Genomic DNA, 57,671 nt, shown 5'->3' with positions numbered 1-57,671 from the left:
TCCGGGCAATGGCTTCACCGTGTAGCTCATTCCGATCTACTGTCCGACTATTCAGGTCAATGTGAAGATACTCACGCATGTTTCGATTCCCCTGACAGATTTAGTGTTTTAACACCAACATTTTAGCACTGCCCCACGGCTTACTGGGGAAGTCTATCTACCACTTCACTTCCGTATTGCCGTCAACGCCTATTGCCTGTCCCGAGATATAGCGTCCCTGTTTAGAACACAAAAACAAGACCAACGCTGCTACGTCTTCTTTATCAATAAATACCTTCATCGAATTGGTATCGACAAACTCTCCTTTTACGGTGTTTTGATCGACACCTCGTAAACTCGCTTCAGCCGCAATAATACGGTCAATTCTTTTACCTTCGACTGAACCTGGACAGATCGCATTAACCCGGATGCTTCTCTGCCCGAGTTCGGCAGCCAATGATTTTGTCAGGCCGATCAATCCCCACTTGGAAGACACATAGGGCGTCCGATTCGGGACCCCATAAAGACCGGCACTTGACGAAAGATTAACGATAGAACCGCCTTTGGACCCTTCGAGCAGCGGTATTGCATGCCGGCAACAATAGTAAGCCCCCAGAAGATTGACCTCGATGGTTTTGACCCATTCCGATTCCGGCGCTGTCTCTAACGAACCTACAGGCCCACCGATACCCGCATTATTCACGAGTATATCTAAGCCGCTGAGTTTGGATTCGATCTCACTGAAAAGATCTTCCACCTCACGTGGCCGCGACACGTCGGTGACACGGGCATATAGACCGGTCTTCTGATGTTCCAATCCGGCGACCGCATCGGCGTCGTTGTCACATACGAATACCTTCGCGCCCGCCCCGAGAAATGACTCAGCAATAGACAAGCCTATGCCACTCGCGGCGGCAGTTACGAGCACACGCTTGTTATTCAACCCGGTCAGCTGAGTCATGAACGTCCCGGCCCTGAGTCATCATCCGACCTGAACTCAAAACCACTCTCATATGCCGCGTCCATCAGCCAGCGAATCAGGTGATCGGCGTAGCTGCGCCGGACCACCACATCGAAAACAAAGTCGCCTGAACACTGCGAGACGGGCGTAATCAGAACATTCGCATGCGCCAAAATGGTCTGAGCACAACTCCCCTGCGCAAACACGTCGGGATGCAGGTTCAGCGTACACGCAGCCGACAGTACATCCCGGGACTGAACGCCACCTATACGCAGCAGCGACTGGCCACCGGTCAGATCGGTTACCGCCACGTGCAACCCGGACAGGGTGTCCTCAAGATCTTGTGTTATTGAGACTTGGGGGTTCTCAACTGTCATCAGCCACTCATCTGGACTCAGCCAGTGACAACACAGGCCTCCTGATCTGACAACAGTGTTTGGGCTAACCGGCGGCTCAATTCCGGTCACTCGCTGGACTCCGTCGAAAAACCGAGGATGAGTGCTGTCACCACGCAGATTGACAAATTGAGTCACGTTGATTTCGCTGAACCAGACACCATAGTCGCCGGTAACACCCTGAAAAGATGTCTTCCAATCGATCTCCTCAAAAGGGGAATACTTACTACCGGGTATAGTCATGGTCTGCCAACACTCGGCCATTAAAACTCATTTATCTGGTTCTCTGTTCATTCAGCCAGTCTCCGGGCGTCTTCAATTAAGTAGTTTCATAGCAGTCGCAGAAATGATCCGCGCCACGGATAGCCTGTTCCGGCCGGCTTAGGTTTTATGCAGCTTGTTTTCCGGGTCATAAAACACCGAGTTTGTAATAGTCGCCTTGATGAGCTGACCGTCCAGTGTCGGGGCATAAACGGAGCCGCCCAGCCGACTGCGCCCACCTTTAACCAGTGCCAAGGCAATCGAATGACCTAAGACAGGACTGTAGTAACTCGACGTTACATGACCCGTCATTGGCACCGGATATTCCGTTGATGGTTCGTTAACCAGCTGCGTGCCTTCAGGTAGTACCGTCGCCGGCTGATCGGTAACGAGTCCCACGAATTGTTTTCGGTTCTCGCGCAACATGTCTGAACGAACAAGTGACCGCTTACCGATGAAGTCTTTGGTTTTTGAAACTATCCAATCCATACCAAGGTCAGCCGGTGTCACAGAGCCGTCAGTATCCTGCCCAACGATGACATATCCCTTCTCAGCCCGCAGGACATGCATGGTTTCCGTGCCATAGGGTGTAATATCAAACTCGCCGCCAGCCTCCATCAATGATTCCCACAGAGCAACACCGTCGTCCGCAGGCACGTTAATTTCATAAGCCAGTTCCCCGCTGAAACTGATCCTGAATACCCGTGCAGTGATACCGGCCACTGTACCTTCCCGCAGACTCATAAAGGGGAAAGCGTCCACAGATAAATCAATATCAGAACAAAGCTGCCCCAACAGTAACCGGCTATTGGGTCCGGCTATACTGGCGACAGCCCAGCGGTCAGTGACCGAGGTGAAATACACCTTTAACTCTGGCCATTCGGTCTGGTGCCATCTTTCCATCCACGCCAGGACATGTGCCGCACCGCCGGTCGTAGTGGTCATGTAGTAATGGTTTTCACTCAACCTGGAACTGACGCCATCATCCATGACCATGCCATCGTCTCCGAGCATTAACCCATAGCGACATCGGTTAATCTCGAGCTTCGACCAGGCGTTGGTATAGATTCGATTAAGAAATTCAGCTGCATCGCTGCCGCGAATTTCTATCTTTCCAAGTGTAGAGGCATCCAACAGACCGACACCTTTTCGTGTAGCCAGGCACTCCCGGCTTACGGCACTCTCTATAGTTTCGCCGGGTTCAGGGTAATACCACGGCCGCTTCCACTGCCCAACGTTCTCAAAAACTGCACCGCGAGCCACATGCCAATGATGCATAGGGGTTTTTCTGACAGGATCGAAATGTACAGCCCCCAATTCTCGACCTGCGATAGCACCGAAGGTCACCGGAGTGTAGTTGGGTCTGAACGTAGTGGTACCGGTGGCCGGGATAGACTGCCCCAAGTGTTCGGCAAGTATTGCCAAGCCATTTATATTTCCGGTCTTACCCTGATCAGTACCAAAGCCCAGAGCGGTATATCGCTTAACATGCTCTATAGAGCGGTACCCCTCTCGTGCTGCGAGTACGATGTCCGCAACTGTTGTGTCATTCTGGTAATCCACAAATTTCCTGCCGCCACGGCCCGGCAAAACACCATCAGGGACGTTCCACATCGGTTCTATACCTGAACCAACTCCCCCTGAGACAAAAGGATAATCTATGTTCACGGGCACTTGACCCGTCTCTCGCAGTGCATTTTTCGCGGCATCAATTCCGTCTCTCAGGCAGTTATCCAGTTGAAAACTGCCTCGGGCTGACCCAGCAGACCGTTCGGACTGCACAGAATCACCAGGTAGGAAGCAGGCTCGACTGTCATCGTATCTGGGCTGACCACCAGACTGACAGTGAAGGTGAATCGCCGGATTCCAACCCCCGGAAATCGCGAGCAGTTGGCAGTCCAGCAAACCCTTTTGGGCCAGTACGTCCCGACCGTCGGGCGATAGCCGGCATAATTCCACAGCCCTCAAACCCCGTCGACTGCTTTTCGTGCCGCCGACACCATGCCCCGCGTAGACCGGAATACCCAGCGCGTCCATTTGCGAAAGCCGCTCCTCGGGTGGTTTGTGCCGAATGTCTATGAGGCCTTTTACCTCCATACCAGCATCGTGCATGTCGACAGCGGTTTGATAGGCTGAGTCGTTGTTCGTAAAAACAGCCCCAGTACTGGCAAGTCGAACAGCGTAACGATTGATGTACGTTCGAACCGCTGAAGACAGCATGACACCCGGGCGGTCATTGTCAGCGAACACCAGGCCCCGTTCTATGGCCCCGGTGGCCAGTACGACCTGGCGAGCTCGAACCCGCCAGTTGCGTTCTCTGGCAACAGTGTTGCCCATGCTACCCCGGTGGTCGGTACGCCGTTGGTTAATCACCAGAAAATTATGGTCGTAATAACCTGAGACGGTGCTTCGGGGCAGCAGTAACACGTTGTCCATCGAAGACAATTCCTTCAGTAAACCTTCCAGAAACGCCCATGCGGCGATGCCCGACACATACTGTGTACTAGAGAGCAGGTCACCACCCATTTCAGCTTGTTCATCTGCAACAATGACTCGGGCACCTGAGCGACCCGCAACCAGCGCAGCCATCAGCCCGGCGGGTCCGGCACCGACAACCAATACATCGCAATGTGCGTTTCGCTTGTCATATCGGTCGTTGTCAGGCCCAGTGGGTGCATGGCCCAGTCCAGCTGCGCGCCGTATGTGACCCTCATACCAGCCCCACAGGAAACGAGGGCGCATAAACGTTTTGTAGTAAAACCCCGCTGGCAATAAGCGGCCAATTCGATTGTTGATCGCGTACAGGTCAAATTGAAGACTCGGCCAGCCGACAACAGTCGATGCTGATAACCCATCAAACAATTCAACCTGTGTCGCCTTTAGATTTGGTACTGTCGACGCGCCCTCCCCCAGCTGGACAATCGCATTCGGCTCTTCGGATCCACTTCCGAATACACCTCGCGGACGATGGTACTTGAAACTGCGGCCAAAGAGCCGCAACCCGTTGGCCAATAATCCCGATGCCAGGGTATCGCCTTCAAAGCCCTGGTAATTACGGTCATTAAATGAAAACTCTATGGGTCGGCCGCGGTTGATTCGGCCACCAGATGGAAGACGCTGGGCCTTCACTTGACTATACCCTCTGGCGGCTGCTCACCGATCCTGTATACCGCCTCGATTTGATAGGACTGGCTGTCTCTGACGGCATTGAACCAGCGGCGGCAACCCGCTGTGTGGCACCACTGTTCGAGAAATCTGCCCTTTGTGTTTTTGCGATTGAACAGATAGTCGCCCCAGGCTTCATCGGAAAGCGTTTCAGGCTGCGCCGGTCTTACAATGTGGGCTTCACCCCCGTAACTGAACTCCGTCTGGTCACGTGGCCCACACCAGGGACAGTCAATCCTCAGCATTCAGCCCCTCCTGTAAACCAAGATCAGTGCGCAACACCGGCAGCCCCGTGTTCATCGATCAAAGCGCCCGTGTAAAATCGGTTGAGATCGAATGCTGCATTCAATTCATGCGGCGTGTTGCGTGCGATTGTGTAAGCAAACACCCAGCCCGAACCCGGTGTTGCCTTGAATCCTCCCGTACCCCAGCCACAGTTAAAATACAAACCTTTTACGGGTGTCAGTGAAATAATGGGGCAGGCATCTGGGCAGACATCAACAATTCCACCCCACTGCCGAAGCATTTTGACTCTGCTGAAATTCGGAAAGAGCTCGACAATTGCAGCGATATTTCCTTCGATAACCGAATAGCTGCCCCTTTGGCCATACCCGATATAAGGATCTATGCCGGCACCAACCACGAGTTCGCCTTTATCGGACTGGCTGATGTAGCCGTGGACAGCATTCGACATAATCACCGTATTGAGCACAGGCTTTAAAGGCTCCGAAACCAGTGCCTGTAGAGGGTGACTCTCGATAGGCATCCGCAGACCAGCATAGTCTGCCAGCACACTCGAATGACCGGCTGCAACAATACCGACCTTGGATCCTGCAATGAAACCGCGAGTTGTTTCAACGCCTGTCACCGATCCATTTTTCTGACGGATACCAGTCACCTCGCAGTTCTGAATGATATCGACCCCATATCGGTCCGCACCCCGCGCAAAGCCCCAGGCGACCGCGTCATGACGGGCAACACCTCCGCGGGGCTGGAACGACGCGCCAAGAATTGGGTAACGTGTCTGTTGCGAAATATTAATAGTCGGTTCGATCTGCTTGATCTGGGCGGGGGTCAGCACTTCGCTGTCGATTCCGTTTAGCAGATTGGCGCTGGAACGTCGAACAATGTCCCGCAAATCCTGAAGCGAATGACCGAGGTTCATCACTCCGCGCTGACTGAACATGACGTTGTAGTTCAGTTCCTGACTGAGTCCCTCCCACAGCTTCAGTGATTTTTCATAAAGACAGGCAGCCTCGTCCCACAAATAATTGGAACGAACTATTGTGGTGTTGCGACCGGTATTTCCACCACCGATCCAGCCCTTTTCGAGTACCGCGATTCTGGCAATCGAATGTTCTTTTGCCAGGTAGTAAGCAGTCGCAAGGCCGTGCCCACCTCCACCCACTATGATCACATCGTAAGCAGGTCTAGGATCCGGACTCCGCCAAGCCTCGGGCCAGTTCTGATGATAACTGAATGCGTTTCGTACCAGGCTGAAAATCGAGTACTTATTTTTCATCTACGCTAAAGAAAAGAGTGGTCTGACTATTTGTCTGCGTACACCGGAAAACGTGAACACAAATCCAATACCTGTGTTCGCACATTGTCCACCACACTCTCATCACCCATGTGATCAAGGATATCGCTGATCCAGTCCGCAACCTGTCGCATCTCAATCTCACCAAATCCTCGTGTGGTACTGGCTGGCGTGCCGATACGAATCCCGCTCGTGACGAATGGTGAGCGAGGATCATTGGGTACGGAATTTTTGTTGACCGTGATATAAGCCCTGCCGAGCGCCGCATCTGCATCCTTGCCGGTGATATCCTTACCGATCAGATCAACCAAAAACAGGTGGTTATCGGTACCACCCGACACAATCTTGTACCCTCTTTCAATAAACGAATCTGCCATCGCCTGCGCATTACTGATCACCTGCTGTTGGTAGAGCTTGAACCCTGGTTCAAGCGCCTCTTTCAATGCAACCGCCTTTCCTGCAATCGCGTGCATTAGCGGACCGCCCTGAGTACCCGGGAACACCAACGAGCTCAGCTTCTTTTCGACGGCTTCATTTGCGCGGGCCAGAATCATGCCGCCACGGGCGCCACGCAGCGTCTTGTGCGTTGTGGTGGTGGTGACATCAGCAATTGAAACTGGACTGGGGTAGAGTCCTACTGCTACGAGGCCGGCGACATGCGCCATATCGACGACAAGGTATGCACCGACGGAATCTGCTATCTCCCGGAATCTTGCCCAGTCAACAATGCGGCTATAGGCTGAAAACCCCGCCATAATTAACCGAGGTTCGTTTTTCTTCGCCAGGCTTTCTACCTGATCATAATCGATTTCTCCGTTTTCGTCATTCAACCCATATTGCACGGCGTTGTACAGCTTTCCGGAAAAATTCACCGCAGCACCATGGGTTAAATGGCCACCGTGTGCGAGACTCATACCAAGAATGGTGTCACCGGGCTCCGCAAGTGCCATATAGACTGCTGCATTAGCGCTGGACCCTGAGTGTGGCTGGACATTTACGTAGGCCGCACCAAAAAGTTCTTTCGCGCGATCTATGGCCAACTGCTCAGCCACATCCACATATTCGCACCCGCCATAGTACCGTTTGCCTGGATATCCTTCTGCATACTTATTGGTAAGCACCGATCCCTGGGCTTCAAGTACTCGGGGGCTGGTGTAGTTCTCAGAGGCGATCAGTTCTATGTGATCTTCCTGACGCTGTCTCTCATTCAGCATCGCAGCCCACAATTTCTCATCATAACCTTCTATACGTTCTGTCATCCTAAACATCGTTATCACCTCGTGAAAAGTACACTGGCTGATGCAGCTTCATCTGATATGGACCGGCATATCAACTTTTGTTCGCTGCGCAGTTGACACAACCCCTTGGGCATTCGGTCATAGCCTGCCGACAGGCCTGTGACCTCGAATTCTAGTGGAGCTAACGAATAACCCCAACAAAGACATTTAATCGAGCGTATCAATAGCAGTTATTTAACTGCAGATTCACATCTGTTCTGAACAACGCGACCTGAGTTTTTCAAGCACAGATACTGGTACATCATCCAGACCGTTGCAGAGATCCTGCACAACTGACGAGATTCGCCGAACCCGCATGGCGTCCAGCCGCACCGGTAGTACGCTCAGCGCTTTTTGCACACTCTCCAGATCACTGTAACTTCCAAGAAACAGAGTGAACCAACGTTTGCCCGAAACGCTGCTACTGAAATAGCTGACGCGATCATCAAATGATCCAGCACGATAAAATTGCCGTATCAGCATCTCACTGGTCGAACTTAAGAGCTCCAGTGTGTATCGTTCGGGTGCCTGAGCAAGCAACCACTGATAGTCATTGCGATTGAGCGGTACTGTCATTACTGATTCAGACGGCGCTGGCTCCCCCTTCGTCTGTCCAGTGCTCTGCACTTCCAACGGTACCTCGCTCAGCTTTGCGGCATTCTCCTTCGTCGACACCGCGTCGGCGTTGTCTTGAGCACGAAGAAAATCAGCAAGTGCTGCAATGCCGGTATCCTTGTAGCTGTCCTCTGACCGTAGTCGGTACTCATTCTGCCAAATCCGTTGTAGGGACGCGGGGTCATCGGCCTGCTCAACCAGGCCCAGTACTGGCGTCCAGCCGGTAAACGGACCCGGCACTGCCAACTCTGCCCAGGGCTCAGCCAGATCGACAAATTTCAGCCACCGATTCTTACCCAGATCCATTACGATCGGGGCTGATTCTTGAACAGATGCTATGCCTGAACGCAGTACTGCTCCTTCTGCTACCTTCACGTTCGATCCGGAAACCTGTTCGATGTCATTAACGTCAACCCATCCGGTCAACGACTGACTGAGTTCCACCAGATACCAGTCGTTTTGCCGTTCAATAATCCTGACGAGCTCTCCCGTCCCGGCTTCAGCCAGAATGACCGAGAGTCGGTTGAATGCGCTATAGATCCAGACTGCTACCGGTCCGACCCGAGCGTACTGACTGGCCGAGCCGCTGCGCGCTTTCGACTTGCTCAGTTCAGTGAGGTTCTCAAGCAGCAGACCGGCTGCCGGACTACCGCTTTTCAGTGCCGCCGTCAGCCATTTTTCCGCATCTTCAAGATTTTCGGATACGCCTGCGCCGTACAAGTAGGCGGTGCCGATACCGTACTGCGCTGCTGCGTTTCCATTGCCCGCCGCTGCCCGCCACCACTCCAAGCCATGCTCACGATCCGAAGTCAGCCCTTTGCCACTGAGGTATACAGCGCCGAGTAGGTATTGCGCCCGCGGCTCACCCTGTTCGGCTGCACGGCTGAGCCAATAGACCGCCTCTTCAGTACTGACAACAATACCGGTCCCGTGCAGGAACATCAGTCCCAGCCTATACTGCGCGTCGACATCGCCTTCGTAAGCCAGCAGCATCCACATCTCGAGCGCCTTCTGATACTCGCCCGACTTATAGGCTTTAAGTGCTTCACCTGAACCGGCAAAAGAAACCACTGGCGCTGAAAGTAATACTAGAACACCCAAGGTAAGGGCCACACGTATCAACAAACCAGCCATACGATCACACCAGTTGAGCAACAGTGACGACCGGCGTTGACACATTGTTCTCATACCCGGGAAAAGCAAATCAGCTCGGACCATGAGGGACGACTACTGGGCCGTACCCTGGGTTTTCTGGCGCCAGCGTTTCAGGCTCTGCAGCGACCGTCTTCCATGATAGGTGATCTGCTCATCCGGGTAACGCCAGTGCTTACCGACTGGGCACGCCAGCCGCGAGAAACAACGATCGCCACAGCCCGAACGAGGCAATAGACGCTGTTCCATACAGGCCTGTATATCGAGTATGGATCCATACTGGACAGCTCCTGCGGGACATGCGGATTCACAGGGTTTAGCCTGACAGCTCTGGCACGGCGCCTCACCCGGTTCATATGCACTTGGTGGCAGTGGAACATCGATCAGAAACACTGCCCTAAATGCAAACCAGGGGCCATAGCGTGGATGCAGATCGATGCCGATCGGCGATGGATAACTCCAGCCAGCGAACTGTCCAAGTTTCTGCAGCGGCAACGGCAGTGGTCCCGGATACAGCAGATCCACCTCCGTGCACCTCCAGAACTCTAAAGCCACCGTGTGAACGCTCGACACTGCGTCGTCATCGAAAGGATCAGGACTGCTTTCGAGTTTGTTCTTGACACGATTCCATAAGCCCGGCCCTCCCATCCCCAACAGCACCAGCCTGGGGCTTTTTCTGACCTCGACCCCCAATGCGATCAGTGATTGGATCAATTCTTCCGGCAATCGGGCCGTATCGACAACCTGCAACAGATTGAATCCCCGATCGTTGAGCCATTCACTCCCGGCGTTGTTGTTCATTGATTTCATTGGCATCGCGGTCTGAAAATGCGCGGTCTGTCCGATAAACATATTTCGACAACCGCTCGGCAAGCTTGGGTATAGTGCTGACCATTAAAAGATCTGCTGCTAAGACTACCTAGAAAACATTGTCTTGAAAACACTTTTGGTTCATGGTCACCGTGGTGCCAGAGGGAATCGCCCCGAAAACACCCTAGCGGGGTTTACGTTTGCCGCTGAGGCGGGCGTCGATGGCCTCGAACTCGATATCAGAATCAGTACTGATTCCCAAATTATCGTACACCACGATGAGCAGCTCAATTGCGACCTCACCCGTAATCACACCGGGCAGTGGCTGGAACACAACGGGCCCGCCATCGGCGACCTCACCCTGGCAGAGCTAAAACAATTTGATATCGGTCGAATAAATCCGGTTTCGGAGCTATCCAAGCTGTTCCCGATCCAGGTTCCAGTAGACGGCGAGAGGATTTGCACCCTGTCTGAAGTCGCGCAATTTTGCAAGAATCTCCAGACTGGTGCGCCAACGCTGAATATTGAGCTCAAGTCGGATCCACTTCAATCTCACGCCATACGACCCCCGCATGAATATGCCCTACTCGTAGTACGAGAAATCGAAAAGCTCGCGCTGTTGGATATCAGTTGGGTTCAATCCTTCGATTGGAGCCTCCTGCGCCAAGTGCAACAGCTTTGTCCTGAGATCACCACCTGCTATCTGACCTGCCAGGATCCTGGTTACGATACGGTCGGCGGCCAGAGAGGTTCACCGTGGTTAGCCGGTTTCGACCTCGTGCATTTCGACGGCAATATCGCGGCTGCAGTCCGCGCAGCTGGCGGTCGGATCTGGGGACCGTCTATCGACGACCTGTCTAACCGACGAGTCGATGAGGCGCGCGCTGTGGGCATGCCGATTCACTGCTGGACTGTGAATCGCAATGACGAGATAAAACAACTCATGAAGTGGCAGCTCGCCGGGCTGACTACAGACTACCCGGAACTCGCTGTCCGACTAACGCACAGAAGATAATCTCCAGGCCATGTTGAACCACGGTATCAAAGATCAGCAGGCGAATAAGCTGTTCGCGCTTTTCCTGGTCGTCCATATGGCGATGTGGACCCTTCTGCCTGGACTGACCAGGCACGAGCTCGATAGTGACAGCATGATGCACTTTGTCTGGGGGCAAGAATGGATGCTGTCCTACTACCTGCACCCCCCTTTTCTGCCATGGGTCGTTGCCGGATTCCTTAAGCTCACCGGCATTTCTAACTGGAACTACCTGTTGCTGTCCCAGATCAATATCGCTATCGCCTTTATAGCAATCTATCTGCTCGCGCGGCAATTCCTCAGACCTGCACAGGCATTAGCCGCCGTCTGCCTTCTGGAATTCATCCCTTACTACAGTTTTTTTAGCATTCGACTGAACCATAGCTCCCTGTTGATATCCATCTGGGCATTAACGGTTCTATTCGCCTACTATGCTATAAGCCGAAGAAAAATGGTGTATTGGATCGCTCTAGGGATTTGTCTTGCAATCGGCATGCTTACCAAGTACTACGCCGTAACCTTAGTCGGTGCTATTGGCCTCTACACTGTTTCTACCCGATCGGGTCGCGCACAGATGGGCACCCTTGGCCCTTATGCGAGCGCGCTGGTGCTCGCTCTGCTGCTCTATTTCCATGTGGATTACGTGTATGAGCATAGAATCGGTACAGTTCAGCATATCGGCGACTATTTCTTTCTCGATTCGTTACAGATCCGATGGAAATCGATCAGTTTTTTCCTGGCACAGCTTATTTACCTGACACCGGCGGTGGTCGCGTTCATGCTGGCGACCTACAGTTCCTCGCTGTCCCAGCGGTTGCTGGCTCTCCTCAGATTCCCGAACCTGCCGGAGCATGCTGGACTTATATATGTCGTAATGATTTTTCCGCTACTGGTCACTGTGATCCCTGGTTTGATACTTGGAGTGGACATGTCAAGTCGCTGGGGCGGCCCGATACTCATTACAGCAGGGATCATGCTCATTTTGCAGTTTCCCATCAACTTGACCGGTATCCAGTGTCGGCGGATTGTGATTGGCTCCATTGTTTACGCCATACTGCTTCCGCTGGTCATGCTGGCTGTCATCAGTCAGGGGGGTATCGAGTCACGCCACAGCTTTCCAGGAAAGGAACTGGCAGCCACCGTGACACGCCTGTGGCATGACTCGTTCGAGTCTAAACTCAAATTGGTCGGTGGCGGCTGGATGGCACCTGACAGTATCGCCTTTCATTCGATCGACCATCCGTCAGTACTTCAACACCTAAGTTACCAGTGGAGCCCCTGGATCGGTAAAAAAGATATTGAAAATCATGGGATTGCGATCATCTGCCTGTCTGATGACGACCTATGCCTAAAAAATGGGAGCAAAATGTTCCCGGCTTCCGAGTTTCGGACTCTTACCATCAAGGGAAACGATTACGCTCTGTCGCACTCCAGAACGCAGCAGTTCCGATACTTTCTAGTACCACCAGGGACAACAAACATTGAACTGGACAATGTACAGCACACACCTCGCCGCTGAACCTGGCTGAGACCTTGATTCCCGGGCACCCAGTGGCATTAGCCATGGTCAAAATGATGTCAAGCTTCAGCAGAACACACACCGAAACGCTACTATGACCCCGATGCTACTGACAATCTCGCTCGAAACCTTAGGCCTGATCTTTTCGCGACGGACTATTTCCCGGAAATACCGACATGACTGACACAATGCTGGCAATCGCAATTCCTGAGCCAGGCGGGCCCGATGCGCTCAAGCCCAGTTCAGTACCCATTCCACAGCCGGCACCAGATCAAATTCTGATCCGCAATATGGTCGCTGGCGTTAACCGGCCCGACTGCGCTCAGCGACAAGGCAACTACCACCCGCCGGCTGATGCAAACCCGCTGCCCGGCCTCGAAGTGGCAGGTGAGGTTGTAGCGGTCGGTGGAGAAACCCGCCGTTATAAACCCGGCGATCATGTTACGGCGCTCACCCACGGCGGAGGTTATGCAGAATATACCGCTGTACATGAACGGCACTGTCTGCCATGGCCCGAAGACTACGACGCCCAACTGGCCGGCGCTATACCGGAAAATTATTTCACGGTTTACTACAACGTTTTCACTCGCTCTCGACTTACATCCGGCGAGACCTTTCTTGTACACGGTGGCAGCAGCGGCATTGGTCTTGCGGCCATCCAGCTGGCCAAGGCGTCTGGCGCCACCGTTATCACCACTGCCGGCACAGACGAAAAATGTTCCTTTTGTGAGTCCATAGGCGCTGACAAGGCTGTCAATTACCGGACCGAGGACTGGCCAGGGATCGTGCGAGAGTTTGCTGGCAGAAAAAAGATTGATGTAGTTCTAGATATGGTCGCCGGGGACTATGTCCAGAAAAACATCGATTTGCTCGGACGGGATGGTCGGTATGCATTAATTGCATTTCTTGGTGGAAGCACAGCTGAAGTCAATTTCGGGAGAGTCATGATGAACCGGCTCAGTATTTCTGGCTCAACTCTGCGGCCGCAAAGCCTGGATGAAAAGGCCCAGATTGCTGGTGACGTTGAACGCATCGTCTGGCCAATGTTCGAAAAAAACAAGGCCAGACCTCACATTCACTGCACTTTTCCACTCCACCAGGCAGCCCAAGCCCATCGCCTCATGGAAAGCAGCAGCCACATAGGGAAAATTCTTCTGACCATTGAGTGAACGGCTGCCCGCGCCTACGATTCTGTAAACACGGCGACGACACTGTTCTAATGTCCTGATTCTACGGTATGCTGTTGTACGTGCTTGCACCTGATAAATAGTGAACTCGAATAATGCCCAGTATCTATGACGTCGACCTTGATCGCTGTGATGCCAACTATGTGCCGCTGAGTCCGTTGAGTTTTTTAGGTCGCGTGGCTCGAGTTTATCCAGACCACCCGGCAATTATCCATGGCAGCACCCGAAGAAACTGGAAGGAAACCTCAGACCGATGCTATCAACTGGCTGCAGCGCTGGCAAAGCGGAACATCGGACCTGGGGACACAGTATCTGTGATGGCACCAAATATTCCCGCTCTGTACGAAGCTCACTTCGGCGTACCGATGACAGGTGCTGTGCTCAATGCCCTGAACATACGCCTGGACGCCAATACACTTGCTTTTATCCTAGAACATGGGGAGGCAAAAGTCCTCATCACCGACACCGAATTTGCACCTGTCATCAAGGATGTCCTGCACACCTGTAAGCAGGAGCTGCTGGTAATTGATATCGATGATCCTGAGGGACCCGGCGGCGAACGACTGGGTGAACTGACTTACGAGGAACTTCTGACTGAAGGTGAATCGGACTACACCTGGTCACCACCGGAAAGTGAATGGGATGCAATTGCGCTGAACTATACCTCTGGCACCACGGGCAATCCGAAAGGGGTCGTCTACCATCATCGTGGCGCCTATCTCAATGCAAGCAGTAATATTATCGGCTGGAACCTGGGTCATCACCCCACGTATCTCTGGACCTTGCCGATGTTCCACTGCAACGGCTGGTGTTTTCCCTGGTCTCTCGCCGCTGTCGGGGGGACCAGTGTTTGTTTACGCAACGTTAGCGCATCTGCCATCTTCGACGCGATCGCTGATTATGGTGTAACTCATTTCTGCGGCGCTCCGGTGGTTCTCAATCTGATCATCAATGCAACTGAATCCGAAACCAGGGATTTTGATCACACTGTCGAGGTGATGACAGCGGCTGCACCGCCGCCTGCTGCGGTTCTGGCCGCAATGGAAAGTGCAGGATTCGCCATGACCCATGTGTATGGGTTAACAGAGACTTATGGCCCTGCTGTCATCTGTGCGTGGCATCCGGAATGGAACGCCCTCAAACCTGCAGAACGGGCCGAAATCAAATCCCGGCAAGGCGTGCCATACCACATGCTTGAGGACCTTAAGGTTCTTGATCCCCAAACCATGAATTCGGTCAACCCAGATGCCTCACAACTGGGCGAGGTCATGTTTCGAGGCAATATAGTAATGAAGGGCTACCTCAAGAACCCTAAGGCGACTACAGAAGCCTTTGCCGGCGGGTGGTTCCATTCTGGTGATCTTGGCGTCCTGTATCCCGACGGGTATACCCAACTCAAAGACCGTTCAAAGGACATCATCATTTCAGGTGGTGAAAATATATCTTCAATTGAAATTGAGGATGTGCTTTATCGGCACCCCGATGTGCTCGAAGCGGCGGTGGTCGCCCGTCCAGACGACAAATGGGGTGAAACGCCCTGTGCTTTTATTACCCTTAAGGATACGGCCTCCGGGGTCACCGAAGAAGAAATTATCGTTTTCTGTCGTGAGCAGATGGCACACTTCAAAACACCCAAAACAGTTATGTTCCTAGATCTACCTAAAACATCTACAGGTAAAGTACAAAAATTCAAGTTACGTAAAAGAGCCGAAGCACTGGACAGCCTGTAAGCACAACAATCAGCCTTTGTCCTGAGTGACTTACCATGACCTATTCCGGAGTTTTATCGACAAATCACACCAGCTTTACGGTATCCGACCTGAATCGGAGCATTGCCTTTTTCCGAGATGTTCTCGGATTCACTGCCACACCCAAACTGCCGCGGTCTAAATCAGTCATTCAGAGCATAACCGGTGTCGACGAAGCGGACGTCATGATTGCCTATTTACGCGGACCGGGCCACACCTTGGAACTGATCGAATATCTTGGTCCACCAAATCGCAGCGAAGTCCGACCCCGCCCCTGCGATGTAGGATTTGCCCATATCGCCTTTGATGTTGAAGACATCGATGCGATCCTGACTCTGTCCTTGGAACACAATGTGTTCCCGATCGGTCAAGTAACTACAGTCGATCAGGGGCCGAACCAGGGCGGCAAGGCCGTTTATCTGCGTGATCCTGACGGCATCACAGTCGAATTGATACAAAAACCTGTTACATCAAAGCGCTGAATCTGTAGCAACACAACTGCCCCCATGATCCACTGTCTTAGGGCGAATGTTACCCGTCCAGGTTGAACGGATCGTCGATGGACCGGCTTGGAAAAAGGGGTAACCTGGTCAATCGCTACTACTGCATGCGACCCGTCGTGTGACCCAACAACATCGGTAACCAAACGGGCTTACTTAACTCTTGCGCAACTGTAGACCCCCTATTCCGAGCGTCATGTTCCAACTCCATCGATGTACTGGTATTCCACCTTGAGGTTACGCACACACGGCTGGATCGGCCCACGACGCGTCAAAGCGGCCATACCCAGAGGATCATGGGTACACCCACTGCGACCACCAGCACTTCCAGCGGCAACCCCATCCTCCAGTAGTCACCGAAACGGTATCCACCCGGCCCCAGGATAATAGTATTGTTCTTGTGTCCGATGGGGGTCAGAAATGCACAGGATGCAGCGACGGCAACCGCCATCAGAAACGGATCTGGACTGACCTCAAGCCGCACGGCCAGTTCGACAGCAATGGGTGCTGCAATCAGAGCAGTGGCCACGTTGTTGAGCATGTCCGACAGCGTCATCGTTACAACCATGATTATGATCAGAATAAATACAACAGGCAGTCCGTCAGTCCACTCGATAATGGTCTTTGCAATCAACTCAGCAGCGCCGCTGCTTTCAAGTGCGATGCCTATCGGAATCAATGAACCCAGCAATACAATGACAGGCCACTCGATCGACTCGTACAACTGCGATAAAGGCACCAGTCCAGCGATCACATAAACCAGAGCGGCAGCTGCCAGGGCGACTGGCAGATAGACCACACCGGTCGTCGCAGCGGCGATAGCAGCTGCAAAAAGACCGATTGCCAACCAGGCCTTTTTCCGTTGAATCACCACAAGCCCCCGCTCGGCCAATGGCAGGCAACCCAACCATCCAGCCACATCCGGCAGTTCGTCCTCCGACCCGGACAGCAACAGAATATCGCCAGCTCTGATCTTTAACTTTCTAATTCTTTCTCTGAATTGACGGCCTTGTCTTGACACGCCAAGAAGCATGCTATTGTGCCTGGCGGCGAGTCGGAAACTCATTGCAGAACGGCCCTGAATTCGGGCACCTTCTGGAACCACTACCTCTAATAAAACTTGGTTGTCTGCCAAAACGCCTGCGTTTTTCTGCGCTGATGCATATTCAAGGCCGGCGGCACCGATGAACTTATCCATAAACTCCACACCCCCTTGAATAACGACAAAATCACCGGTTCTGACAATCCGTCCCCGGGCAAATCCGGACATACGCCGACCCGCACGAATCAGACCGAGCACAGCAACGTCATACTCCTCAGCCAGCGGGTACAGTTGATCAAGGGTATTGCCTACAACTGTGGCGTCTTCTGTGACCTGGGCTTCTGCAACATAACCGGTAAGGTCCTGCAATTCCTGCCGGGTATTGTGGCGGCTACGCTCAACAGGTAACAGCCGCCAACCTACAAGAGAGACAAAAACAACACCAACCACAGCCACGACGATACCCACAGCTGCAAAATCGAACATGGTAAACGGGTCCCCGAGCGCTTCCCCCCGAAAAGTTGCAACAACGATATTTGGCGGTGTACCAATCAGCGTCACCATGCCGCCGAGGATGGTTGCAAACGATAGCGGCATCAGCGTCAGCGAAGGACTGCGTTTGGCGCGAACAGCAGCTTCCATATCTACAGGCATCAGCAATGCAAGCGCGGCAACGTTATTCATCAGCGCCGACAGTGCTGCTCCAATTACCGAAATTAGACTGATATGGGCAGACAGAGACGCGCTACCACGAATTACAGAACGGGCTATCAGATCCACTGCTCCAGAATTTGCCAAACCGCGACTGACTATAAGAACCATGGCCACAATGACTGTGGCCGGATGGCCAAAGCCGGCAAAAGCCGCTTCTTCGTCGACCAGACCACTTAGAACCGCAAGGGTCAGGGCAGCAAACGCCGCGAGATCGTATCGAATACGGCCCCAGACCAGCATCACAAACAGCAGTCCTAACAGGATAAACAGGCCCGATTGTTGGTAGGTCATAGTGATGAATCAGTACAATGGTGAACAGTGGGGGTCTACTTGGGCTGCATCCGGATAGCGCCATCAAGACGGATCACCTCGCCGTTGAGCATTTCATTGTCGACAATATGCTCGACCAGCGATGCGTATTCCTCTGGCTCACCAAATCTCTGTGGAAATGGAACCTGGTCGGCGAGACTGTCCTGTGCCTCCTTCGGCAGACCGGAGAGCATCGGTGTTTTAATCAATCCCGGTGCGATGGTCATTACCCGTATTCCAAATCGAGCAAGCTCGCGCGCGGCTGGCAGCGTCAGTGCGACCACACCGCCCTTGGACGAACTGTATGCAGCCTGCCCGATTTGTCCGTCGTAGGCCGCTACCGATGCGGTGTTGATAATGACACCGCGGCTACCACTGTCTCCGATCAGCTCCAGTTCTGACATCGCTGCAGCAGTCAGGCGTAGCATGTTGAATGTTCCAATCAGGTTCACATTAATGACTTTTTGATAGTCGTCCAGATCATGGGGACCATCGCGACCAACAATACGGCTGGCTAAAGCGATGCCCGCACAGTTGACGACCACCCGCGGCGGCCCTATCTCAGCCACAACTCGCTTCACTGCAGATCCGGCAGACTGCGCATCGGCAACATCACAAGCGATACCAACACCATCGAATTCATCTGCCTTGTCCTGGGCCGCAGTTTCGTTAAGATCGAGAACCGCAACCCGAGCCCCTCTTGCGGCCAATGCGCTCGCTGTGACGGCGCCCATACCGGACGCGCCCCCCGTCACCACAGCTGATTGATTACTCAGGTCCATAAATTGCGTCCTCCGGGTCGTGCCGTTTCTTGACCGATTCAACATTGCCTGCTTTATAGCAGAATTTGTCGCATTAGAGGCTTCCATGTGTGGCTGCGCACCGTTAATCTACGCCGATTGGCATTCACAGAAGGCGGCATCTAATGAGTGAAGATACGATCCCCGTGGAACGCGAGTCTATGGAAGTCGATGTCGTAATTGTCGGTGCTGGGCCGGCGGGACTTTCAACGGCCTGCCGCCTGATGCAACTGGCTCAGGAGCACGATAAAGAAATCAGTGTTGTTGTGCTTGAGAAGGGTTCCGAAGTGGGTGCTCATATTCTCTCGGGCGCCGTAATAGAACCCAGAGCCCTGTCAGAACTCTTTCCCGACTGGCAGGAACGCGATGCCCCGTTGAAGACCCCGGTTGTGCGAGACGAGGTCTTCTTCTACCTCAATGAAACGAAGACTATAAAGGTGCCTAACCTGATTATCCCTCGAACCATGCACAACCATGGCAACTACATCGTCAGCCTGGGTAAAGTCGTGCGATGGCTGGGAGAGCAGGCTGAGGCGATGGGTGTAGAGATTTTTCCGGGCTTTCCCGCCAGTGAGGTTCTATTCAGCGAACTCGGTGCAGTCAAAGGCGTCGCGACAGGGGAAATGGGCGTGTCATCTACAGGCAACCGCAAACCCGCCTACGAACCTGGCATGGAACTGCATGCTAAATACACTGTATTTGCGGAAGGCTGTCGCGGACATCTCGGAAAACAACTCACTTGTCAGTATGCCCTAGATCATGAACGTTCTACACAGCACTACGGCATAGGCTTAAAAGAACTGTGGGAGGTTGACCCCGTTAATCACCAGCCTGGCCTCGTTATTCATGGAGCAGGTTGGCCTTTGTCGGAACACGGCGCAACCGGCGGCTCTTTCCTTTACCATCTTGAAGATAACAGGATCTCCCTGGGGCTCATTGTTGACCTGAACTACAGCAACCCGTATTTAGATCCCTTTGAAGAACTACAAAGATATAAAACACATTCGCAAATCAGGAAATACCTCAATGGCGGTAAACGAATCAGTTACGGCGCCCGGGCCATCACCAAAGGGGGATTTAATTCCCTGCCAAAAATGTCATTCCCCGGCGGCTTCCTGATTGGCTGTGACGCCGGTACATTGAATTTTGCCAAGATTAAAGGAACACATACTGCAATGAAATCTGGAATGGTGGCGGCTGAGACAATATTCCAGGTACTGATGGATAACGATCCCGGCGGTAAAGATCACACCCACTACCAAACCAACCTGGAACGTTCATGGTTGATCGATGAACTGAAACGCTCAAGGAATTTCGGCCCTGCGCTACACCGATTCGGAACCTACCTGGGCGGTGCATTCAACTACATTGACCAAAACTGGTTCAGGGGAAAGCTGCCTTTGACGTTGCGCGACGAGCACAACGATCACGACAGTCTCGCCGATGCTGCCCGCGTTCCAGTCCTGGAATACCCCAAGCCCGATGGTGAACTGACCTTTGACCGCAACTCATCAGTTTTTTTAACCAACACCTATCATGAAGAAGACCAACCCGCTCACCTGAAACTTGGCGACGAAAAAATCCCCATTATTGTCAATCTTCCAAATTGGCAGGAACCGGCACAACGTTACTGCCCGGCAGGCGTTTATGAGGTGCTACAGGACAACAGTGGTCAGCGCTTTCAAATCAACGCGCAGAACTGTATTCACTGCAAAACGTGCGACATAAAGGATCCAAGCCAGAACATCACTTGGGTTACTCCTGAAGGCGGTGGCGGCCCCTCATATGCGGAAATGTAACGTGGACTTAAGCCGCGAAGGCGCGGGCATTCTGGAATAAACGAAGCCACGGGCTGTGTTCTCCCCAGTGAACTGGGTGCCATGAATTGCATAATGTCCTAAAAACCCGTTCCGGATGCGGCATCATAATTGTTACTCTGCCGTTCGCAGCTGTTAAACCGGCAATGCCACCTGCAGATCCGTTTGGGTTATAGGGATAAGCCTGTGTGGACTGATCCCGGTTGTCTACATAGCGTAACCCGGTCTGGTTGTTCTCCGAAAGCTGCTTAAGCTTTACATCCGAGTCGAATATGGTCCTGCCTTCTCCATGTGACACTGCAATCGGCAGATAACTGCCTTCCATACCGGCCAGTAAAACCGAATCGGATGGCACCACTTCCACCATGACTTGCCGGGCTTCGAACTGATCCGATTCGTTCTTTTCGAATGACGGCCAATGCTCTGTTCCTGGTATGAGTTGCTTAAGCGCCGCAAGCATCTGGCAACCATTACACACGCCCAGCGCGAATCGTTCCGGATGCTGGAAGAAAAGTTCAAACATATCCCGCAGTCTAGACTGATAAAGAATCGACTTCGCCCAGCCTTGACCCGCCCCAAGCACATCTCCAAATGAAAAACCACCACACGCGGCAAATCCGGAAAACTCCATAAGGTCTCGACGACCTGTGGTCAGATCACTCATTGTGACGTCTACCGCACTGAAACCGGCGTGGTCGAAGGCTGCTGCCATTTCAAGCTGTCCGTTGACTCCCTGCTCCCGGAGAATCGCAATCCGCGGCCGACTCCTTCCCGACAATATCGCCTCAATGGCAGGATTCTCACCGGCGTCAAAGGTGATCTTGGCGTGCAGTCCGGGGTCTGTGGTGTCCAGAATACGTTCATATTCCTGGTCAGCACAGTCAGGATTGTCCCTCAGACGCTGCATTTTCCACGACACTTCCGACCATGCACGGTGTAAATCGACCCGTGCAGCGCGGAACTGCTCCCGACCATCGGCAATGATCTGTATGTCGTCGTGATCCTGCCCGACTCGACCAATCACTCTGGAGCACTCGCCCAGTCCATAGCTGTCCAGACAGGTGAGCACCCCCGCCTGGTCATCGGCCCGGACTTGTAATACCACACCCAATTCCTCATTAAAAAGTGCCCGTACAATGTCACTGACGCTGCCGAGATCGATTTCAAGCCCACAACGACTGGCGAAAGTCATCTCACACAACGTTACAAAAAGTCCGCCATCGGAGCGGTCGTGATAGGCAATCAGTTTACGTTCAGCTATCAACTGCCGAGTTGCAGAAAACAGTCCTACAAGCTGTCCTGGAATATCAAGATCAGGCCCTTCACATCCAACCTGATTAAATACCTGTGCCAGTGCAGAACCCCCTAGCCGATTGCGCCCCGCACCCAGATCAACCAAGACGAGCACAGATTCCAGATCGGTCTGCAAAACCGGGGTCAGGGTTAGCCGTATATCAACAACTGGCGCAAAAGCAGATACAACCAGTGACAATGGTGCAACGACCGTGTGTGACGTTTCGTCCAGCGCCCAAGTCGTCTTCATCGACATTGAGTCTTTCCCGACGGGGATTGAAATCCCGAGTTCTGGACACAGTTCCATTGCAACCGCTCTTACTGTGTCATAAAGCGCAGCATCTTCGCCCGGGTGCCCGGCTGCAGCCATCCAGTTGGCCGACATTTTGATATCACTCAGTCGCTCGATCGCTGCAGCGGCAATATTTGTGATTGCTTCAGCCACCGCCATACGGCCACTACTGGCCGGATCGATCAGTGCCAAGGGCGCTCGTTCACCCAGCGCCATTGCCTCACCCGCATAGCCTTCAAACCCGCCTGCAGTGACCGCGACATCTGAGATGGGTACCTGCCACGGTCCGACCATTTGGTCACGCACAATTTGACCGGTCACACTGCGATCGCCAATGGTGACCAAAAACGACTTATCAGAGACACCGGGCAGTCGAAGTACACGTTCAGCGGCATCGGTAACGCTGACATGATTTAACTGCAATTCCGGATAGCTGTCGCGCCCGCGATCCACGACCCGGGACATTCGTGGCGTATTGCCAAACAGCACAGCCAGTTCCAGATTAACCGGCTCACCCACATCATCGGCTGCGATTGATTCATGGCTTTCCCCAGACTCAGTTTCCGCTTTCACCCTGAGCACAGGCGTTCCAGTTGCTTCTCCCACGACACTGTACAAACACCTTTCCCGTTTACAAATGGCTTCAAATTGATCTAACTGATCGGGCGAAACCGCCAGCACGTAACGCTCCTGGGCTTCGTTGCACCATACCTGCATCGGTGACATGCCAGGTTCATCGTTCGGTATTTTCGCGAGGGTAACCTCGCCGCCTAGATTTGAATCGTGGATCAGTTCCGGCAAGGCGTTCGATAGCCCGCCCGCGCCGACATCATGTATTGTTATGATTGGGTTGTTTTCGCCTTGCGCTATGCAAGCATCAATCACTTCCTGACAGCGTCGCTGCATTTCAGCATTTCCGCGCTGAACTGAAGCAAAATCCAAGGACTCTGTACTCTGGCCAGCGCCAACACTCGAAGCCGCACCTCCACCCAACCCGATCAGCATTGCTGGCCCGCCCAGCACTATCAGTTTAGCCCCGGCAGGCATGGTGTTCTTGTAGACATGGTCACGACGCACGTTGCCCAGCCCTCCGGCCAGCATGATCGGCTTGTGGTAACCGCGCCGGACCCCGCTGGCACCGCTTGCACAAGCGACTTCCAGAGTCCGGAAGTAACCCCCAATATTGGGACGACCAAATTCGTTGTTAAACGAAGCACCGCCAATAGGGGCTTCCAACATGATTTGAAGCGCACTGGCCTGTCGTGGATTCGGCATTGCCGCCAATTCCCACGGCATAGAAGCCCCCGGCAATCGCAGGTTGGAAACAGAAAAACCAGTGATCCCTGCCTTGGGCTTACCCCCTCGCCCGGTCGCACCTTCATCCCGGATTTCCCCGCCCGAGCCAGTTGCTGCGCCCGGGTAGGGGGAAATTCCCGTCGGATGGTTATGCGTTTCGACTTTGCAAAGTATGTGCAAAGGCTCGGCCGTGCGCTTGAATTCGCTTGACGTCGGGTCCGGCAGAAACCAGCACCCTACCTGTCCCTCAATTACTGCTGCATTGTCTATGTAGGCCACAAGCGTGCCTTGCTTATGTCGCTCATGGGTCGTCCTGATCATGCCAAATAACGAATCAGGCATACGTTCACCCTCTATAACCCAGTCCGCATTGAAAATCTTATGTCGACAGTGTTCTGAATTGACCTGCGCGAACATCATCAGTTCTGCATCTGTTGGATCTCTTCCCAGAGATTGATACTGCTCCACCAGATAATCGATCTCATCGTCTGACAGAGCAAACCCCATTTGCTCATTGGCCTCCATCAAAGCATCACGGCCACCGTGCAGTACACTGATCTTCGCGATCTTTCCGGGCTTCGAAGCAGAAAACAACACCTGAAGATTTTCCCGTCCAGAAATTATCGACTCGGTCATTCTGTCGTATAACAGAGGGATGAGATGATGTTGGACATCAGAAGGCTCGAGATCACCTTGAATGGTCCACGATATTCCCCGTTCGAGACGAATAATCTCACTCAGGCCACAGTGGTGAGCGATATCGGTGGCTTTTGTCGACCACGGTGAAATCGTGCCCACCCGGGGGAACACTACTATCTCGAGGTTAGCGGTTACGGTGCTGGCTGGGGTGCCGTAGTCAAGTAAACGGTCTAATGTTTTCCGTTTCTTGGCTGAGAGAGATTTTTCAGTTGATGCTACGTGCAGATAGCGTGCCGAAAGCACCTCTAGACCGGGCAGATCCTCGCGAACCTGAGCGCACAGTTTGTTGACACGAAACCGGGAAACCGCCGACCCGCCCTCGAGGATCAGCACGACGTTGGCAACACCGTAACCAACCTACTGTATAACCGTCGCGTCGAGGTCAACACCCAGCCGGAGCGCAACTTCCTCGTAGGCCTCAATCACATCGCCAAGACCATGTCTGAAACGATCCTTATCTAATTTTTTACGAGTCTCGGCGTCCCAGACACGACATCCGTCTGGTGTGAATTCATCCCCGAGTACAAGGTTACCGTCGTAACGTCCGAATTCAAGTTTGAAATCAACCAGAATCATGCCTGCATCAGCAAACATCGCTCCCAGAATGTCGTTAACCTGAAACGTATTCCGCTTCATTAGTACGACTTCTTCGCGGGTCGCCCAGCCGAAAGAATCGATATGATAGTCATTGATCATTGGGTCGTGGCGAGCATCATCCTTCAGAAAGAACTCAAACGTTGGTGGTTCAAGATTCAACCCATCTTCGATGCCTAGGCGCTTACACAGTGAACCCGTTGCAATATTACGCACGACACATTCGACTGGAATCATATCCATGTTTTTCACAATAGATTCGGTCTTGCTCAGAAGCTTTTCAAAGTGGGTCTCAACGCCCGTATTCTGAAGGCACGTCATAATAAACGCGTTAAAAAGATTGTTGACCATACCTTTGCGATCGAGCTGTTCGATCTTCTCTCCGTCGAATGCGGAGGTGTCGTCTCGGAATTCCATAATCAGACGTCCGGGGTCGTCGGTAAGATGCATCGACTTCGCTTTACCTGAATAAAGTTCTAGACCACGTTCCATAGTCTGCTTTCCCAGTAAACCTTTAGTTCAAATTCAAAGAACATCCGCCTTCTGCAACGCGGCACGGACATCATCATAGTATTGCTCGGCCAGCGGTACTAAAGGGAGGCGAATTCCTGAACCGATCAGACCCTGCTGGCAAACAGCCCATTTCGCAGGTATGGGATTCGACTGGAAAAACATAGCCGCATGAAGATCTGCCAATTGGTTATTCACCACCGTGGCCGTATCAGTGTCGCCAGCCACCGCCGCGACACACATCTCGTGCATCAGTTTAGGCGCCGCGTTGGCGGTAACCGAGATGGTTCCCTTTCCTCCTGCCAGCATCAGTTGGCAGGCAGTGCCATCCTCCCCCGAATAGATTGAAAATCCATCTGGGGCTCGATCGATAAGATCACAACCTCGATCGATATCGTTAGTGGCATCTTTTATCCCCACAATATTGTCGATTACAGCCAGTCGTAGGGTGGTCTCGTTACTCATATCGACCGCGGTGCGCCCGGGAACGTTGTACAGAATTTGCGGAATCGAGACGGCAGCTGCAACTGAACTGAAGTGCTGGAAAAGACCTTCTTGCGGTGGCTTGTTGTAATACGGAACAACCAGCAGGCAGGCTGTAACGCCGGCAGCTGCCGCATCCCGGGTGAGCACGATAGCTTCAGCAGTTGAATTTGCCCCAGTGCCCCCGATAACCGGTATCCGCCCTGCTGCAGCGTCCACTGTACGACCGATTACTTCGATGTGTTCGTTATGATCAAGCGTTGCCGATTCCCCGGTCGTTCCGACTGAAACGATCGCATCCGTACCCTGTTCCACATGGTGATCCACCAGCCGTTCGAGGGCCGTCCAGTCCACCGAACCATCATCCCCCATGGGGGTGACCATCGCAACCATACTTCCAGTCAACATATTTCACCTCTTTTGAGCACAGCAATGCTCACGGATATGAGCGGTCGATGGTACTTGTCAAGACCATCGTTTACAAGAATTGCCAAAGTTAGTCCAGCCACCATTCCAGGATACCGTCTTTAATTCGGGCATCGGCCCCGATCATCAGTGGCTGATTAGGTGAGACATGGCCGAAGTCGGGTGATCGGAAAAGCGGTACCGTACATCGTTCGGCGAACCGGGCCACAAGCCATTCCTCATCGTGACCGCCCGAAAGCTCTGTGAAACGACCCACCACAACCGCGGACAGACCCGCCACCAAATCAGCGTCTAACCATTGGTTCCAGAATCGAAGGACCCGCTCTGCCGTTTCATTGGTGTCTTCAAGAAACAGAATGTGTCCCTGAAGGGTTGGGGGGAAGTAGGAGGTTCCGATCAAAGCGGATAGCACACTGAGACAGCCTCCGATCAGGGTGCCTTGTACCGTGGTGTTTGTTGAGTCACCGCCTAACAGCGAAACGCTGATAGTGCTGCTCCAGGGTCGAGATGATGATAACAACCTTAAAAGACAGTCTATATCTGCCCCATTTGTCCACAAGGCGGACCCCGGCATGGGGCCGTGAATCGAGGGCCACCCTAATCGGGAATACAGCGCGATCTGCAGGGCACTGATGTCAGAAAACCCGACCAGTATTGTTTCGGGCAGCAACGATAATGCGGACCAGTCCAGGTATCGCAACAGATCACTGGCACCATAACCACCGCGTGCTGCCAGCACATAGGCACACTCAGGATCAGAAAGCGCGCTCAACAATGTCTGACCGCGCGCACTGACTCCAGCTCGGGCCCGCCTGTCACCCGCATCCGGCGGGTAGCGCTGGTAGCTCACCTGAAAACCTGCTTGACGAAGTAAGGCCAGATTACTCTCTAGTACCGCAGATTCCGGCACCGAACTGGGCTCCAGCACCGTCAGTGTGGTCGAACGACCATCCGATGCCTGAGCCGAACCATATGAGTCAGTGGCCACAAAACCACCCAGCAATGCACCTTCGTTCGTAAAGTATAGCGGTCACAATAGACCCGACGAGTGGGATGACTATCGGCCTATTACATCGTGGGACGGAACAGATTTCAAGCACGCAACTGATCTTGTACATCCGAATGCGATGAATGACCGGACATCCGTATTGTTGAATCCGCTCGACTGACGTACGATCATGGCGACCAATCTCTACTCGGGCCAGACGCGGAGCAAGCCATGTCGATTTTCGACGCAAACCTACAACGGCAGGAAGCAAACTTTGAACCATTATCACCGGTGAGTTTCCTGCGTCGGGCCGCACAGGTCGCAGCAGAACACACCGCTGTCATTCACGGCGACCGCCGCTACACCTACGCACAGTTCTATGAACGGTCGTGCCGCCTTGCCAGCGCCCTTTCACAACGGGGCGTGAGGCAAGGAGATTGTGTAGCGATCATGGGTGCCAATACTCCGGAAATGCTCGAGGCCCACAACGGCGTACCGATGCTCGGCGCTGTGCTCAACTCACTGAATATCCGTCTGGATGCACGCACTATCGCGTTCATCCTGGAACACGGGGAAGCTCGGGTGCTATTGACGGATCGTGAATTCTCCGACTCAGTCCGTGAAGCCCTGGAGCTTATCGACCGGGAATTGCTGGTCGTGGATATCGACGACCCAATGGCAACCGGGGGTGAATGCCTGGGAGCACTGGATTATGAGGACCTTCTGGCAGAAGGCGACCCGAACTTTGCGCCTGAACCGCTGGCAGATGAGTGGCAGGCATTATCCTTGTTGTATACATCGGGGACTACCGGCGATCCCAAGGGTTGTGTATACCACCATCGAGGGGCCTACCTGAATGCGTTGGGCAACATGTTCACCATGGGCCTGGGACGTAATTCGGTCTATCTATGGACCCTGCCGATGTTTCACTGTGATGGCTGGACCTTTACCTGGGGTGTGACAGCGGCAATGGCAACCCATGTCTGTCTTAGAGACGTTGACCCTGCTGCCGTCTATAGATTGATCTGTGAACAAAACGTGACGCATATGTGTGGCGCACCTATAGTCCTGAATATGCTCGCGCATGCGCCGGAAGAATCGAAGGCGACCTTCCCTCAGCAGGTGGAAATCGCGACCGGCGGGGCTGCCCCACCCTCGGCTGTTATCGAGGCCATGGAAGAGAATGGATTCAATGTGACCCACCTCTACGGATTGACCGAAACCTATGGTCCCGCGACCGTGTGCGTACCGCAGGACGACTGGCCGGATCTTGCCGTAAGCGAACGCTCGGCTCGAATTGCCCGCCAGGGTGTGCACTATACGACGCTGGAAGGTGCAACGGTCAAAAACCCCGAGACAATGGAGGACGTGCCATGGGATAGTAAAACCATGGGCGAGGTCATGATCCGGGGTAATACAGTGATGAAGGGTTACCTCAAAAACACACGAGCCACGGGTTTGGCGTTCTCGGGAGGCTGGTTCCATAGCGGCGACCTGGCAGTGCGCCATCCTGACAGCTACATTGAAGTCAAGGACCGTTCAAAAGACATCATCATTTCAGGTGGAGAGAATATTTCCAGCCTGGAGGTTGAGGAAGCACTCTATCGTCACCCCGCTGTATTGGAGGCGGCTGTAGTCGCCAAATCCGATGAAAAATGGGGGGAGACACCCTGTGCATTTGTGACGTTGCACGACGGTTCAAGCGCGACCGCTGACGACATTATTACCTTCTGTCGCGAGCAACTGGCGCACTATAAATCTCCCAGAATCGTCATCTTTGGCCCCCTACCAAAGACTTCGACCGGCAAGATCCAGAAATTTTTGCTTCGTGATCAAGCCGAAAATCTGGGGAGCTGACTAAGGCAAATAACGGACTGACGGGTCAACAAAAGCTATCTTGTTTGGGGCTACCTCGTCCACACGACTGGGTAGCGGGGGCTATCCAGCGGATCACCGTCTGCATGGCTTCCGGATCGAAGACCTTTATTGGTCCCCGGGCGGGCATCGTAAACCACATCGTCACCGGTATAGCGCACTGCATATCCGCGGCGCCGTACATCACCACTGCAATTGCCGCCGGCACCGTGAACGGTTAACGCATGAAAAACATAAACGTCGCCAGGGGAAAGATCCCAGCTGATAACCCCATAACGTTCGCGGGCTGATTCAATATCGGGTATCGGTTCATAATCCGGATTACGTTCATACTCTTCTATCCCCGGACCTTTGCCAAAAGTCTCGGGTTGAAACCAGCGCCCCCAGCGGTGCGAACCTGGTATGAATTCGAGTGCGCCGCTCCGTTTGTTGACCGGATCCAGCGCAACCCAAAAGCTCAACACCTGCCAGCCACGCATGGCCCAATAAGGCTGATCGTTGTGCCAACGTGTTCGGTTCGGCGTGCCAGGTTCCTTTACAAACAGTTGGTCGTAGAGAAGATTTATCTTCGCTGATGCAAGAATTTCCGCTGCCATCTCAGGCAGAGGTGAGTTGAAACAGAAATCCTGAAACCGCGCCTCGGTTTCCCAAGTCCGTAGGTTGCCGTGGAACCGTCCTCCACCAGATCCCGCCTGATAGGCATGAACAAACGGGCCCGGATCACGAATATCGTGTTCGATCGCATCGTTCAGTATTTCTAACCAGTGATCGCTGATACAGCCGCGGACGACGGCCGCACCATCGTCGTTGTACTGCCGGATCACCTCGCTGTCGATGAGTGACATTACTCTATTAAGAAAGTGAAGCGGCCGGTCAATGTACTTGAGTGGCCACGTAAGTCAACTGTCGGCATCCACTCGAATCAACCACCTCGGGTACTACAATCGACAAGTAATGGCGGTACCGGTTTGGCCGGTTTACCTTCTGCCAGCAGACGAGCGGCGATCTGGATATCTGGCGCGAATTCACGGTCTGTCGACCAAAACGGCACCTCTTGGCGCAGAATCTCGACAGCACCTTCAATCGAACGAGTTGATCTAAGCGGTCTACGAAATTCGAGACCCTGGACCGCGGCGAGGTATTCTATAGCTAGAATTAACTGTGTATTGTCGTTTATGCCCGCCAGTCGCCGTGCCGCAAATGTCGCCATACTGACATGGTCTTCCTGGTTTGCGGAGGTTGGCAGACTGTCGATCGATGCCGGATGAGCCAAGCTTTTATTTTCCGACGCAAGTGATGCTGCAGTCACGTGGGCAACCATAAACCCCGAGTTGAGCCCGGCATCTTCTACCAGAAATGGGGGCAGCTCACTGATGCTCGAATCAATCAGCATCGCAATCCGTCGTTCGGACAATGCTCCGACCTCAGCGATGGCCAGCGCGACAGCATCGGCAGCGAGTGCTATGGGCTCTCCATGAAAGTTACCACCAGACAGAATTTCGCCTGTTTCCGGCATGATCAGAGGATTGTCAGAAACAGAAACAGCCTCCCGTAGGAACACCTCAGACGCGTGCTGTAACTGATCCAAACACGCACCGAGTACCTGTGGTTGGCAGCGCAGGCTGTAAGGGTCTTGCACCCTGTCACACAGTGCATGGGATCGGTTGATTTCACTGTCATCCAGCAGGCCTCTGAAAATAGCCGCTACTTTTTGCTGCCCGGGATGGGGCCGAACCCGATGAATTCGCTCATCGAACGGAACATAACTGCCCAAGGCAGCATCAACCGAGATCGCACCGATCAAGATCGCATTGGCCAGATTGCGCTCCGCCTCTAGCACTGCATCCAATGCGAGTGCGGTTGAGATCTGGGTACCGTTCAGCAGTGCCAACCCTTCCTTGGCTTCGAGTTTCAGAGGCTCGAGTTGCATAGCGTCAAGCGCCTGGCCAGTCGGTAGAATTGCTCCTCTGAAGTGCACCTGCCCCTCGCCGATTAATGTCAACGCCAAGTGAGCCAGTGGTGCGAGATCACCCGACGCACCGACTGAACCTTTTTCGGGTATGACCGGTACCATGTCGTTCGCCAGCATAACGATCAGTCTATCGATCAGTTCCGGTGTGACCCCGGAGTACCCTTGTGCCAGGCTGATGACTTTGAGACAAAGCGCCAACCGAACGACCCCCGGCCTCAAAGGTTGTCCAACGCCGGCCGCATGCGAGCGCACCAAGTTCTGTTGTAGCGTAGACAATTGACCGGAATCGATACGGTTCTGAGCAAGCTTGCCAAACCCGGTGTTAACACCGTAAGCGACAACATCAGACGATAAAGCATCCTGAACATGGGCCCGACTGCGTTCTGAAGCCCGCCAGGCTTCATCTGGCAGTTCAATTTTTATCGGCCCAGCGATGATCTGCTGAATATCAGCCAGCCTGATGTGGGTCGGTTCAAGTTTTAGTGTTATCACTTAGGTGATCTCGCAGCTAACCGCCTTAGCGTATTCAGGAATTTTTCCGTTGCAGCAGCCTCACCGGCGTGTCGGCCTTCAGTCACGACTTCCCTGCCCATCGCAATGACTGTCCGAACACTGTTGTCAGCGGCTGAAAATATCCAACTGTCCAACGCTTCATCCGTAGTTCGTACGGCCAGTCTCGGGGAATCCGGATCAAGCTCGATCAGGTCAGCCGGCGCACCTGCGGTAATTCCCGTCAGTAATCGCCCGCAGGCCCTACCACCGCCCGCGACTGCCCACTGTACAAGCCCGGTACCGTTGTGCCGTTCGCCAACCCCCATCATCAGTGCACGTCGATGGTGCTTCAGACGTTGTCCATATTCCAGAAGCTGAAGTTCCCTTGCCGGGTTGCTGCAAATCTGCGAATCTGAGCCAATTCCAAACTTGCCGCCCAACGCTACAAACTCGGTTGCCGGAAACAGGCCATCGCCCAGATTCGCTTCTGTTGTCGGACACAGGCCAACAACAACACCGCGTTCTGCCATCGACTCAAGTTCCCGACTATTCACGTGGGTTGCGTGGACAAAACACCAACGGTGATCGACATCAATCTCATGACACAACCACTGAACTGGCCGAACACCTAGCAACGCAATGCATTCCTCCACCTCATTAAGTTGCTCGGCGACGTGGATATGAAAGGGAATATCAGGATAGTCTACGCGCGATATCCTGTCGAGCGCCGTCAGTTGCTCCGGCGCCACGGCTCTAAGCGAGTGCACTGCCAAACCGTAGCCTCGGTTTGCCATACTATCCGCGGCCTTTCGGACTTTGTCCAACAGTATCAGGTAGTTTTCCAGATTGTTGTAGAACCGCACCTGCGCACCACCCAGCGGCCGTTGATCAAATCCCCCATAGGTATAAAGCACCGGCAACAGTACCAGTGAAATACCTGCATCTTCTGCGGCGATCCATAATCGTTGGCTCATTTCATCCATTTGTACGTATTGATCACCGCCTGGCGCATGGTGCAGGTAGTGAAATTCTGCGACCACGGTGTAGCCCTGCTTGACCATCTCCACAAATACACATCTGGCAATCGACTCAAGATCATCTGGTGTTATGGCGTTGTTTACCCGATACATTAGGTCTCGCCAGCCCCAGAAATCGTCTTTCCCCGGCGTGCGTGTTTCGGTCAACCCCGCCAACGCTCTCTGGTGTGCATGGGAGTGGAGATTTGGTATGCCTGGAATCACCGGTCCAGTGAGTACTAAATCTACCGTCTCTTCACCGACAGGCCCGACATCAGCTATCAATCCTTCTGCCGTAATCTCTAGCAGCTGGTCTCGAGCCCAGCCATCAGCCAGCTGAATCTGCTCGCAGCGCACGCGACGAATGGTCCTAAACGCAGCCACCTGTGTACGAACTCCTTGATCAAAGCGATCATCTATCCCCTATCTAGGAAGTATAGACAACGACGACCTTTGGCGACGCGCATCGCCAACGCTAAAATACCGTAATGGACCTTATATCGACACGTCTGCAAATGCTTGGTATCGAATTGCCGGCTCCGCGTAAACCCGCTTTCAACTACAGCGCGGTCGTGATCAATGATGACCTGGCTTGGGTCTCCGGACAACTGCCCTGGCTCGGTGATTCAACCAACCTTCTCTACAGCGGCCGGCTTGGTGAAAACGTGAGCGTGACAGAGGGGAAATCCTGTGCTCGAGCCTGCATCCTCAATGGCCTGGCCGTTCTCGAACAGGCCAGTGGCAGTCTCGACCGCATTGAGCGCGTGGTGAAACTGGTGGGTTATGTGGCATCGGGAATGGATTTTCATGAACAACCTGCCGTAGTCGATGCCGCCTCGAATCTGCTGGTCGAGATTTTTGGAGACGCTGGAATCCATGCTCGTTCGGCCGTCGGCGTTGCTCAGTTGCCCCGTGGGGCACCCGTTGAAATCGAGCTGGTTGCCAAGATTAGCAACTGAAAGACCTCAGACCACAGGCGTTCTAACATGTCAGATAACATGACCATCTGGGAAAACGCCCGGATTGCCACCATGCAGGCCGGATCCGGGCCTTACGGTCTGATCGAGCGCGGGTCTATTATCGTTGCCGGCGAACATATCCAGAATATTGGGGCGGCTGACTCCATCGGTCTGACTGCTGGAGACCTTGATTGCAAAAGAATTGATTGTGGCGGCCGCCTAATCACACCAGGTCTTATCGACTGCCATACCCACCTGATCTATGCCGGCAATCGAGCAAACGAATTCGAACTGCGACTGACCGGTACGTCATATGCCGACATTGCTGCAGCGGGAGGTGGTATCCAGTCGACCGTTCAAGCAACTCGAAATGAATCCGAAAATGTTTTGTTTGACGCCGCTCGGCAACGTCTTCAGCGGATGATCAATCAAGGCATCACCACCATAGAGATCAAAAGTGGTTATGGACTCAATACCAGTACTGAATTGAAGATATTAAGAGTCGCTCAGCGACTCGAACGCGAGCTGCCAGTGTCTGTTCACAAAACGTTTCTGGGTGCTCACGCATTACCGCCAGAGTATTCTGGCCAGCCTGACAACTATATTGACCACGTTTGTCAGCATATGCTGCCGGAGATTGCCTCTGAATCCCTGATCGACAGCGTCGATGCGTTCTGTGAAACGATTGCATTCAGCCCCGATCAAACCCGACAGGTATTCGCAGCCGCTTCTGACTTAGGTCTGCCCGTCAGGCTCCACGCCGATCAGTTGTCGGATTCCGGCGGTGCCAGCCTGGCTGCGGAATTTTCTGCGTTATCGGCTGACCATCTTGAATACACCAGCGCAGCTGGTGCAGAAGCACTTGCCACCGGCGGCACCGTAGCAGTGCTGCTACCCGGTGCTTTTTACTATCTTGGCGAGACCACACGGCCACCGGTCAAGGCGTTCCGTAAGTGCGGCGTGGATATTGCCGTTGCGACCGATATGAACCCGGGAAGCTCGCCAATGGAGTCTATTCTTCTGGCGCTGAACATGGCGTGCATACTTTTCGCGCTGACACCCGAGGAAGCTTTGCGAGGCGTCACCGCAGCAGCCGCACTGGCCCTTGGGGTGCTTCACGACAGAGGCACACTGGAACCGACAAAACGGGCCGATTTTGCGCTATGGAATGCCACAGAACCCGCCGAACTGTGTTACCCCATCGGCGCACCACAACCCGTTTGTGTGGTCAAGTCTGGACAGATTGCAGCGGGCGACCTCGGCTGATTCTCCTTCACCAAATTTACCACTGCCCGTCGCTTCTTACCCTGACAGGATGATGCTGCAGCTTGGGAAAGCACTAGAACTGTCGATCCCTTGACCGGAATTGTGAACCGACATCAATTGTTGATTACAATCGACTCGGCGCAATCGATTTTTTAATCCGCCAGATCGCCGAGGTGCTTTTATGACACAGCGCGCAGCATTTAATTTTAAGGACTGGATACAACGGCACCAGCATCTGCTCAAGCCCCCAGTCGCAAACAGACATCTCTTCGACGAGCATTCTGACATGGTGGTGATGGTGGTCGGTGGCCCCAATCAGCGAGTTGATTTCCACGATGACCCGGCTGAAGAATTCTTCTACCAATTTGCGGGAGACATGCTATTAAAGGTCTCTGAAAACGGCCAGATTTACGATATTCCCATACGTGAAGGCGAAGTCTTTTTTCTACCAGCACACGTCCGCCATTCTCCTCAGCGGCCGGTCGTCGATTCGATCGGTTTGGTAGTGGAAGGCGCCCGGCATTCCGGAATGAAAGACGGCTTCGAGTGGTTCTGCTTCGACTGCGGTCAGCTGGTACATCGAGTGGAAATAGAGCTCAAGGACATCGTCGAAGACCTCCCGCCATTGTTTGACGCTTTCTATGAAGACGAAACACACAAACGCTGTCCGTACTGTGGGACAATTCATCCGGGTAAAGAACCACCCGCCGGATGGGCCGTTGTCTGAGATTTAACCATGGAGACAATTGACATCCACAGCCACTTTCTGCCAGAGACTTGGCCGGATCTGGAAACCCGGTTCGGAACTCCGGACTGGCCCTGGCTGAAACACCTCGATCACAATCGCGGTATGCTGATGCTGGGTGAGCGCGAGTACAGACCCGTGTACTCTGCCTGCTGGGATATCAGTAAACGACTCGAAGAGATGGACCGTGATGGTGTTCACCATCAGATCATGTGTGTAACCCCATTGCTCTTTGCCTATCAGCGCAAGCCCAGTGAAGCTGAGAATTGCGCCCGTTTGTTCAACGACCTGGCACTGGAGATGTGCGCCCAATCAAACGGGCGCATCACAGCACTCGCTCAAGTGCCCCTGCAGGATACAGATGCTGCGTGCCGTGAACTCGAGCGGGCGGTAGATCAAGGCCATCTCGGGGTACAGATTGGCAATCATGTTGCCGACCGGGATCTTGATGACGAAGGACTTATTGCTTTTCTTCAGCATTGTGCCAGCATAGACGTTCCTGTACTGGTCCATCCCTGGGACATGCTGGGTCGGGAAAGAATGGACCGCTACATGATGCAGTGGCTGGTCGCAATGCCGGCGGAGACCCAACTTTCTATACTGTATCTGATTCTTTCCGGCGCTTTTGAACGACTTCCAGAATCTCTCAAGTTGTGCTTCGCCCACGGCGGCGGCAGCTTCGCGTTTTTGCTCGGCCGGGTGGACAATGCCTGGCGTCAGCGCGACATTGTTCGCGAACAATGTCCCAGTCTCCCATCGAGTTATACATCTCGGTTCAGTGTCGATTCTGCGGTTTTCGACGAAGCGGCCCTGCGTCTGCTGGTTGATGTGATGGGTGTAGATCGGGTGATGTTCGGTACGGATTACCCTTTCCCACTGGGCGAACAGGACATGGGCGCACTGATACGTTCAGCCACCCGTATTTCCCCAGAAGAGAAATCAAAGATTCTCGGTCTTAACGCAAAGTCGTTCTTTTTTGGCCAACAGAACGAGTCCGTGGTTACTTGCGTCGGGCCAACGCAATGATCAAACAAACCACTACATGGGCAGCGTCTATTCTTGCCTGGAAACGACTTTCTAACTTCCCACCAAAGGCTATGCCATTGAAACAATATAGGGTAGTTGAGACCTTTAAACCAGGTCATTATGACGAGGTGTATTCACGACTAAACTCATAGGGTCGGATGCTTCCAAATGGTCTTAATTATCTGAACTCGTGGGTGGATAAAAGTCGGAACACATGTTTTCAGTTGATGGGGACAGAAGAAGAAAAGTTATTTGAGAAATGGGCAACAAGGTGGTCTAACCTGGTCGATTTTGACATCTTTCGAATTGGCTGAAGACCAGTTATGCCTGGGCCTCCTGTCATCAGAATCAAGATAGTGGTCAGCAGGCCAGAATTTAGTTTCGGTCTGCATTGTAACTATCTTGATTTGCTGGGGCTTTATACTTATGCTGATACTGCCACTCAAAAAATTATGACATCTTTGGGCTATCTTGAGGCGGTGATCGTCGATTTTTTCGCAAATCAACAGGACATCGCCGGGATACGGATATGACTACCAATCATCTAGCCGATCTGAAAACCATCATCGACCACCTAGACTCGTGTGGCCGACTGACCCGCGTGACCTCGGAGGTTGACCTAAAACATGACCTTGCCGGCATCGCTGCCCACTTCGAATCGAAACCGCGGGCGGTACTGTTCGAAAAGGTAAAAGGTTACGACGTGCCCGTGTTCACTGGCCTGTACTGGTCAAGAGAACTGCTGGCGCAACTCATGGCACAAGAAGAGGCCGCTCTGCCCGGCTTTGTCAGTGGCTGTATCCAGAACTGGCAGAAAAATCCTGTAGCGCCAGTCATGGTTGAACACGGACCGATTTTCGATGGGGGTGCACACCCGCTGGATCTTTCAGCCCTGCCTATTCCGATTCACGCCATGAAAGATGGAGGACCTTATTTCGACGCCGCGGTTGTCATCGCACGAGATCCAGAAACCGGAGTGCGCAACGCTTCCATTCAAAGGTTCATGGTCGTCAACAAAGACACCCTTCACATCAATATCGACGCAGGCCGGCATCTGGGGCTGTACCTTGAAAAAGCAAAGGAGCGGAATGAATCCTTAACTTTCTCCCTGAATTGTGGTGTTGGCCCGGGTGTGCATTTCGCGGCTGCTACACCGGCTGAAGCTGCGCCACCGGATACCGACGAACTCGGAATTGCAAGCGAGTTTCACGGTGCACCACTCGAGCTGGTTCAGGGACGTACCCTACCGGTGCACATTGTGGCCAACGCAATGTACGCGCTGGAATGCGAAATGATTCCAGGCGAACTCGGTGATGAAGGCCCTTTTGCAGAAGTCACTGGCTACTACGCAAATCGTGAGCCTCGCCCAGTGGTGCATGTCCGTGCAATTCACGCACGGCCTGATCCAATTTTCCAGACCATCTTATCCGGCAGTGAAGTATGGAATTCAGTTGGGCTGCTGGGAGAAGCTAATGTATTGGCGACCCTGCAACGTCAGGTTCCAGGGACCCGAGATGTCTATTTCAGCCATGGCGGCTGTGGGTTCTACCATGCTGTCGTTCAACTTGAACAGAAACGCGCAGGCTGGTCTAAACAGGCGATCATGGCCACCTTCAGCGCCTTTCCACCACTGAAGATGGTCACCGTCGTCGATGAAGACGTCGATATTCGCAGTTCAACCGACGTCGAATGGGCGATGGCCACGCGTCTTAACGCGAGCACCGGTATCGTGACCATAGAGAACAGCTTCGGTCATGGGCTGAATCCCACATTTCCGGACTACCTCGGTACGAAGGTGGGATTTGACTGTTGTCGGCCTTATCCACATACCGTTGAATACGATAGAGCCAACTATAAATCAGTTGATATCGACGCCTATGTGATCCAGGTACCGGAAATCGAGCGACCTCAAGCAGAAAGCCTGCCGCTGAAAGAACGAATCGCAGCCGATATCAGGGTAACCGTAGCGCACGCGACCCGCCCCTCGCTCAAAGATAGAATCCGAAATGATGTTGGTACCAGCCGTCGGCACAGCGGTAGACCGTCGCTCAAGGACCGCATCCGCCTTGATGTACGCTATACCCAATACCATGCTGGAACCTGGGGCGCAAAGGAACGGTCGCGCCTGGCCAAAGCAGCCAACGACCAGGCCACACTAAAGGCCAGAATCGAGCTGGTCAGGGGATGAAACAACCCCTTATCGTCGGAATTTCCGGCGCCAGTGGCGCGATCTATGGCATCCGCCTGCTTGAGGTTCTTCAGACGCTGACGGAGATCGACACCCACCTCGTCATCAGCAAGGCTGCCAAGCGCACGATACTGCTGGAGACAAACTATAAAGTGGACCAGGTGGAAAAACTGGCGGACCAGGTGTTTCAAGATCATGACATCGCCGCCTGTGTCTCGTCGGGTTCTTACCAAACAACCGGTATGGCGGTCATTCCTTGCTCGATAAAGACGCTTTCCGGAATCGCCAATAGCTATGCAGACAATCTGCTGGTACGTGCAGCTGATGTGGTACTCAAGGAGCAACGAAAACTGGTGCTGGTCCTACGGGAAACACCACTACACCTCGGACACACAAGACTGATGACACGTTCGATAGAAATCGGTGCGACGCTTCTACCGGCAATGCCCGCTTTCTATCATCGACCTGCAACTATTGACGATCTGGTAAATCAGACTGTGAACCGGGTACTTGATCAGTTCGACATTGAACTGCCCGAAGATCTGTTCGAACGCTGGCAGGGACCCCTCGGGAAATAATCATCAGGCTGCAACCCGTGACGATTCATTGGCAAGATAACCCTGCACGGCTCGACCACATAATGCTCGAATCAGAAGATCCGACCAATCTGGCTGACTTTTACTGCGAAGCTCTGCGCATGACCCAAACGACACAGGGGCCACTGATTATTCTTGAAGGTGCGGGAAGAAAACTGCTGATTGCAAGTGGTGAGTCGCGAAAACTGGGGTTCGCTGCTTATGGATTCGACTCAGATGCAGGCCTTAAGCAACTTCGTCGCAACCTGGAACGTACCGGCGTCAGCCTGGATGCATCGCCAAGCCTTTTGTTTTCTGAGCACGCATTCTCACTGACGGACCCGGATAGCAATCGACTGGTGTTCGGCCGTTCTACTCATTTTTCAAATGATCCCTCGATGCCAGCCCGGCTGCAGCACCTCGTCGTGGCTACAGACGAAATGGCCCCGATGCTCGATTTCTATACAGGACAACTGGGGTTTGGCATTACAGACCGTGTTGAAGATGAAACCGGCGATCTTCGCGCCTGTTTTCTGAACAGCGATAATGAACACCACAGCTTTGCCTTTTTCAAAGCCAGCGAAAAACGGCTGGACCATCATGCCTATGAAGCCGGAGAATGGGGCCTCATCCGGGACTGGGCAGACCATCTGGCCGGTCTGGATGTTAAAATCGTCTGGGGCCCGGGACGACATGGCCCCGGCAACAACCTTTTTTTTATGGTAAACGATCCTGACGGTAACTGGGTGGAGATCTCGGCTGAACTTGAACAGTTAACCTGTGAGCGCCAGGTACGCATCTGGCCGCATGGTGAAAAGGCATTGAACCTGTGGGGACCCGGATACCTTCGCAGCTAGGAGAATAGTATGAAACTGGTCACATTCACCCGCTCAGGGGAACAAAGTTACGGATCTGTCGATAACGACATTATTACCGACATTGGCCAAGTGCTGGGTAATACCCATCCTGACCTTAAATCCCTGATCGGTGATGATTATCATAAACTGATTGCAAGCAGTGCCGACGCCGCACCGCGGGTCGCTCTGAGCGATGTCCAGCTTCTACCGCCTATTACCAACCCCGATAAGATCATCTGTGTGGGTCTTAATTATGAGAGTCATCGAAAAGAAACTGGACGTCCCGAAGTCGCATTCCCTACCCTGTTCACTCGATTCGCAAATACCCAGATTGGTGATGGAGAAGCCATGTGGCGACCAGCGGAATCAACCAGTTTCGACTACGAAGGGGAACTCGCCGTAATCATTGGCTCTGGTGGCTGGAAGATTCCTGAAGATACAGCGCTGGAACACGTCGCAGGCTATTCCTGCTACAACGATGGGTCCGTTCGAGACTGGCAGCGGCATACCAGCCAGTTCACACCAGGCAAGAATTTTCGCCATACCGGTCCATTCGGCCCGTGGCTCGTCACCACCGACCAGATACCCGACCCCAGCACCTTGACCCTGACCACACGCCTCAACGGCGAAGTCATGCAGCACGCGACAACCGATCTTTTGATATTTACGATTCCCGTCCTGATCAACTATATCTCCCGGTTTACGCGCCTTGAGCCGGGCGATGTGATTGTCAGTGGAACTCCGGGCGGTGTCGGCTTTAAACGCGACCCTCAGGTTTTCATGAAACCAGGTGATGTTGTAGAAGTTGAAATCAGCAAAATCGGAATCCTTAGGAATCCTGTTGAAGCGGAACCGGTGAACTAGGCTGGCACTGGAAAAGACTGATCCATCAGTCTTCGAAATGCGTGGTTCAAGCGAAAGTGGTTGGAACCCAAGACACACATTATCAAGTAGTGGTGGTCGGTGCTGGTCCGACCGGCTTGATTACGGCAAATCTGCTTGGGCAGGACGGCATAAAGACACTGCTGGTCGAGCAACATGAATCGACTGTCTCGCAGCCAAGAGCCGTATCCATTGACGATGAGGCCCTGAGAACAGTCCAGTCAGTCGGTCTGATAGAAGAGGTACTGGCGGACGTCGCCCAGGACTACGGTTCCTGGTATTTCACACCTTCTGGCCGGTGTTTTGCCAAAGTGGAACCCCAGACCCGTGAATTCGGCTACCCGCGCAGAAATGCCTTCCAGCAACCCCGTCTAGAGGCCACGCTGCGCACGGGCTTGACACGTTTTGAACAGGTGACAACCTGGTTCAGCCACACACTGGAATCAGTCGAACAGACTGTAGATTCGGTCAAACTGGTCGTTCGACCCCATCGAGAGGACACCATTGTTGTCAGTTGTGATTACCTGGCTGCCTGTGATGGTGGTCAGAGCACCTTGCGCCGTATGCTCGATATTCCGCTGGAAGGTTCGACCTACGAACAGCGTTGGTTGATCGTGGATACCGTCAATACCAGTAACAATTTCCGACAGACCCAGGTCTTCTGCGATACCGTCCGGCCGGCAATCTCACTACCCGGACCCTATCAGTCGCGTCGCTTTGAGTTCATGCTTCATGACCACGAAAGTAACGATGTGGCCGACAGCGAATCTTTTGTCAATGAACTTCTTCTGACCCATGGCGAGGATCGATTGCCGAACATCATCCGTCGGCAGGTATACACCTTTCAGGCCCGCAGCGCAGAAAGTTGGCGCAGCGGCCGGGTTTTTCTTCTCGGTGATGCTGCCCATTTGAGTCCGCCATTTGCCGGCCAGGGTATGAACAGCGGTATCCGGGACGCCCACAATTTTGCGTGGAAGGCCACCCAGGTACTACGAGCCGGATTCCCAGATACCCTGCTGGAGACTTACGAGATTGAGCGCAAACCACATGCCAAGGCGCTGATTGACCTGGCGGTCCTGATGGGGCGATTCATGATACCACCCGGGCGTCTACGCGCCTGGTTCGTTCAATGGGGCCTTATCCTGCTTAAGTTCATACCACCTGTCCAGCATTACGTCACACAGATGAAGTTCAAACCTAAACCAGTGTTGGAAGACGGTCTGGTGGCAGGTACTTCGCCATGGGTAGGCCGCTTGTTTATACAGCCACGATTAGAACTGCCCGACCGCTCCATCACCCTGCTCGATGACTTGATAGGAAATCGCTTCACTTGCCTTTTCTTTGGAAACCCTACTGACAAACCCGATCGGCTGCCGCAATGCTATCTGGGTCTGAACGCTGCGATCAACTGGCTCTGGATCACGCCAGGCAGTTTTATGGCAACCAAGGACCCCAGCATCGCCGAAGCACGGGATCTAGACGGTGAAATAGAACGAGCCTTTGCCGATGCGCCCGGCTCTGGCATTTTGTTGCGACCCGACCACTACGTCGCAGCTGTCGTACTGGTGGAGAATATTTCTGATTCGAACTGTTTCAACAGACTATTCGATAAACAGTTCTATACCCGATTAAAGCCCTGACCTAATCGATTCAGCCCACGCTCGAACCCGAATACCGTTCGGCATGGATCACAGCAAACTGCTATCCACTCCAATCAGGCGTTCAAGCAGAGTCTGATCCTGCCTGAGGGCCTCACTGCTTCCATCTCGGACAACCCGGCCACGATTCATAACGATACAACGCTCAGAAAATTCCAGTGCCACCCGACTATTTTGTTCCACCAAAATAATCGTCATCGACGACTCCTCACGCAAACGATTTATGACTGACTGCAGCTCTTCAACGATGACCGGTGCAAGACCTTCTGAGGGTTCGTCCATCAACAACACTTTCGGATTCCCAACCAGTGCCCGCCCTATCGCCAACATCTGCTGCTCGCCACCTGACAGCTGGTTGCCGAGGTTCTGCCGGCGGGCATCGAGTTGGGGAAACATTGAATACACGCGCGTACTCGTCCAGGAGCCGGCGCGTACCGCGACCGCCAAATTTTCATCAACGGTCAGGGAAGGGAATATGAGCCGCTCCTGTGGCACCAGCCCCAGTCCGTTCCAAACACGTTGGCAGGGTTTGGCAGCAGTGATTTCCTTTCCATTCAAATGCACTGAGCCACTGTGCAGATCAGTGTGACCCATGATAGTCATCAGCAGAGTCGATTTCCCCACCCCGTTGCGCCCAATGACACTGACAGCCTCCCCCGCCAGGATCTCCAGGTCTATATTCTCTAAGACAACGGTCTCACCATAACCGGCACTCACGGATACCAACGACAGGCCAGAACTAGCCACGATCGACTTCTCCGAGATAGACCGCACGCACCCTCTCATCTGCTGCAATTACCTCGGGTTCTCCCTCGGTCAATACAGCACCGGAGACTAAAACAGTGATGTAATCCGCAACACTGAAGACAATTTCCATATCATGTTCGATGATCAACACCGTAATATCGCTGGACAGGGCGCTGGCTGCATCCAGGATGTGCTGGCTCTCGGAAGATGGAATACCGGCAGCCGGTTCGTCGAGCAATAGAACGCTTGGTCGCTGTCCCAATGCAATGACAATCTCAACCAGACGTTGCCGGCCATAGGGCAGCTCATCAATACGCCGTAGAGCATCTTCATTTAACTCAAAATTACCCAACAACTCCATTGCCTCATCTGTTACTTCAGAATAAGAAGATAACGGCCGAAACATCGAGGATGCGATACCCTGACGCTCGGCGATCGCCAAGACCACGTTTTCAAGAACAGTTAGGCCCCGAAACAACTGGTTGATCTGGAAGGTTCTGGCTATGCCACGACGACTTCTCTCTGCCTGACCCAGTCCTGTGATGTCCTGGCCATTTAGAAGGATCTGCCCACTGGACGGAGTCAGAACACCGGTAATCAGATTGATAAAAGTCGTCTTACCCGCGCCGTTAGGTCCGATCAGCGCGTGACGCGCACCCCGCTTCAGTGTGAAGTTAATGTTATGGGCTACTTCCAGCGCCCCGAAATTTTTGTACAACCCAACAGCCTGAAGCACCGGATCACTCATGGCGTTGCCCTGCTAAATACCTTTCTCAGTCGGTCAAAGATTCCGAGTAAACCTCCTCTGGCAAACATCACTGTGAGGACAAGGAGTAATCCGACCCCGAATTCCCAGAACTCCGGACTCATCTTGGCCAGTTCATCCTCTAGAACCAGGTAGACCACCGCGCCGGCGAAGGCACCGTACAATCGACCGACGCCACCTAGAATCAAAATAATTAGGACCGTGCCCGAACGAGCAAAACTCAAAACATCCAGTGTGACATAGGCGTTGGACTCCGCAAAAAGACCGCCAGCGAGTCCTGCGATACCCGCAGACACGCCGTAAACGGTAACCAAGCGTCGGTAAACTGGCGTTCCGATTGCATGCATCCGTGCAGAGTTTTCGCGAATTCCGATCAACGACATGCCAAAGGGGGAATTCACCATAATTCTCGCCACAACGAACACCAGAAATAGTACAACCAACGAATACCAATAGTAGGTGTGCCCCCAAAGATCGTACTCGAACAAGCCCAGTAATGGCGTAAAACTCACTCCGGTCAGCCCATCAAAACCACCCGTGAAATCTTCGTTGACATTCGCAAATTCCTGCAGGCAGATCGCTGTCGCCAGGGTCAACATCAGTAACGTCAGACCATGATAGCGCAGCAGCACAGCGCCCGAAATGAATCCGACAATTGCCGCAACAAACCCCGCCAGTAGCAGCGCCGAAATCGGCTCGGTCCAGCCCAAATGTGCCGACACCATACCCGCCGTGTAAGCGCCCACGCCGAAGTAGGCGGCATGACCCAGAGTTACTACGCCGGCAAAACCAACCACGAGATCGAGTGAAAGTGCGAAAATAATAGTGATCAGTACTTGCGTGCCAAAGGCCATGTAGTCCGGCAATACAAAAAACGCTGCAATGGCCAGTGCCCAGGGCAAACCTTCCCACCACTTAAGGCGACTGCGCCGGGAAAAGAAAACTCTGGACTCCTCGGAGGGCACCATGGTTTTTTTATCCGTGTCGACCATACAACCCCGCGGGCTTCAATAGCAGGATCACAATAGTGACTGCATAGATAAAGAAGGCGCCACCTTCAGGCCACAAATACTTTCCACCGTTGTCAATCACACCCAGGACCAGAGCCGCCACGAACGTGCCTTTGATCGTGCCCAGACCGCCCACGGCAACCACAATCAGGAAAAGTACCAGGTACTGGATGGCGAAGCTGGGGCTGAGTCCAAGAATATCAACTGCAAGCCCCCCGCCCAGCGCTGCCAGGCCACTACCCAATGCGAAGGTAAAAAGAAACAACCTATCAACATCGATACCCACCGATTGAGCCATCATACGATTGTCTACAGCAGCACGGATCCTTGCGCCTATCAGTGTCTTTTCAAATCCGTACCAGATTCCTGCAGCCATGCTCAGCCCAATAGCAATCATAAACAGACGGTAGGCCGGAAAGCTTCGGAATCCCAGATCGACTTGACCACGAAGGCCGTCAGGTACTTTGATTGGGACAGGGTCGGGACCGAAAAAGTAAGTAAAGCTGGCCGATGCCATAAATACCAGACCGATACTCAACAGCACCTGATCAAGCTCCCCGGCTTTGTACAGCGGTGCGTAAAGAAAGCGTTCAAAAGGAAGACTGGCGACAGCCACACCCACTGCAGCGATAAGCAGAGCAGGAATGAATGGTACCCCGACAACTGACATCAGGCTGGTAACAAAATAACCGCCAGCCATCGCAAACACGCCATGGGCAAGATTGACAAAACCCATGAGTCCCATCGTGACAGACAAACCCACGGAGATGATAAACAAAATCATCGCATAGGCCAGGCCATCAAATATGATGCTGATAATGATGTTGCTAAGCTGACTCACGCGGGCACCAGCAAATCGGGACTATGTCAGGAATGAGTACGGTCGGATCTTGCCAGCGTGCCTAGACTTGCTGGAACAATCCGATAATCCCGCCGGGTGAGCGCACCCGGCGGGAATCGAAATCAGTTACTGGCGCACTTGCCCAGCTGATTCGCCTTGCAGGGATCTTTCACCTGAGGGATAGTACTCAGTACTTTGATCTTCAGCCGTCCACCGGACTTCACCACCAGATGGACATGTTGATCCTGAATTATATCGCGAGTTTCCGGATCGATCATGATGGGTCCACGCGGGCTGTCGAACTTCCAGCCTTTGAGGATATCCATGGTTGCATCGGCTGTAATGTTACCGTCCAGCTCACGGATAACCTGCACGATTGCTGCCATACCGTCGTAACCGGCCACACCCATGAAATCAGGTGTGGTATCAGCGCCATAGGCCGCCTTCCAGGCCGCAACAAAAACTTGGTTTTCCGGCGTTTCATAATCGGCGGAATAGTGATGCACTGTCACCATACCCACAGCCGAGTCACCCATACCCTGAAGTTTTGTATCTTGGGTGATATCGCCAGGGCCAATCAGCCGTATACCCGCACCCGCCATGTCCAGATCTGAAAACGTCTTGACCACGGCACTGGCGTGATTACCCGCCGGGACAAAAACATAAAAACAATCAGGTTTGGCATCTTTGACACGCTGGAAGAACGGTGTGAAGTCTGGAACCTCCCGCGGTCCGCCCATGGGGATGGCATCTACGACCTTACCGCCCGCACCTTCGAATCCGAACTTAAAAGCAGCGACGCTGTCTTTGCCTGGTGGGTAGTCGGTATAACCACTGGCCGCGCTAGCGCAGTCCAGAGAGTTTTTGGCATATTCACCCATCGGCACACCGGCCTGCCACATGGTGAATGAAACCCGCACAATGTAGGGAGATAGACTTGGAATCCATGCGGTACCTGCATTCATGATCACCATCGGCACTTTACCCTGAGTCACTAACGGGGCACTGGCCATGGCATTGGGTGAAAATACAAACCCCGTCAACAGATCCACTTTTTCGCGCGTGATCAGTTCCTGTACTGCGGTCTTGGCGATGTCACCGCCAGGTCGTTTTGAGTCCCGCTTGATCAGTTCGATCTGGTGCCCCCCCAACTGATCACCATGCAGACTCAAATAAAGATTCATACCTCGGTCGATCTGCTGTCCAAATTGGGCAGCCCCGCCGGTATAGGGCAATACGACCCCGACGCGGACGTTCTTTGCTTCGGCAACTGATGACACTCCAATCACTGCCGCCGCAGCGATAGTCAGAAATCCCTTTTTGTATTTCATATCGTCCCTCCTTTTGTGGTTCGAGAAGTTGCTCTACCTAACCTCAACTCAACATTGTCTCAAGACAGGCAAGAGAACTTGGTGAATACTAAACTAAAGCCACCAATCCTGTAAAAAGCCAGATAGGTGATCGAATTTACACCGATATCGCCCTCGCATCGCGAGCAGGTGCGTAGGGTATTCTGGTGTTGAGGGGGGGAATCGCGCCGGAATGGCCTAGGCACCGCCAATACTCAACCCGATTGGGTGGTTAACTCTGTCGCTGACCTGCTCACCTGCGGCGCCTGGCTGGCCCTGTTGCACAACCACAAACCGTCCGCAGCCTATTCAGGCTTGTAGGCTGTGGCCTTAATTTCGATCACTAGATGTGAATGGGGCAACTGATGGACTGCCACGGTGGTTCGGGCAGGTCGACTCTCACTGAAGTACTCAGCGTAAACTTCATTGTACCCACCAAAATCATTCATATTGACCAGAAAGGTGGTCACATCAACGATATCGGCCAGTGTGCAATCCATGCTTCTGAGAATATCCTCTATATTGTTGATGACTGCTCGGGTCTGTATTCGAATGTCCAGCCGTGCTGTGCCCTGATCATCTGCCTCGGCACCAGCGATAGAATTGTCCGCTCGCCGGGCACTGATCCCTGATACAAACAAATAATCCCCGGCTCGACGAATATGGGGATACGTGCCGCGAGGCGTCGCTTTTTCACTCAGTGTTTTTGAAGACATGATGGGTTCTCATTAAAAAACCGGTCCATAGTCTACTGGTCAGCATTACCTGATAGAACCACAGTCTGGGCTGCATCAGATATCAACCGGTTACGTGGTGTTGGAGTGTAGAGTCCTATAAAGTATAAATGGGTCACGCCAGCCTGTAACTCATTGCCGCGCTGCCCCGAATACCGTATACCCACTACACTAGAGAACACCATGACCGGCTCTGACCCTTATTCCAAGATCTATGAAGAACTCATTGGCTTTGTACCACCCAAGATTCAGCATCGCATCCGCTTGGGGCTTGAAACCGACCCCGAACTACTGGAAGCGATCGAAAATGTTCGCGAAAAAGCAATGTATCCGAACTGTTTTGATGTCAAAACGGCTCAACTAATTTTGTTTGCGGTGCTGATCTCTCATGTGTCACCGGCATCGGAATTTCACGCCCGGGGAGCTGTACGCTCAGGCGCTACCAAAGAAGAACTCCATGCCGTTGCAGGACTTGCTTTCCTGTTTCGGGGGCTGCCTGCGTTTAACCTGGCCGCCGAAGTAATCAACAAGATCTTCGACGAATAATACGCTGAGAAAATGCAAATCGAGTACCTGGCAGAACCTTCCAGCGCGTTTTCCACGGCACCGCACTCCGTCCTTCACGGATAACTTACATGTCGATTCTGAAACAGAACCCGCTACCTTTCTTTATCAATGGACAGTACGTGTCGCCGACTGGACGCCAAACATTTGAAAACATCAACCCGGTAAACGGCACGCTGAACTTTGACGTATTCGAAGGTGACGCTGACGACATTGACTATGCGGTGAATTCAGCACGGTCTGCGCTTGTAGGTCCTTGGGCTAACATTGATGTTGACACACGCGCCCACCTGCTCCGCAAGGTCGCCGACTTGATCGATAAACATCGCGATGAATTTCTACTTGCCGAAATTTCAGACACCGGCAAACCGGTACAACTGGCCGGACATATCGACATTCCACGCGGGGCGGCCAATTTCCGGGCCTTTGCCGATGTCATCAAAGCCATACCTGACGAGACTTTCCGTATGCCGACGCCTGATGGGGGTGAAGCCATCAATCTCACCGTACGCAAGCCTAAAGGGGTTATTGCGGTTATCTGCCCCTGGAACTTGCCGCTCCTGTTGATGACCTGGAAAGTCGCGCCCGCACTCGCCTGCGGCAACACCGTGGTGGTGAAACCCTCAGAAGAGACCCCCGCTACAGCTACCTTGCTGGGCAAGATTATGAATGACGCCGGCATCCCGCCCGGGGTCTACAACGTTGTTCATGGTTTCGGAGCCGATTCGACCGGTGAACACCTGGCTCGCCATCCTGATGTTGATGCGGTGACTTTTACAGGCGAAACCGTTACCGGTGCCGCGATCATGAAGTCTGTCGCAGACGATATCAAGGACGTGTCTTTTGAACTGGGCGGCAAGAATCCCGGTGTGATATTTGCTGATGCCGATTTTGAACAGGCTGTAGAGGGGACGAGCCGCTCTGTGTTCGCAAACTGTGGTCAGGTTTGCCTCAGCACTGAACGGGTCTACGTTGAGCGACCCATTTTCGACCGCTTCACTGAGGCACTGGCACAGCGCGCAGCCAGCCTCGTCCGCGGTGACCCCTTTGCTGAGGAAACGTCAATGGGTCCGTTGATCAGCAGCACCCACCGCGACAAGGTTCTTAGCTACTACCGCCGCGCGGCAGAACTCGGCGCCAATGTGATCGTGGGTGGGGGCGCTCCCGACATGCCGACGCCGTGGGAACACGGCTGCTGGATAGAACCCACTCTATGGACCGGGCTGGACGAGACCAGCCTGATTGTCAAAGAGGAGATCTTCGGGCCGTGCTGTCATATAAGACCTTTTGACGACCTTGACGAAGCAGTCAGCCTTGCGAACGATACGGAATACGGCCTCGCTGCCACGCTGTGGACTCAGGACATCAAGAAAGCAAACCAGGTTGCGGCAAGGATCGACTGTGGGATTACCTGGGTGAACTGCTGGTTTTTGCGCGATCTCAGGACCCCGTTTGGTGGCGCCAAAAAATCCGGCATTGGCCGTGAGGGTGGAGAATACTCTCTAGAGTTCTATACTGAACTGCAGAATATCTGCCTTAAAGTTTAGCTCGAGGAGTTCGACGATCGTGAGCAATACCCGAAAATGGTGTGAAGCTTGAATTCGCCCTGACAGATTAAATGGGTATCGAAGACGGCGACACGCCACCGACTACTCAGCCTTTTCCGTCAACAGAATGCTAGCGTTGCCGCTGCCTGATGACTGGCCATAGTCCCCGTACTGCTGGCCGTGATACCGCTTACCGGTATCCAATGTCCCCAGGAAGGTCGCAAGATTGCGTCCCCCCATCTCAGCGGTTACAACCCGGGCATAATCCGAAAACTGACGCCGAGCCTGTTCGATCTGCCCGGAACATAATTGATCGATGAATTCGTGGTCTCGCTTTTGTTCTTCGTCCGATGGCCAGCGGTCCGGTCCACGCACAAGCCGGTGCGACAGCGCCGTGCTCGCCAGAAATGCGATTCGCCTGCCACTCGCCTGCGCTGCTTGTGCGACAGCAGCACCCACGGCCATACATTCACCGATACCTGCCATGACACAGCATCCCAGCAGCACAACCGGCAGGCTGAACTCCGGGTCAAGGTAGACCAGCGGCACGTAGGAACCATAATCAAAACGGTGATTTGGCGTCCGACTTTGTCCACCGGGAAATCCAGCCCCTTCGATTGCTGCAGACAACGCCGCAGCAAACTCCGGGTCACCTTGAATGGAATATTCGATACCCGGTATCAGATCGGGACATTCCTCGCCAACACACAAACCGTCATGCTGAGCTTGATGCGTGATGTACCAGTCAAAGGTGGTGACCCAGTGTGTCGAATGAACAACCCAGAGATCGGGCTCGTATGAACGGATGACCTCACCCATCTCTCGCGCACCCGCCATCACGCCAGCGAGAAAATCCGGCGTCGCGTCAGGATTGGCCATACGCGGAGTATGAGGACTCACTGCATGCGCCACGATCCGGCCTTCAGTCATCGTCACCTGCCTGTCAATTAGGCCAAAAAAGACAGATTAACCGGAAGTTGACGCATTACGAAAGGCCCCTGGGGTGGTGATCAGAACAACCCTACCCACTGGCGGTCTTTTCCGCCGATAGACACGCGACGAATCCGGTGATCTTTTCTTTGGTCTGTGCATTGATATCACATTTGAGTCTCCCCAAATATTGACCCAAACCGCTCTCGATCAACCGTTTCTGATCAGAAACTGGGACTGCCGCAACAGTTTCATCAGAACTCAAAGTTGCCAGGGCGTTCAGCTCTAGATGTTCGGCCTCCAACTCCAGCGACTTGAGTTCCTCACGGAACGCCGAAACCGTTTCCTGTGCGATTCCCTTTGAGTCTCTTTTTAGTTCTCGTCGCAAGCCACGCAAGGGAGCGACTACATCCCGTTGCCAAACATCGACCGTTTGCTCAACCTGCGTCAGCAGTTGATGATCCACATGAACTCCCCGTGCCGAACACCAGCCAATATAGAGGATAATGGGAACATCGACGCGGCAGTGATCCTGAAACCAAAGACACAACTCAGACATACCCGGTCGACTGTAGACCTCGACTGCGTAATCCCAGAGAGAATGAGTAGCCTCCGGCGAAGGTTGTGACACAGAGGAATTCCCGACCTTACAGTAAATTAGTACAAAATCCTGACTATTGAATTTTTTCGATCACGAATTAGACGGGGGAGGCCAAATCTAGCTGTGCCGAAGATGCTCGACGAGCCAGCCATCCTCATCATAATCACTCAGGCAAGCATCCACCAACTGGCGGTAGCGTTCACTGTCACCGCGCTCGTCGGACCAACTCAGTGCATCAAGTCTTTGCTGTTCGTGATTACCCGCGTAATTGCGTTCATAAAGCGCATGCCGACCCGCAAATTCCGAATAGAGCGCATCCCAGATCAGCTTGAAGAGCTTGATTCTTTCCGCTGCAGCCAGCCCGGTTCCCCGGAAGTAACGCTCGATGATCGGATCCAGTTCAGGGTGCCTGAGATCCCGGACCGAAGACACCGTCACAATGGGAGCCCCGGCGAGCACTTTTTCGAAAATCTCCCGTACGCGCTGCCAGGCGGAAGTCATATAGATTCGTGCAGCTGCTGCGGTCTGCAGCTTGGGCACCACTGAATCACCGACGCCGGGCTCGGGGTCCATCGCCATTGCCGTGGTCAATGCCCATACGAGATTAGCCATTGAAATCAGCTCACCGACTTCTGTCTGCACACCGCGGAAGGTATCGGTCCCAGCAGCTTCTGTGCCCTTCATGAGCAAACCACAAGCAAATTCTAGTTTGACCGCCAGCCGGGTCGCGGATTGCAGGTTGAAACGATTGAAAAATCCAGACGAGGCGTAAAACCCCTTGGCCTTTTCAACATCCCGGTAGACCAGCACATTTTCCCAGGGAATAAAGGCGTCATGAAACAGCAGTACAGAGTCGTTTTCATCAAAACGGCTCGCAAGAGGCGCTTCGAAGGGGCTGTCCGCTTTCAGTTCATACGATGGCCTACAGACAAGCTTTAGACCCGGGGTGTCCATGTCGACAATAAACACCAGCGCAAAGGCTTCATCTTTTCCAGCTTGCATGCGCGCCGCCGTACCGCTATTCGGTGCCACGAATGTTGCATGGGTCAACACCGACCCTGTCGCAACCATCTTGGCGCCACTGACATAGATCCCACGATCATCATCACGGGTGACATTTACGAACACGTCGGTGACTTCATGGTGAGGCCGATTTCGATCTACCGGCGGGTCAACCAGTACATGATTCAGAAACAGACCCTGTGCGGCATACTTTCGATACCAGTTCAGGGCATTTTCACCAAAGGGGTCATAGAAATCGAACCCCTCTGCCAATTGGGCCATAAACGCAGCCTTATAGTCCGGTGTACGACCCATCCAGCCATAAGTCATACGCTGCCACAGTGCAATGGCATCCCGTGCTTCCAGGAGTTCTTCTGCGCTGTAACTGGGCGCAAAAAACTTGTGGGTCAAAATACCGTGTTTGTCCGTTCTCGTCAGTTGTTCACAATGTGCCGGGTCGTGAAGGGAATCGTAAAGACGTGCGATATTTCTGGCACTGTTTCTGAAAGCGAGATGAGTCGTGACATCTTTGACTCTCTCACCATCGTACCAGACCTCACGCCCGTCACGAATGCTGTCGAGGAAGGCCTGTCCTGTTAAGAGGTCATTCTTGGCATTAGCCACTTGGATTGATGATTTTTTAGTGGTCATAACTCGTTTCAAGAAAGTAGGTCGTGCGCTGGCAACAGTGATCGCTAAGTCTGACTAACTCGACAACGCTATGTTATTCGCCCTCAATATACCGCGCAACCAACGGCTTTGACATGACTCAGGCCAATCACTCATCTATAAAGCTTTCCCGGCACAGTGTTGTCAACGCCCACCTAAGGCGCGTGCAGAAAACTTTGAGTCGTTAAACCATCGGTGAACGTCCTCTGGCAATTTAGTCGGCCACCTCCACGCGGTTGCGGCCATTGTCTTTGGCTGTGTAACACGCTCTATCGGCTCGCTGATATAGATCATCGAGACTTTCTCCAGCTACCGCTTCGGCCACGCCGATAGAACCCGTAGCCGCAAACGGCACACCGCCTACTTCGATGAATGTGCTTTCTATTGTCTGGCGTAATCTTTCTGCAACTAAAACAGCATCATCAATAGTCTTCGCAAACATCAATATGCCAAACTCCTCTCCTCCGAGTCGACCAACAACATCTGATACACGAGTGCCACTGGTTCGCATTGAACCTTGCAATAACTTCCCAATCCGTTCAAGCACGGTATCCCCCACAGCATGACCATAGGAGTCGTTGATGGCCTTGAAATGATCAAGATCTATCAGTAGAAAGTAGATACCTTCTGGATGAGCCTTTAGTAACTCTTGCCCCTTCGAAAAATACGTTGTTCGATTGAAGATACCCGTCAACCCATCGGTGTTTGCCAGTCGTACCAGTTCCGCTTGATACGTCCGGATACGTTGCAGCAACCCATTCAATGCATCGGTCAGTTCACCGATTTCATCCCGGGTGATCTTCTTGATCAAGTCCTGCTGGGTGAGGTCTTGAGATACGTTTCGAAGACTTCGAATCAGGTAACCAACCGGATGTCCAACAATTCGATGAAACAAAAGTCCACTCCCAATCACGAACAACAACAGAAAGATCGCCAGTGCGACAAACCCAGTATACAGCTCGCGATTGACCTGCTCTTGTACCCATTCGCTGCTGACCTGGAAGAGCAGCCCACTGCCGTCAGACAGTATGTTTTCATAGTTAAGGGGATATTTTTCTTCTTTGATGATCTCACAGGGCAGCGGCGGCCAGCGGAAATCGGCCTCGCCACTCGATGCAATCTCGACACATAACACAAATGGAAACATTGAAAACAGCGACAGTGCTTCTCTCGCTTCCTTTTCTCCCGCGGCGATCGCCTGATCCAAAATAGCCGCGCTGCCCACGACAGCGGTCGCCAACTGCGCAGAAGCGACACCTTCGTAGTGGTCGGCACGGTTATTTTTGTAAACCAACAATCCGCCGGCGCCCAGCACAACAGCCAGCAAGACAAATAACAGTACAAACTTGAGGAAAATCCCTAGACGCATAAGAATAACAATAGCAGACGAACTGAGGCCGGCCAGTAAACAATGGCCAGCCGCGACACTAAAACAAATTACATGCCCAGCATTTTCTCGACACTGTCCCGATTGTTCATAATGACTTCAACGATCTTGTAGGCATCACCGACTTTGACAGTGAGGAAGTCCGCCGTAACTCGGACACCATTATCCGTGACAATCTCCGAACACACAAACACGGCGCCATCCTTGTAAGGCAAAATCATCGGGTGGACGTTGGCACTGTAGCCGCCCATTAAGTCGTTAGTCTGTCGATCCACGAACAGAAACCGGCCTTTATCATCAGATCGCGACTTTATCCATTTTACGAGCGTCAACTGGACCTTGGCTTTGTCTTCGGCTGAAATTTCATCAGCGATCGCCACAACCGAAAATATCGCCAACATCAATACTAACAAGATTCTTGACATCGGATTTCTCCTTTTATGACAGCCGATTTAGTCTAACGAATTTGTAGAACATTTCCATAAACTTCGAACCCGAAACAAATTACATTAAATTTGACTTTTGACAAAACAACGAAGTGCTAGCGGCTGCAGACTGCCAGTACTTGTTTGAGATCAGTGTGGCCCTGCAGACATTTAACCACCCCATCTTGAAGCAGCGTTTGCATACCCGCTTGCTGAGCCAGGTCCCGTATCTCGCCCGTGGTCGCCTTTCTTTGAATCGCAGTGCGGATCTCATCATTGTTCACCAGCAGTTCGTGCAGAGCGAGACGGCCCCGGTAGCCGGTTTTCTCACACTCTACGCAGCCATCTGCCCGCCACAATTTCAAGGCACCGCCAGACATTGCTCGTTCTACCGAGTCTGCCCCGATATAACGACTAAACTCATCGGTCTCATCGGGCGTTGCGTCATACTCAACTTTGCATTTCCCGCACAACTGCCGTGCCAATCGCTGTGAAAGAATGCCCAACAGGGCGTCCGAGAAAGAAAACGGCTCCATGCCCATATCGATCAGCCGGGTCACTGTTTCGGGCGCCGTGTTGGTGTGTAGTGTAGAGAGCACCATGTGGCCTGTCAGGGAGGCTTGAATCCCCAGATGCGCGGTTTCTTCATCCCGCATTTCGCCGACCATAATAATGTCAGGATCTGCTCTCAGAAACGACCGCATGGCTGACGCAAACGTCAATCCTATCTGCGGCTGCACCTGCAGCTGCCGAAGGCCCGGCTGGGTAATTTCTACCGGGTCCTCTACGGTCCATATCTTCTTCTTAACGTCGTTGATTTGGGCCAGCATGGAATGAAGTGTGGTTGTTTTGCCTGAACCCGTCGGACCTACGGCCAGCATCAGTCCATAAGGACGACGCACCAGCGCTTCAACCGCTTGCAGGTTATCTGGACTGAGCTGCATCTCACTCAACGGCAAAGCGCCAAACGCTCCCAGAATACGCAGAACCACATCTTCATTTTCCCCGGCTGTCGGCACAGTGACCATACGCAGTTCAATCTCGCGCTCTCCGAGTTTAAAACGCATTTTGCCGTCCTGTGGCAAGCGCCGCTCTGCAATGTTAAGCCTTGCCATGATCTTCATCCTGGCCACGATACGTTCCCGATACTCCGATGGGATGCGGCGGTAATTACGGAGCTGTCCATCTACCCGAAACCGAACTATGAGATCCTGCTTGTCACCATACGGTTCAACATGTATGTCCGATGCGCGATCGCGGACCGCATCGACGATAAACCGGTTGACCAGTTTGATGACATCATCATCCTCACCCTCGGCATCCCCGGCAACGCCGCTGCCACCGAGCGACCGCAGATAGGTCTCAAAATCCTCGCTGCTTTCTTGGGTAGATAACCGGTCTGCGATATACACTTTTAGTTGAGTGGGTGTTGCAACCACCTCGACCACTCGTTTCTTACAGGTAAAACGAACGGCGTCTATCGCCTCACTCGACAGTGGATCTCCCATTGCCACTGTAAGCGATTCAGTGTCTACCCTGATGGGAAATACCTGGTGCTCGCGGATCACTCTAGCCGGAATCTCGGTAAGTGCGTCGGACTCGATGTCGGTGCTGTCTAGATCAATAAATGGCAACCCCAGTCGGTTCGCCAGAACCCTGGCTATGGCGCTCTCGTCAACCATACCCAGTTCAACCAGCACTTCACCGAGGCGTTTGCCTTTCTGCTGTTTTTGCTGACTCAGTGCAACATGAATCTCAGCCTCAGTTGTGAGGCCCTCACTCACCAGGACTTCGCCCAAGCGCAAGCGGCGGCGTACTTGCCGGGCATCCTGAATCTCCGTTAGACCGCGGGTAACCTGACTCATCTTGTTTATCTATTTAGGACCTGACTGTCGAGATGTTCAGTTGACTATCTGATCGACTCCATGAGCGGATATTCTAGGTCTTAATTTGCAACTTGCCTATTTATCACTATCGGTATCCTCGTTTATCTCCTAAAATGATAATATCCGCTAGTGACTCAGCAGTGCTTACTTCCATGACCCATCGAGGGAAGCATTCCATGAATAACATTCTCTACCGAGGCTTCGCGGAAAGACTGATCGATGCCATGATCGAATCCGGCTACTCGGCCCGCGCCGGCAGCTGGTCGCGCTTTCCAGTTGAAATCGAACCGCTTCGCC

Annotated in this window: 48 protein-coding genes and 1 pseudogene (1 of these 49 running past the window's edge); 19 read left to right on the top strand and 30 right to left on the bottom strand. The window is 53.1% G+C overall.

Annotated features, from left to right (window positions below):
* The 9 genes from MK323_10105 to MK323_10065 all read right to left on the bottom strand — a co-directional run.
* On the bottom strand, positions 1 to 79 hold the beginning of the coding sequence (locus MK323_10105) for an aldehyde ferredoxin oxidoreductase (protein MCH2482511.1). Its footprint begins 1,622 nt before the window's first position; 79 of the gene's 1,701 nt are visible here — the first part of the coding sequence; its start codon is at positions 77 to 79; its stop codon lies beyond the left edge, outside the window.
* Positions 80 to 157: 78 nt separating this feature from the next.
* Positions 158 to 940: an SDR family oxidoreductase gene (locus MK323_10100; protein ID MCH2482510.1), complete on the bottom strand. Its 783-nt coding sequence runs from the start codon at positions 938 to 940 to the stop codon at positions 158 to 160.
* Positions 937 to 1,599, bottom strand: coding sequence for a hypothetical protein (locus tag MK323_10095; GenBank protein ID MCH2482509.1), 663 nt, complete (start codon positions 1,597 to 1,599; stop codon positions 937 to 939). Before MK323_10095 ends, MK323_10100 begins: the two co-directional genes overlap by 4 nt.
* Before the next feature lie 117 nt (positions 1,600 to 1,716).
* Positions 1,717 to 4,725, bottom strand: a complete 3,009-nt coding sequence (locus MK323_10090) for a sarcosine oxidase subunit alpha family protein (protein ID MCH2482508.1) — start codon at positions 4,723 to 4,725, stop codon at positions 1,717 to 1,719.
* The gene (locus MK323_10085) at positions 4,722 to 5,006 is read right to left on the bottom strand and encodes a sarcosine oxidase subunit delta (protein MCH2482507.1); all 285 of its coding nucleotides are present in this window, start codon (positions 5,004 to 5,006) and stop codon (positions 4,722 to 4,724) included. The genes MK323_10090 and MK323_10085 overlap by 4 nt, the downstream gene beginning before the upstream one ends.
* A gap of 23 nt (positions 5,007 to 5,029) precedes the next feature.
* Positions 5,030 to 6,283, bottom strand: a complete 1,254-nt coding sequence (locus MK323_10080; protein MCH2482506.1) for a sarcosine oxidase subunit beta family protein — start codon at positions 6,281 to 6,283, stop codon at positions 5,030 to 5,032.
* Positions 6,284 to 6,309: 26 nt separating this feature from the next.
* Entirely contained in the window at positions 6,310 to 7,569 is a 1,260-nt protein-coding gene (locus MK323_10075) for a serine hydroxymethyltransferase (GenBank protein ID MCH2482505.1), read from the bottom strand.
* A gap of 216 nt (positions 7,570 to 7,785) precedes the next feature.
* Entirely contained in the window at positions 7,786 to 9,411 is a 1,626-nt protein-coding gene (locus MK323_10070; protein ID MCH2482504.1) for a hypothetical protein, read from the bottom strand.
* A gap of 9 nt (positions 9,412 to 9,420) precedes the next feature.
* On the bottom strand, positions 9,421 to 10,146 hold the full coding sequence (locus tag MK323_10065) for a hypothetical protein (GenBank protein MCH2482503.1): 726 nt from the start codon (positions 10,144 to 10,146) through the stop codon (positions 9,421 to 9,423).
* A gap of 133 nt (positions 10,147 to 10,279) precedes the next feature.
* On the opposite strand from MK323_10065, the gene MK323_10060 reads away from it, so the two are divergent.
* From MK323_10060 to MK323_10040, 5 genes are all read left to right on the top strand, one after another.
* The gene (locus MK323_10060; protein ID MCH2482502.1) at positions 10,280 to 11,170 is read left to right on the top strand and encodes a glycerophosphodiester phosphodiesterase; all 891 of its coding nucleotides are present in this window, start codon (positions 10,280 to 10,282) and stop codon (positions 11,168 to 11,170) included.
* 10 nt (positions 11,171 to 11,180) lie between these two features.
* Complete coding sequence (locus MK323_10055; GenBank protein ID MCH2482501.1) at positions 11,181 to 12,707, top strand: glycosyltransferase family 39 protein; 1,527 nt, start codon at positions 11,181 to 11,183, stop codon at positions 12,705 to 12,707.
* Between the two features lie 176 nt (positions 12,708 to 12,883).
* Positions 12,884 to 13,876 (top strand): NAD(P)H-quinone oxidoreductase, encoded by a 993-nt coding sequence (locus MK323_10050; protein ID MCH2482500.1) that lies wholly within the window; start codon positions 12,884 to 12,886, stop codon positions 13,874 to 13,876.
* A gap of 113 nt (positions 13,877 to 13,989) precedes the next feature.
* Entirely contained in the window at positions 13,990 to 15,624 is a 1,635-nt protein-coding gene (locus MK323_10045; GenBank protein MCH2482499.1) for an acyl-CoA synthetase, read from the top strand.
* 35 nt (positions 15,625 to 15,659) lie between these two features.
* Complete coding sequence (locus MK323_10040; GenBank protein ID MCH2482498.1) at positions 15,660 to 16,124, top strand: VOC family protein; 465 nt, start codon at positions 15,660 to 15,662, stop codon at positions 16,122 to 16,124.
* 289 nt (positions 16,125 to 16,413) lie between these two features.
* Here MK323_10040 and MK323_10035 read toward each other — a convergent pair whose 3' ends face one another.
* Both MK323_10035 and MK323_10030 read right to left on the bottom strand, forming a co-directional pair.
* Positions 16,414 to 18,189 carry an SLC13 family permease gene (locus MK323_10035; protein ID MCH2482497.1) on the bottom strand — a complete coding sequence of 592 codons (1,776 nt, stop codon included), beginning with the start codon at positions 18,187 to 18,189 and terminating at the stop codon, positions 16,414 to 16,416.
* A 35-nt stretch (positions 18,190 to 18,224) separates the two neighbouring features.
* A complete protein-coding gene (locus MK323_10030) occupies positions 18,225 to 18,989 on the bottom strand; it encodes an SDR family NAD(P)-dependent oxidoreductase (protein ID MCH2482496.1) in 765 nt (254 codons plus the stop codon).
* Positions 18,990 to 19,153: 164 nt separating this feature from the next.
* Between MK323_10030 and MK323_10025 the strand changes: the two genes are divergently transcribed.
* A complete protein-coding gene (locus tag MK323_10025; protein MCH2482495.1) occupies positions 19,154 to 20,806 on the top strand; it encodes an electron transfer flavoprotein-ubiquinone oxidoreductase in 1,653 nt (550 codons plus the stop codon).
* Positions 20,807 to 20,813: 7 nt separating this feature from the next.
* On the opposite strand, the gene purL is transcribed toward MK323_10025, so the two are convergent.
* From purL to MK323_10005, 4 genes are all read right to left on the bottom strand, one after another.
* The gene (purL, locus tag MK323_10020) at positions 20,814 to 24,737 is read right to left on the bottom strand and encodes a phosphoribosylformylglycinamidine synthase (GenBank protein ID MCH2482494.1); all 3,924 of its coding nucleotides are present in this window, start codon (positions 24,735 to 24,737) and stop codon (positions 20,814 to 20,816) included.
* A 24-nt stretch (positions 24,738 to 24,761) separates the two neighbouring features.
* Positions 24,762 to 25,490 carry a phosphoribosylaminoimidazolesuccinocarboxamide synthase gene (locus tag MK323_10015; GenBank protein ID MCH2482493.1) on the bottom strand — a complete coding sequence of 243 codons (729 nt, stop codon included), beginning with the start codon at positions 25,488 to 25,490 and terminating at the stop codon, positions 24,762 to 24,764.
* 33 nt (positions 25,491 to 25,523) lie between these two features.
* Positions 25,524 to 26,399, bottom strand: coding sequence for a 4-hydroxy-tetrahydrodipicolinate synthase (gene dapA / locus MK323_10010; protein ID MCH2482492.1), 876 nt, complete (start codon positions 26,397 to 26,399; stop codon positions 25,524 to 25,526).
* 88 nt (positions 26,400 to 26,487) lie between these two features.
* Entirely contained in the window at positions 26,488 to 27,405 is a 918-nt protein-coding gene (locus tag MK323_10005; GenBank protein MCH2482491.1) for an LD-carboxypeptidase, read from the bottom strand.
* A gap of 231 nt (positions 27,406 to 27,636) precedes the next feature.
* On the opposite strand from MK323_10005, the gene MK323_10000 reads away from it, so the two are divergent.
* Positions 27,637 to 29,262 (top strand): acyl-CoA synthetase, encoded by a 1,626-nt coding sequence (locus tag MK323_10000; GenBank protein MCH2482490.1) that lies wholly within the window; start codon positions 27,637 to 27,639, stop codon positions 29,260 to 29,262.
* Between the two features lie 50 nt (positions 29,263 to 29,312).
* On the opposite strand, the gene MK323_09995 is transcribed toward MK323_10000, so the two are convergent.
* The 3 genes from MK323_09995 to MK323_09985 all read right to left on the bottom strand — a co-directional run bounded on the left by MK323_09995 (position 29,313) and on the right by MK323_09985 (position 33,144).
* Positions 29,313 to 30,125, bottom strand: a complete 813-nt coding sequence (locus MK323_09995) for a phytanoyl-CoA dioxygenase family protein (protein MCH2482489.1) — start codon at positions 30,123 to 30,125, stop codon at positions 29,313 to 29,315.
* 77 nt (positions 30,126 to 30,202) lie between these two features.
* Positions 30,203 to 31,744 (bottom strand): histidine ammonia-lyase, encoded by a 1,542-nt coding sequence (hutH, locus tag MK323_09990; GenBank protein MCH2482488.1) that lies wholly within the window; start codon positions 31,742 to 31,744, stop codon positions 30,203 to 30,205.
* Positions 31,741 to 33,144: a formimidoylglutamate deiminase gene (locus tag MK323_09985; protein MCH2482487.1), complete on the bottom strand. Its 1,404-nt coding sequence runs from the start codon at positions 33,142 to 33,144 to the stop codon at positions 31,741 to 31,743. Before MK323_09985 ends, hutH begins: the two co-directional genes overlap by 4 nt.
* 104 nt (positions 33,145 to 33,248) lie before the next feature.
* On the opposite strand from MK323_09985, the gene MK323_09980 reads away from it, so the two are divergent.
* The 10 genes and pseudogenes from MK323_09980 (at position 33,249) to MK323_09935 (ending at position 42,898) form a co-directional block, all read left to right on the top strand.
* Positions 33,249 to 33,719, top strand: coding sequence for a RidA family protein (locus tag MK323_09980; protein MCH2482486.1), 471 nt, complete (start codon positions 33,249 to 33,251; stop codon positions 33,717 to 33,719).
* A gap of 27 nt (positions 33,720 to 33,746) precedes the next feature.
* The gene (gene hutI / locus MK323_09975; protein MCH2482485.1) at positions 33,747 to 34,985 is read left to right on the top strand and encodes an imidazolonepropionase; all 1,239 of its coding nucleotides are present in this window, start codon (positions 33,747 to 33,749) and stop codon (positions 34,983 to 34,985) included.
* A gap of 181 nt (positions 34,986 to 35,166) precedes the next feature.
* Complete coding sequence (locus tag MK323_09970; GenBank protein MCH2482484.1) at positions 35,167 to 35,712, top strand: 3-hydroxyanthranilate 3,4-dioxygenase; 546 nt, start codon at positions 35,167 to 35,169, stop codon at positions 35,710 to 35,712.
* A 9-nt stretch (positions 35,713 to 35,721) separates the two neighbouring features.
* Positions 35,722 to 36,756, top strand: coding sequence for an amidohydrolase (locus MK323_09965; protein MCH2482483.1), 1,035 nt, complete (start codon positions 35,722 to 35,724; stop codon positions 36,754 to 36,756).
* 158 nt (positions 36,757 to 36,914) lie between these two features.
* A complete protein-coding gene (locus MK323_09960; GenBank protein ID MCH2482482.1) occupies positions 36,915 to 37,070 on the top strand; it encodes a DUF3303 family protein in 156 nt (51 codons plus the stop codon).
* Between the two features lie 215 nt (positions 37,071 to 37,285).
* Positions 37,286 to 38,629: pseudogene (locus MK323_09955) on the top strand (UbiD family decarboxylase).
* A gap of 311 nt (positions 38,630 to 38,940) precedes the next feature.
* Positions 38,941 to 39,522: a UbiX family flavin prenyltransferase gene (locus MK323_09950; protein ID MCH2482481.1), complete on the top strand. Its 582-nt coding sequence runs from the start codon at positions 38,941 to 38,943 to the stop codon at positions 39,520 to 39,522.
* A 17-nt stretch (positions 39,523 to 39,539) separates the two neighbouring features.
* A complete protein-coding gene (locus MK323_09945; GenBank protein MCH2482480.1) occupies positions 39,540 to 40,376 on the top strand; it encodes a VOC family protein in 837 nt (278 codons plus the stop codon).
* Positions 40,377 to 40,385: 9 nt separating this feature from the next.
* The gene (locus tag MK323_09940) at positions 40,386 to 41,240 is read left to right on the top strand and encodes a fumarylacetoacetate hydrolase family protein (protein MCH2482479.1); all 855 of its coding nucleotides are present in this window, start codon (positions 40,386 to 40,388) and stop codon (positions 41,238 to 41,240) included.
* Between the two features lie 41 nt (positions 41,241 to 41,281).
* Positions 41,282 to 42,898 (top strand): bifunctional 3-(3-hydroxy-phenyl)propionate/3-hydroxycinnamic acid hydroxylase, encoded by a 1,617-nt coding sequence (locus tag MK323_09935; GenBank protein MCH2482478.1) that lies wholly within the window; start codon positions 41,282 to 41,284, stop codon positions 42,896 to 42,898.
* A 48-nt stretch (positions 42,899 to 42,946) separates the two neighbouring features.
* Here the strand turns inward: MK323_09935 and MK323_09930 are convergent, their stop codons facing one another.
* The 6 genes from MK323_09930 to MK323_09905 form a co-directional block, all read right to left on the bottom strand.
* Positions 42,947 to 43,663: an ABC transporter ATP-binding protein gene (locus MK323_09930; protein MCH2482477.1), complete on the bottom strand. Its 717-nt coding sequence runs from the start codon at positions 43,661 to 43,663 to the stop codon at positions 42,947 to 42,949.
* Positions 43,656 to 44,411, bottom strand: coding sequence for an ABC transporter ATP-binding protein (locus tag MK323_09925; protein MCH2482476.1), 756 nt, complete (start codon positions 44,409 to 44,411; stop codon positions 43,656 to 43,658). Before MK323_09925 ends, MK323_09930 begins: the two co-directional genes overlap by 8 nt.
* Complete coding sequence (locus tag MK323_09920; GenBank protein MCH2482475.1) at positions 44,408 to 45,421, bottom strand: branched-chain amino acid ABC transporter permease; 1,014 nt, start codon at positions 45,419 to 45,421, stop codon at positions 44,408 to 44,410. The genes MK323_09925 and MK323_09920 overlap by 4 nt, the downstream gene beginning before the upstream one ends.
* Complete coding sequence (locus MK323_09915) at positions 45,405 to 46,223, bottom strand: branched-chain amino acid ABC transporter permease (protein MCH2482474.1); 819 nt, start codon at positions 46,221 to 46,223, stop codon at positions 45,405 to 45,407. The genes MK323_09920 and MK323_09915 overlap by 17 nt, the downstream gene beginning before the upstream one ends.
* A 179-nt stretch (positions 46,224 to 46,402) precedes the next feature.
* Entirely contained in the window at positions 46,403 to 47,611 is a 1,209-nt protein-coding gene (locus tag MK323_09910) for an ABC transporter substrate-binding protein (protein ID MCH2482473.1), read from the bottom strand.
* A 323-nt stretch (positions 47,612 to 47,934) separates the two neighbouring features.
* On the bottom strand, positions 47,935 to 48,345 hold the full coding sequence (locus MK323_09905) for a RidA family protein (GenBank protein ID MCH2482472.1): 411 nt from the start codon (positions 48,343 to 48,345) through the stop codon (positions 47,935 to 47,937).
* A gap of 201 nt (positions 48,346 to 48,546) precedes the next feature.
* Here MK323_09905 and MK323_09900 point away from each other — a divergent pair, with 201 nt between their 5' ends.
* Together MK323_09900 and MK323_09895 are read left to right on the top strand one after the other, a co-directional pair.
* Positions 48,547 to 48,909: a carboxymuconolactone decarboxylase family protein gene (locus MK323_09900; GenBank protein ID MCH2482471.1), complete on the top strand. Its 363-nt coding sequence runs from the start codon at positions 48,547 to 48,549 to the stop codon at positions 48,907 to 48,909.
* An 89-nt stretch (positions 48,910 to 48,998) separates the two neighbouring features.
* Positions 48,999 to 50,474: a 2-hydroxymuconic semialdehyde dehydrogenase gene (locus MK323_09895; GenBank protein ID MCH2482470.1), complete on the top strand. Its 1,476-nt coding sequence runs from the start codon at positions 48,999 to 49,001 to the stop codon at positions 50,472 to 50,474.
* 102 nt (positions 50,475 to 50,576) lie between these two features.
* On the opposite strand, the gene MK323_09890 is transcribed toward MK323_09895, so the two are convergent.
* From MK323_09890 to tadA, 6 genes are all read right to left on the bottom strand, one after another.
* On the bottom strand, positions 50,577 to 51,404 hold the full coding sequence (locus MK323_09890; protein ID MCH2482469.1) for a hypothetical protein: 828 nt from the start codon (positions 51,402 to 51,404) through the stop codon (positions 50,577 to 50,579).
* Positions 51,405 to 51,495: 91 nt separating this feature from the next.
* A complete protein-coding gene (locus tag MK323_09885; GenBank protein ID MCH2482468.1) occupies positions 51,496 to 52,035 on the bottom strand; it encodes a TIGR02444 family protein in 540 nt (179 codons plus the stop codon).
* Between the two features lie 87 nt (positions 52,036 to 52,122).
* Positions 52,123 to 53,658, bottom strand: a complete 1,536-nt coding sequence (locus MK323_09880; GenBank protein ID MCH2482467.1) for a Pyoverdin chromophore biosynthetic protein pvcC — start codon at positions 53,656 to 53,658, stop codon at positions 52,123 to 52,125.
* 232 nt (positions 53,659 to 53,890) lie between these two features.
* The gene (locus MK323_09875; protein ID MCH2482466.1) at positions 53,891 to 55,045 is read right to left on the bottom strand and encodes a diguanylate cyclase; all 1,155 of its coding nucleotides are present in this window, start codon (positions 55,043 to 55,045) and stop codon (positions 53,891 to 53,893) included.
* Positions 55,046 to 55,113: 68 nt separating this feature from the next.
* Positions 55,114 to 55,488 (bottom strand): hypothetical protein, encoded by a 375-nt coding sequence (locus MK323_09870; protein MCH2482465.1) that lies wholly within the window; start codon positions 55,486 to 55,488, stop codon positions 55,114 to 55,116.
* A gap of 116 nt (positions 55,489 to 55,604) precedes the next feature.
* Positions 55,605 to 57,353 carry a Flp pilus assembly complex ATPase component TadA gene (gene tadA / locus MK323_09865; protein ID MCH2482464.1) on the bottom strand — a complete coding sequence of 583 codons (1,749 nt, stop codon included), beginning with the start codon at positions 57,351 to 57,353 and terminating at the stop codon, positions 55,605 to 55,607.
* Between the last annotated feature and the right edge of the window lie 318 nt (positions 57,354 to 57,671).

Source organism: Gammaproteobacteria bacterium (assembly GCA_022450155.1).
Classification (GTDB): Bacteria; Pseudomonadota; Gammaproteobacteria; order Arenicellales; family UBA868; genus REDSEA-S09-B13.
This window is presented reverse-complemented; position numbering and strand designations above follow the sequence as displayed.

Coding starts and splice junctions, on each gene's coding strand:
- MK323_10100 (MCH2482510.1), bottom strand. CDS start 940: ATGACTCAGCTGACCGGGTTGAATAACAAGCGTGTGCTCGTAACTGCC.
- MK323_10095 (MCH2482509.1), bottom strand. CDS start 1,599: ATGGCCGAGTGTTGGCAGACCATGACTATACCCGGTAGTAAGTATTCC.
- MK323_10085 (MCH2482507.1), bottom strand. CDS start 5,006: ATGCTGAGGATTGACTGTCCCTGGTGTGGGCCACGTGACCAGACGGAG.
- MK323_10080 (MCH2482506.1), bottom strand. CDS start 6,283: ATGAAAAATAAGTACTCGATTTTCAGCCTGGTACGAAACGCATTCAGT.
- MK323_10075 (MCH2482505.1), bottom strand. CDS start 7,569: ATGTTTAGGATGACAGAACGTATAGAAGGTTATGATGAGAAATTGTGG.
- MK323_10070 (MCH2482504.1), bottom strand. CDS start 9,411: ATGGTCCGAGCTGATTTGCTTTTCCCGGGTATGAGAACAATGTGTCAA.
- MK323_10065 (MCH2482503.1), bottom strand. CDS start 10,146: ATGAACAACAACGCCGGGAGTGAATGGCTCAACGATCGGGGATTCAAT.
- MK323_10055 (MCH2482501.1), top strand. CDS start 11,181: ATGTTGAACCACGGTATCAAAGATCAGCAGGCGAATAAGCTGTTCGCG.
- MK323_10050 (MCH2482500.1), top strand. CDS start 12,884: ATGACTGACACAATGCTGGCAATCGCAATTCCTGAGCCAGGCGGGCCC.
- MK323_10045 (MCH2482499.1), top strand. CDS start 13,990: ATGCCCAGTATCTATGACGTCGACCTTGATCGCTGTGATGCCAACTAT.
- MK323_10040 (MCH2482498.1), top strand. CDS start 15,660: ATGACCTATTCCGGAGTTTTATCGACAAATCACACCAGCTTTACGGTA.
- MK323_10035 (MCH2482497.1), bottom strand. CDS start 18,189: ATGACCTACCAACAATCGGGCCTGTTTATCCTGTTAGGACTGCTGTTT.
- MK323_10030 (MCH2482496.1), bottom strand. CDS start 18,989: ATGGACCTGAGTAATCAATCAGCTGTGGTGACGGGGGGCGCGTCCGGT.
- MK323_10015 (MCH2482493.1), bottom strand. CDS start 25,490: ATGGAACGTGGTCTAGAACTTTATTCAGGTAAAGCGAAGTCGATGCAT.
- dapA (MCH2482492.1), bottom strand. CDS start 26,399: ATGTTGACTGGAAGTATGGTTGCGATGGTCACCCCCATGGGGGATGAT.
- MK323_10000 (MCH2482490.1), top strand. CDS start 27,637: ATGTCGATTTTCGACGCAAACCTACAACGGCAGGAAGCAAACTTTGAA.
- MK323_09995 (MCH2482489.1), bottom strand. CDS start 30,125: ATGTCACTCATCGACAGCGAGGTGATCCGGCAGTACAACGACGATGGT.
- MK323_09980 (MCH2482486.1), top strand. CDS start 33,249: ATGGACCTTATATCGACACGTCTGCAAATGCTTGGTATCGAATTGCCG.
- hutI (MCH2482485.1), top strand. CDS start 33,747: ATGTCAGATAACATGACCATCTGGGAAAACGCCCGGATTGCCACCATG.
- MK323_09970 (MCH2482484.1), top strand. CDS start 35,167: ATGACACAGCGCGCAGCATTTAATTTTAAGGACTGGATACAACGGCAC.
- MK323_09965 (MCH2482483.1), top strand. CDS start 35,722: ATGGAGACAATTGACATCCACAGCCACTTTCTGCCAGAGACTTGGCCG.
- MK323_09960 (MCH2482482.1), top strand. CDS start 36,915: ATGCTTCCAAATGGTCTTAATTATCTGAACTCGTGGGTGGATAAAAGT.
- MK323_09950 (MCH2482481.1), top strand. CDS start 38,941: ATGAAACAACCCCTTATCGTCGGAATTTCCGGCGCCAGTGGCGCGATC.
- MK323_09940 (MCH2482479.1), top strand. CDS start 40,386: ATGAAACTGGTCACATTCACCCGCTCAGGGGAACAAAGTTACGGATCT.
- MK323_09925 (MCH2482476.1), bottom strand. CDS start 44,411: ATGAGTGATCCGGTGCTTCAGGCTGTTGGGTTGTACAAAAATTTCGGG.
- MK323_09920 (MCH2482475.1), bottom strand. CDS start 45,421: ATGGTCGACACGGATAAAAAAACCATGGTGCCCTCCGAGGAGTCCAGA.
- MK323_09915 (MCH2482474.1), bottom strand. CDS start 46,223: ATGATTTTGTTTATCATCTCCGTGGGTTTGTCTGTCACGATGGGACTC.
- MK323_09910 (MCH2482473.1), bottom strand. CDS start 47,611: ATGAAATACAAAAAGGGATTTCTGACTATCGCTGCGGCGGCAGTGATT.
- MK323_09905 (MCH2482472.1), bottom strand. CDS start 48,345: ATGTCTTCAAAAACACTGAGTGAAAAAGCGACGCCTCGCGGCACGTAT.
- MK323_09900 (MCH2482471.1), top strand. CDS start 48,547: ATGACCGGCTCTGACCCTTATTCCAAGATCTATGAAGAACTCATTGGC.
- MK323_09895 (MCH2482470.1), top strand. CDS start 48,999: ATGTCGATTCTGAAACAGAACCCGCTACCTTTCTTTATCAATGGACAG.
- MK323_09890 (MCH2482469.1), bottom strand. CDS start 51,404: ATGACTGAAGGCCGGATCGTGGCGCATGCAGTGAGTCCTCATACTCCG.
- MK323_09880 (MCH2482467.1), bottom strand. CDS start 53,658: ATGACCACTAAAAAATCATCAATCCAAGTGGCTAATGCCAAGAATGAC.
- MK323_09875 (MCH2482466.1), bottom strand. CDS start 55,045: ATGCGTCTAGGGATTTTCCTCAAGTTTGTACTGTTATTTGTCTTGCTG.
- MK323_09870 (MCH2482465.1), bottom strand. CDS start 55,488: ATGTCAAGAATCTTGTTAGTATTGATGTTGGCGATATTTTCGGTTGTG.
- tadA (MCH2482464.1), bottom strand. CDS start 57,353: ATGAGTCAGGTTACCCGCGGTCTAACGGAGATTCAGGATGCCCGGCAA.